This is a genomic window from Desertivirga brevis, assembly GCF_017355835.1.
The window spans coordinates 288,356-346,026 of record NZ_JAFEWF010000009.1; the positions used below are offsets into that span (position 1 = coordinate 288,356).

The 57,671-nt window shown below is 40.7% G+C and carries 57 protein-coding genes and 1 tRNA gene (2 of these 58 running past the window's edge); 39 read left to right on the plus strand and 19 right to left on the minus strand.

Going from position 1 to position 57,671, the window contains the following annotated elements; genetic code table 11:
* Window positions 1-924, minus strand: partial view of a family 1 glycosylhydrolase gene (locus J4N25_RS20790; RefSeq protein ID WP_207423727.1) — the 5' portion only. The gene continues 294 nt to the left of window position 1, outside the view; the window shows 924 of its 1,218 coding nt (coding positions 1-924); the start codon lies at window positions 922-924; its stop codon lies off the left edge, out of view.
* A gap of 259 nt (window positions 925-1,183) precedes the next feature.
* Here J4N25_RS20790 and J4N25_RS20795 point away from each other — a divergent pair, with 259 nt between their 5' ends.
* The 4 genes from J4N25_RS20795 (at window position 1,184) to J4N25_RS20810 (ending at window position 4,865) form a co-directional block, all read left to right on the plus strand.
* Entirely contained in the window at window positions 1,184-1,687 is a 504-nt protein-coding gene (locus J4N25_RS20795; RefSeq protein WP_207423728.1) for a hypothetical protein, read from the plus strand.
* Between the two features lie 131 nt (window positions 1,688-1,818).
* Entirely contained in the window at window positions 1,819-2,937 is a 1,119-nt protein-coding gene (locus J4N25_RS20800; RefSeq protein WP_242695963.1) for an MraY family glycosyltransferase, read from the plus strand.
* A 34-nt stretch (window positions 2,938-2,971) separates the two neighbouring features.
* The gene (locus J4N25_RS20805) at window positions 2,972-3,787 is read left to right on the plus strand and encodes an alpha/beta fold hydrolase (protein ID WP_207423729.1); all 816 of its coding nucleotides are present in this window, start codon (window positions 2,972-2,974) and stop codon (window positions 3,785-3,787) included.
* A 19-nt stretch (window positions 3,788-3,806) separates the two neighbouring features.
* Window positions 3,807-4,865 (plus strand): DNA topoisomerase IB, encoded by a 1,059-nt coding sequence (locus tag J4N25_RS20810; protein ID WP_207423730.1) that lies wholly within the window; start codon window positions 3,807-3,809, stop codon window positions 4,863-4,865.
* A 109-nt stretch (window positions 4,866-4,974) separates the two neighbouring features.
* Here J4N25_RS20810 and J4N25_RS20815 read toward each other — a convergent pair whose 3' ends face one another.
* Window positions 4,975-5,883, minus strand: a complete 909-nt coding sequence (locus J4N25_RS20815) for a hypothetical protein (protein ID WP_207423731.1) — start codon at window positions 5,881-5,883, stop codon at window positions 4,975-4,977.
* A 266-nt stretch (window positions 5,884-6,149) separates the two neighbouring features.
* Here J4N25_RS20815 and J4N25_RS20820 point away from each other — a divergent pair, with 266 nt between their 5' ends.
* The 5 genes from J4N25_RS20820 (at window position 6,150) to J4N25_RS20840 (ending at window position 11,780) form a co-directional block, all read left to right on the plus strand.
* On the plus strand, window positions 6,150-8,153 hold the full coding sequence (locus J4N25_RS20820) for an HD family phosphohydrolase (RefSeq protein WP_207423823.1): 2,004 nt from the start codon (window positions 6,150-6,152) through the stop codon (window positions 8,151-8,153).
* A 131-nt stretch (window positions 8,154-8,284) separates the two neighbouring features.
* Window positions 8,285-8,371 (plus strand) — tRNA-Ser (locus J4N25_RS20825).
* A 245-nt stretch (window positions 8,372-8,616) separates the two neighbouring features.
* Entirely contained in the window at window positions 8,617-9,828 is a 1,212-nt protein-coding gene (locus tag J4N25_RS20830) for a site-specific integrase (RefSeq protein WP_207423732.1), read from the plus strand.
* Between the two features lie 584 nt (window positions 9,829-10,412).
* The gene (locus J4N25_RS20835; RefSeq protein ID WP_207423733.1) at window positions 10,413-10,778 is read left to right on the plus strand and encodes a lamin tail domain-containing protein; all 366 of its coding nucleotides are present in this window, start codon (window positions 10,413-10,415) and stop codon (window positions 10,776-10,778) included.
* A gap of 60 nt (window positions 10,779-10,838) precedes the next feature.
* Window positions 10,839-11,780 carry an abortive infection family protein gene (locus J4N25_RS20840; protein WP_207423734.1) on the plus strand — a complete coding sequence of 314 codons (942 nt, stop codon included), beginning with the start codon at window positions 10,839-10,841 and terminating at the stop codon, window positions 11,778-11,780.
* A 325-nt stretch (window positions 11,781-12,105) separates the two neighbouring features.
* On the opposite strand, the gene J4N25_RS20845 is transcribed toward J4N25_RS20840, so the two are convergent.
* Window positions 12,106-13,092: a hypothetical protein gene (locus J4N25_RS20845; protein WP_207423735.1), complete on the minus strand. Its 987-nt coding sequence runs from the start codon at window positions 13,090-13,092 to the stop codon at window positions 12,106-12,108.
* 911 nt (window positions 13,093-14,003) lie between these two features.
* Between J4N25_RS20845 and J4N25_RS20850 the strand changes: the two genes are divergently transcribed.
* The 4 genes from J4N25_RS20850 to J4N25_RS20865 all read left to right on the plus strand — a co-directional run bounded on the left by J4N25_RS20850 (window position 14,004) and on the right by J4N25_RS20865 (window position 18,789).
* Window positions 14,004-14,900 carry a phospholipase D-like domain-containing protein gene (locus tag J4N25_RS20850; protein ID WP_207423736.1) on the plus strand — a complete coding sequence of 299 codons (897 nt, stop codon included), beginning with the start codon at window positions 14,004-14,006 and terminating at the stop codon, window positions 14,898-14,900.
* Between the two features lie 62 nt (window positions 14,901-14,962).
* Window positions 14,963-16,750: a DUF6119 family protein gene (locus J4N25_RS20855; protein WP_207423737.1), complete on the plus strand. Its 1,788-nt coding sequence runs from the start codon at window positions 14,963-14,965 to the stop codon at window positions 16,748-16,750.
* A 5-nt stretch (window positions 16,751-16,755) separates the two neighbouring features.
* Window positions 16,756-17,955, plus strand: a complete 1,200-nt coding sequence (locus tag J4N25_RS20860; protein WP_207423738.1) for a toll/interleukin-1 receptor domain-containing protein — start codon at window positions 16,756-16,758, stop codon at window positions 17,953-17,955.
* A gap of 363 nt (window positions 17,956-18,318) precedes the next feature.
* On the plus strand, window positions 18,319-18,789 hold the full coding sequence (locus J4N25_RS20865) for a hypothetical protein (protein ID WP_207423739.1): 471 nt from the start codon (window positions 18,319-18,321) through the stop codon (window positions 18,787-18,789).
* Between the two features lie 114 nt (window positions 18,790-18,903).
* Here the strand turns inward: J4N25_RS20865 and J4N25_RS20870 are convergent, their stop codons facing one another.
* A complete protein-coding gene (locus tag J4N25_RS20870; RefSeq protein WP_207423740.1) occupies window positions 18,904-19,641 on the minus strand; it encodes a PaeR7I family type II restriction endonuclease in 738 nt (245 codons plus the stop codon).
* Between the two features lie 2 nt (window positions 19,642-19,643).
* Window positions 19,644-21,377: an Eco57I restriction-modification methylase domain-containing protein gene (locus tag J4N25_RS20875; RefSeq protein ID WP_207423741.1), complete on the minus strand. Its 1,734-nt coding sequence runs from the start codon at window positions 21,375-21,377 to the stop codon at window positions 19,644-19,646.
* A gap of 149 nt (window positions 21,378-21,526) precedes the next feature.
* Between J4N25_RS20875 and J4N25_RS20880 the strand changes: the two genes are divergently transcribed.
* Window positions 21,527-22,279, plus strand: a complete 753-nt coding sequence (locus J4N25_RS20880) for a hypothetical protein (RefSeq protein ID WP_207423742.1) — start codon at window positions 21,527-21,529, stop codon at window positions 22,277-22,279.
* A gap of 11 nt (window positions 22,280-22,290) precedes the next feature.
* Here the strand turns inward: J4N25_RS20880 and J4N25_RS20885 are convergent, their stop codons facing one another.
* From J4N25_RS20885 to J4N25_RS20895, 3 genes are all read right to left on the minus strand, one after another.
* Window positions 22,291-22,686, minus strand: a complete 396-nt coding sequence (locus J4N25_RS20885; protein ID WP_207423743.1) for a ParB N-terminal domain-containing protein — start codon at window positions 22,684-22,686, stop codon at window positions 22,291-22,293.
* A gap of 69 nt (window positions 22,687-22,755) precedes the next feature.
* Complete coding sequence (locus J4N25_RS20890) at window positions 22,756-23,175, minus strand: hypothetical protein (RefSeq protein ID WP_207423744.1); 420 nt, start codon at window positions 23,173-23,175, stop codon at window positions 22,756-22,758.
* A gap of 65 nt (window positions 23,176-23,240) precedes the next feature.
* Window positions 23,241-24,125, minus strand: coding sequence for a hypothetical protein (locus J4N25_RS20895; protein WP_207423745.1), 885 nt, complete (start codon window positions 24,123-24,125; stop codon window positions 23,241-23,243).
* A gap of 395 nt (window positions 24,126-24,520) precedes the next feature.
* On the opposite strand from J4N25_RS20895, the gene J4N25_RS20900 reads away from it, so the two are divergent.
* Entirely contained in the window at window positions 24,521-25,855 is a 1,335-nt protein-coding gene (locus J4N25_RS20900) for an SIR2 family protein (protein WP_207423746.1), read from the plus strand.
* Window positions 25,856-27,568 (plus strand): ATP-binding protein, encoded by a 1,713-nt coding sequence (locus J4N25_RS20905; protein WP_207423747.1) that lies wholly within the window; start codon window positions 25,856-25,858, stop codon window positions 27,566-27,568.
* Window positions 27,569-27,663: 95 nt separating this feature from the next.
* On the opposite strand, the gene J4N25_RS20910 is transcribed toward J4N25_RS20905, so the two are convergent.
* Together J4N25_RS20910 and J4N25_RS20915 are read right to left on the minus strand one after the other, a co-directional pair.
* Window positions 27,664-27,975: a hypothetical protein gene (locus tag J4N25_RS20910; protein ID WP_207423748.1), complete on the minus strand. Its 312-nt coding sequence runs from the start codon at window positions 27,973-27,975 to the stop codon at window positions 27,664-27,666.
* A gap of 30 nt (window positions 27,976-28,005) precedes the next feature.
* The gene (locus J4N25_RS20915; protein ID WP_369410874.1) at window positions 28,006-28,338 is read right to left on the minus strand and encodes a helix-turn-helix domain-containing protein; all 333 of its coding nucleotides are present in this window, start codon (window positions 28,336-28,338) and stop codon (window positions 28,006-28,008) included.
* Between the two features lie 220 nt (window positions 28,339-28,558).
* Between J4N25_RS20915 and J4N25_RS20920 the strand changes: the two genes are divergently transcribed.
* Complete coding sequence (locus J4N25_RS20920) at window positions 28,559-29,032, plus strand: JAB domain-containing protein (protein WP_207423749.1); 474 nt, start codon at window positions 28,559-28,561, stop codon at window positions 29,030-29,032.
* Window positions 29,033-29,212: 180 nt separating this feature from the next.
* On the opposite strand, the gene J4N25_RS20925 is transcribed toward J4N25_RS20920, so the two are convergent.
* Window positions 29,213-29,440 carry a hypothetical protein gene (locus J4N25_RS20925; RefSeq protein WP_207423750.1) on the minus strand — a complete coding sequence of 76 codons (228 nt, stop codon included), beginning with the start codon at window positions 29,438-29,440 and terminating at the stop codon, window positions 29,213-29,215.
* 206 nt (window positions 29,441-29,646) lie between these two features.
* On the opposite strand from J4N25_RS20925, the gene J4N25_RS20930 reads away from it, so the two are divergent.
* A complete protein-coding gene (locus J4N25_RS20930) occupies window positions 29,647-30,885 on the plus strand; it encodes an aminotransferase class I/II-fold pyridoxal phosphate-dependent enzyme (RefSeq protein WP_207423751.1) in 1,239 nt (412 codons plus the stop codon).
* A 30-nt stretch (window positions 30,886-30,915) separates the two neighbouring features.
* Window positions 30,916-31,563, plus strand: a complete 648-nt coding sequence (locus tag J4N25_RS20935) for a TetR/AcrR family transcriptional regulator (RefSeq protein WP_207423752.1) — start codon at window positions 30,916-30,918, stop codon at window positions 31,561-31,563.
* Window positions 31,564-31,804: 241 nt separating this feature from the next.
* Here J4N25_RS20935 and J4N25_RS20940 read toward each other — a convergent pair whose 3' ends face one another.
* From J4N25_RS20940 to J4N25_RS20950, 3 genes are all read right to left on the minus strand, one after another.
* The gene (locus J4N25_RS20940) at window positions 31,805-32,110 is read right to left on the minus strand and encodes a DUF6794 domain-containing protein (RefSeq protein WP_207423753.1); all 306 of its coding nucleotides are present in this window, start codon (window positions 32,108-32,110) and stop codon (window positions 31,805-31,807) included.
* 140 nt (window positions 32,111-32,250) lie between these two features.
* Complete coding sequence (locus J4N25_RS20945) at window positions 32,251-32,721, minus strand: hypothetical protein (RefSeq protein ID WP_207423754.1); 471 nt, start codon at window positions 32,719-32,721, stop codon at window positions 32,251-32,253.
* 96 nt (window positions 32,722-32,817) lie between these two features.
* Entirely contained in the window at window positions 32,818-33,348 is a 531-nt protein-coding gene (locus J4N25_RS20950) for a helix-turn-helix transcriptional regulator (protein ID WP_207423755.1), read from the minus strand.
* Between the two features lie 452 nt (window positions 33,349-33,800).
* Between J4N25_RS20950 and J4N25_RS20955 the strand changes: the two genes are divergently transcribed.
* From J4N25_RS20955 to J4N25_RS20970, 4 genes are all read left to right on the plus strand, one after another.
* A complete protein-coding gene (locus J4N25_RS20955) occupies window positions 33,801-34,067 on the plus strand; it encodes a hypothetical protein (protein WP_207423756.1) in 267 nt (88 codons plus the stop codon).
* 254 nt (window positions 34,068-34,321) lie between these two features.
* On the plus strand, window positions 34,322-35,662 hold the full coding sequence (locus tag J4N25_RS20960; protein WP_207423757.1) for a TlpA family protein disulfide reductase: 1,341 nt from the start codon (window positions 34,322-34,324) through the stop codon (window positions 35,660-35,662).
* 31 nt (window positions 35,663-35,693) lie between these two features.
* Window positions 35,694-38,942 (plus strand): SusC/RagA family TonB-linked outer membrane protein, encoded by a 3,249-nt coding sequence (locus tag J4N25_RS20965; protein WP_207423758.1) that lies wholly within the window; start codon window positions 35,694-35,696, stop codon window positions 38,940-38,942.
* A 14-nt stretch (window positions 38,943-38,956) separates the two neighbouring features.
* On the plus strand, window positions 38,957-40,318 hold the full coding sequence (locus J4N25_RS20970; protein WP_207423759.1) for a RagB/SusD family nutrient uptake outer membrane protein: 1,362 nt from the start codon (window positions 38,957-38,959) through the stop codon (window positions 40,316-40,318).
* A 50-nt stretch (window positions 40,319-40,368) separates the two neighbouring features.
* Here J4N25_RS20970 and J4N25_RS20975 read toward each other — a convergent pair whose 3' ends face one another.
* The 3 genes from J4N25_RS20975 to J4N25_RS20985 all read right to left on the minus strand — a co-directional run bounded on the left by J4N25_RS20975 (window position 40,369) and on the right by J4N25_RS20985 (window position 41,899).
* Window positions 40,369-40,656, minus strand: a complete 288-nt coding sequence (locus J4N25_RS20975; protein ID WP_207423760.1) for a hypothetical protein — start codon at window positions 40,654-40,656, stop codon at window positions 40,369-40,371.
* Window positions 40,657-40,711: 55 nt separating this feature from the next.
* Window positions 40,712-41,209 (minus strand): MauE/DoxX family redox-associated membrane protein, encoded by a 498-nt coding sequence (locus tag J4N25_RS20980; protein ID WP_207423761.1) that lies wholly within the window; start codon window positions 41,207-41,209, stop codon window positions 40,712-40,714.
* A gap of 105 nt (window positions 41,210-41,314) precedes the next feature.
* Window positions 41,315-41,899, minus strand: a complete 585-nt coding sequence (locus J4N25_RS20985) for a Crp/Fnr family transcriptional regulator (RefSeq protein ID WP_207423762.1) — start codon at window positions 41,897-41,899, stop codon at window positions 41,315-41,317.
* 201 nt (window positions 41,900-42,100) lie between these two features.
* On the opposite strand from J4N25_RS20985, the gene J4N25_RS20990 reads away from it, so the two are divergent.
* Window positions 42,101-43,252, plus strand: a complete 1,152-nt coding sequence (locus J4N25_RS20990) for a hypothetical protein (RefSeq protein WP_207423763.1) — start codon at window positions 42,101-42,103, stop codon at window positions 43,250-43,252.
* Window positions 43,253-43,364: 112 nt separating this feature from the next.
* Window positions 43,365-44,195 carry an RteC domain-containing protein gene (locus J4N25_RS20995; RefSeq protein WP_207423764.1) on the plus strand — a complete coding sequence of 277 codons (831 nt, stop codon included), beginning with the start codon at window positions 43,365-43,367 and terminating at the stop codon, window positions 44,193-44,195.
* A gap of 43 nt (window positions 44,196-44,238) precedes the next feature.
* Here J4N25_RS20995 and J4N25_RS21000 read toward each other — a convergent pair whose 3' ends face one another.
* A complete protein-coding gene (locus tag J4N25_RS21000; RefSeq protein ID WP_207423765.1) occupies window positions 44,239-44,418 on the minus strand; it encodes a BF3379 family histone-like protein in 180 nt (59 codons plus the stop codon).
* A gap of 229 nt (window positions 44,419-44,647) precedes the next feature.
* A complete protein-coding gene (gene ltrA, locus J4N25_RS21005; RefSeq protein ID WP_207423766.1) occupies window positions 44,648-45,919 on the minus strand; it encodes a group II intron reverse transcriptase/maturase in 1,272 nt (423 codons plus the stop codon).
* Between the two features lie 1,193 nt (window positions 45,920-47,112).
* On the opposite strand from ltrA, the gene J4N25_RS21010 reads away from it, so the two are divergent.
* From J4N25_RS21010 to J4N25_RS21075, 14 genes are all read left to right on the plus strand, one after another.
* Entirely contained in the window at window positions 47,113-48,069 is a 957-nt protein-coding gene (locus J4N25_RS21010) for a DUF8464 domain-containing protein (protein ID WP_207423767.1), read from the plus strand.
* A 541-nt stretch (window positions 48,070-48,610) separates the two neighbouring features.
* The gene (locus tag J4N25_RS21015) at window positions 48,611-48,973 is read left to right on the plus strand and encodes a plasmid mobilization protein (protein ID WP_207423768.1); all 363 of its coding nucleotides are present in this window, start codon (window positions 48,611-48,613) and stop codon (window positions 48,971-48,973) included.
* 3 nt (window positions 48,974-48,976) lie between these two features.
* A complete protein-coding gene (locus J4N25_RS21020) occupies window positions 48,977-50,026 on the plus strand; it encodes a relaxase/mobilization nuclease domain-containing protein (RefSeq protein WP_207423769.1) in 1,050 nt (349 codons plus the stop codon).
* Window positions 50,027-50,035: 9 nt separating this feature from the next.
* Window positions 50,036-50,665: a ParA family protein gene (locus J4N25_RS21025; protein ID WP_207423770.1), complete on the plus strand. Its 630-nt coding sequence runs from the start codon at window positions 50,036-50,038 to the stop codon at window positions 50,663-50,665.
* A 2-nt stretch (window positions 50,666-50,667) separates the two neighbouring features.
* On the plus strand, window positions 50,668-51,009 hold the full coding sequence (locus J4N25_RS21030) for a hypothetical protein (RefSeq protein ID WP_207423771.1): 342 nt from the start codon (window positions 50,668-50,670) through the stop codon (window positions 51,007-51,009).
* The gene (locus J4N25_RS21035) at window positions 51,006-51,338 is read left to right on the plus strand and encodes a hypothetical protein (RefSeq protein WP_207423772.1); all 333 of its coding nucleotides are present in this window, start codon (window positions 51,006-51,008) and stop codon (window positions 51,336-51,338) included. Before J4N25_RS21030 ends, J4N25_RS21035 begins: the two co-directional genes overlap by 4 nt.
* 103 nt (window positions 51,339-51,441) lie before the next feature.
* Window positions 51,442-51,753, plus strand: a complete 312-nt coding sequence (locus J4N25_RS21040) for a DUF4134 domain-containing protein (RefSeq protein WP_207423773.1) — start codon at window positions 51,442-51,444, stop codon at window positions 51,751-51,753.
* On the plus strand, window positions 51,753-52,082 hold the full coding sequence (locus J4N25_RS21045) for a plasmid transfer protein (RefSeq protein WP_207423774.1): 330 nt from the start codon (window positions 51,753-51,755) through the stop codon (window positions 52,080-52,082). Before J4N25_RS21040 ends, J4N25_RS21045 begins: the two co-directional genes overlap by 1 nt.
* On the plus strand, window positions 52,033-54,495 hold the full coding sequence (locus J4N25_RS21050) for a TraG family conjugative transposon ATPase (RefSeq protein WP_207423775.1): 2,463 nt from the start codon (window positions 52,033-52,035) through the stop codon (window positions 54,493-54,495). Before J4N25_RS21045 ends, J4N25_RS21050 begins: the two co-directional genes overlap by 50 nt.
* Window positions 54,496-54,516: 21 nt before the next feature.
* Window positions 54,517-55,176 (plus strand): hypothetical protein, encoded by a 660-nt coding sequence (locus J4N25_RS21055; RefSeq protein WP_207423776.1) that lies wholly within the window; start codon window positions 54,517-54,519, stop codon window positions 55,174-55,176.
* On the plus strand, window positions 55,173-55,814 hold the full coding sequence (locus J4N25_RS21060) for a hypothetical protein (RefSeq protein WP_207423777.1): 642 nt from the start codon (window positions 55,173-55,175) through the stop codon (window positions 55,812-55,814). The genes J4N25_RS21055 and J4N25_RS21060 overlap by 4 nt, the downstream gene beginning before the upstream one ends.
* Before the next feature lie 3 nt (window positions 55,815-55,817).
* On the plus strand, window positions 55,818-56,480 hold the full coding sequence (locus tag J4N25_RS21065; protein ID WP_207423778.1) for a hypothetical protein: 663 nt from the start codon (window positions 55,818-55,820) through the stop codon (window positions 56,478-56,480).
* Window positions 56,477-57,247 (plus strand): hypothetical protein, encoded by a 771-nt coding sequence (locus J4N25_RS21070; RefSeq protein WP_207423779.1) that lies wholly within the window; start codon window positions 56,477-56,479, stop codon window positions 57,245-57,247. The genes J4N25_RS21065 and J4N25_RS21070 overlap by 4 nt, the downstream gene beginning before the upstream one ends.
* Window positions 57,248-57,250: 3 nt before the next feature.
* Window positions 57,251-57,671, plus strand: partial view of a TraJ family protein gene (locus J4N25_RS21075; protein WP_242695964.1) — the 5' portion only. 719 nt of this gene lie beyond the right edge of the window; 421 of the gene's 1,140 nt are visible here — the first part of the coding sequence; it begins with the start codon at window positions 57,251-57,253; its stop codon lies beyond the right edge, outside the window.

The window sequence follows — 57,671 nt, forward strand, 5'->3', positions numbered from 1 at the left end:
ATTCGTCTCTGTATGCATAACCGGCAATTTGTAACGTGTATAGTATTGATGCGTGATCACGTAATACCCGAAAATTTCACCTGCAGCAGATGTACTTCCGTTCTCATGTACCATATGCTCATTGGTAATATAGTAGTCATTACCCATGATACAATTCCCTTTAATAATATTATTCTCGAACCAGTGGTACTCCTGTTTCGTCATCCCGTTCTCTATCAGATATTCATACATCACTACCGAAATCGGATAGCCATAGCTCAAATCCAAAGAAAGGAAACGCTTCTGATTAAGGAAGGCAGCCAGAGCATCACAATCAGGAGTTTCGGGGTGGAAGTATTCTGAGGATTCACTTTGGATAAAGGTAGCATTTGGTTGCACCTCCAGAATAGCGTTCATCGCCAATACATTAGCCTTACACAAGTTGGTTAGAGCCCGTACAAAGGAGCGATCATCTGTCTTACATTCGTTCCACCAACCGTATTGTCCGGAGAACATGGCCGCTACGAAGATCTCGTTTACCGGAGTGTAGAACTGGATCCAGGGATACCTCTTGGCAAATTCCTTTGCATACTCAGCAAAGTAATGAGGCCAATCAGTATTCTGAAAGTCGCCGATAAAGTCGGGAACACCAAAATGGCAAAGATCCACAAGCGGGACAATATCCTGCTCCTTCAGGTAGTTAAAGGTCTCATCACAGAAAGCCCAATCGTATTGTCCTGGACCAATGTGAGTGGTATGCAAGGGCGCACCATACCTCAAAAATTCGATTCCCATCTCTTTTACAAGGTTGAAATCCTCCTTCCAGTATTTGTAGTGTCCGCATTTTTCCATCTCATCCACTCTCTTGCGTGACCCGTCGGGCAAGGTTATCATGGGATAACTATTTTCAATTCCCGTGGCGAACATGAATTTATTTCTTCTCATAGGGTTGATTAGTGTTCATTCAATAGTGTACTTACAACGAGTTTGATCAATTTGTTTTGAAAGTATTTTTCGAAATCAAGTTGGGGAGATGTAGAAATTTTGCCCGAATGTGGAAATAAAATCCGGGGAAATTAAATTGCAAATTGTGGAATTAGCTGAAACCGAAAGCTTTATTTCCCTGTATAAGTGCCTGTTGATGTTTTTTTAGAAATCAGAACCTCTTTTTGCGGCATGGCTTTGTTTTTGCAATAGTAATGTCATGATGAGAAAACTACTATTAGTAATTCTGCTTCTAAATTGCCTCTCAACAACAAAAGCACAATCTCTAAATTGGTTTGTTTCTGCTCATGTAGGTACAAGTAACTACAAAACGGCCAGTATGAACGGCGCCGTGATGGGTGGGTTTAAGAACGAGATGGGACAGCAAGTTTCTATTGGACCTGTTGTAAAAGGGTATATGCTTAACGGTATTGTGAAGAATCAGGTTGGTGCAAGGCTATATGCCCAAATGAACTTAAGCGGTAAAATTGACGCTTACATTCAATGCGATGCATCAGATGCCACACAGTTTCGAACCGCTCCCGGCAAATCACCGGTACGACTTGAAACAGGAATGGGCCTGAACTTTATGATAAAAGAAAATTTAGGAGTAGGATGTGGTTATACTTTCGGTGAAATTAATCCGCTAAGTAATCAACGTTTAAGTAGTCCTTCTCTAAAAATAGTATACGTTTTGCCCTTTCTATCGAATTCAAGATGGTAGTTTGGAACTCAATAACGAGTGAATTATTACCTTAAACGAGCTCTTTTAATAAGATTTGCGCTTTTGATATTGTTAATCCCAGTGAATTAATAATAGGCTTGCCTATGTTAATTTTTTTTGTCAATATTGCAATGAAATTAAAAGTTATGCTTCAATTGGTAAATCTACCTCAGCCTATTTTCTATCTGGCAGTCACATTGATCGCATTTGTCCTTGTATTAATAGCTATTCCATCTATTATTCACGTTGCCAATCACCGTTCTTTGTTTGACGATATCGATGTAGAAAGAAAGGAGCATAAGAAAGGAATTCCGCGCCTGGGAGGCGTTGCCATCTTCTGCAGCTTTATGATAACAGCCCTGCTTGTGGCCAACGGAGGTGTTTCAAAAGAATTCAGTCTTTTGCTTGCATGCTGTATGATCCTGTTTGCTGTAGGATTAAAAGACGACCTTTGGGGCGTTAATCCAAGTACAAAGTTCGGAATGCAGTTCCTGATCTCGAGCATTATGGTTCTATTAGGGAATGTTCGCCTAACTAGTTTGTATGGGATCTTCAATGTTTACGATATCCCATACGGGGTCAGTATCTTCCTTTCCATGTTGATCATCACTTTTGTCATCAATGCATTTAACCTTATTGACGGAATTGATGGATTGGCTGGCGTAACAGGTGTTGTTGTAAATCTTACTTTAGGGTTAATGTTCGCCGATATGGAACAAACTACATTAGCCTGCCTGTCGTTTTCAATTGCGGGTAGTTGTATAGGATTCCTTCGTTTCAATATTACTCCTGCAAAAATATTTATGGGAGACACCGGCTCCCTCATGATAGGCTTCTTATCAATAATTCTTGCTATTAAATTTATTGAATTAAATAAAATTGGAGGGAATCACCCGATCTTCTACGGATCTGCACCTTCAATTGCGGTTGCGGTTCTTATCGGGCCAATATTTGATGCCATCAGGGTGTTTGTTCTTCGTACTATCAAAAGCGGATCACCTTTCGTAGCGGATCGTAACCACGTTCACCATCGTATGTTACATATCGGCTTCAATCACATCCAGAGTACGTTTATTCTGATGAGCTTCAATCTGCTGATGATCTATGTAGCATTATCATTTAGATCGTTAGGAAACTTCGTACTGATAGGAATCCTTTTCTTAATCTGTTTGATCTTCAATAACCTGTTGACATTCTTTATTCGTTCAAAGAAACGTAAAAGCTATAGTATTGTTAATTTTCTTTGGTAAGGGAACAGTCTGAAGTTTTCTCTGTTGCTTATAAATGATTGAAGAAAAAAGCGTAAAAATTGACGACCGGGAAGTTTTCTACCTTAAAAGAACCGGTGTCAGTCCCAAAACAACACTTATTTTTATTCATGGCTTTCCCTTCAGTTCTTCTATGTGGAAGCCACAGCTGGAAGTCCTTCCGGAAGGGATAGAAGCTTACGCACCAGACATCCGGGGCTTTGGAAAAAGTACCACTCCTCATTCATTTTTCTCTGTTGATCTTTTTGCAAGGGACCTATTTGCTTTCCTCGACACCTTGCAGCTTGGTCAGGTGGTTTTATGTGGACTTTCTATGGGAGGGTATATTTCTCTTAGAGCAGCCGAAATTGATCGAAGCAGGATCAAAGGTATTGTACTATGTGATACGAATTGCGTTGCAGATACTAATGAATCTAAGTTGAAACGCTTTAGTACGATAGATTTAGTTGCCTCGGGTAGGAAAAATGAGTTCGCGGAAAGTTTCCTTAAGAATTTATTTGCTGAATCATCTTTCGAAAAGAAGGATCCCGGGATTGAACTGATAAGAAGCATTATTCTTAGCACAGCTGGTTCTACCATTTGTGGCTCCCAGCTAGCGCTTGCTTCCAGAACAGATACTTCGGCGGTACTAGGCGAAATAGCGGTACCTGCTTTGGTTATTCGTGGAGAGTATGATCAAGTTATGACCCCAGCTCAGGCCATTCAGTTACAGCAAGGTATAAGGAGATCTGAACTTATTACTGTTCCATCTGCGGGACATATGTCTAATATTGAAAACCCTGAAGTTTTTAATGATGCCCTACTGAATTTCTTAGCCAAACATTTCTCTTAGATATTGTTTTTATTGAGCAATGACGGATATAGAAGAATTGCTCGAGGAGAATGGTCTGGTATATCTTACTGATTCAACCCCAGGTATAACCAGGGAAGTAACAGAAGAAGGTTTTGCTTATTTTAAGAAGGGGCAGCCTGTTACAGATCAGAAGACGCTTGACCGCATAAAGCGTCTGGTACTGCCTCCCGCTTGGACCAATGTTTGGATTGCTCCGAAGGCTAATGCTCACCTTCAAGCAACAGGAATAGATGCTGCGGGAAGAAAGCAATATCGCTATCATAACGATTGGGCTAAATCCCGGAATGAGAACAAGTTTTACAGAATGGTGGAGTTCGGTAAGAAATTGCCTGAGTTCCGGAAGAATCTGCTAAAGGATCTACGCAGGAAAAATTTCGACGACAGGAAAGTGCTCGCCATTTCAGTAAGCCTAATGGAGAAGACGCTCATTCGTGTTGGTAACGAGTCGTATAAGCAATTGTATGGGTCTTATGGTCTTAGTACGCTCAGGGATAAGCATGTGAAGATCGAAGGAAGTAATATGAAGCTATCCTTCATTGGCAAAAAGGGCGTAAACCACGAGATCAATCTTACCGATCGCAACCTCGCCAAGCTCGTAAAGAAATGCCGGGACATCCCAGGACAGGAGCTTTTTCAATATTATACCTCCGATGGTATAAAAAGGTCAATCGATTCGGGAATGGTGAACCGGTATATTAAGGAGATAACCGATTGCGACTTTACCGCAAAAGACTTCAGGACCTGGTATGGTACCTTGGAAGGATTAAAATCTTACGCCATTTTCGAGCCTGCAGAAACTGAATCAAAACGTAAAAAGATCACTAATGCAGTTTTGGATGAAGTAGCTGCCAGACTGGGAAATACCAGGGCGGTCTGCAAAAAATACTATGTATTCCCTTCGCTTATAGAAGCCTTCGAACGTGGTGATCTATATCCCTATTTGAAAAAGATCACCAACATAACCCCTAAAGTTACTGATGTAGCATTGAACACCAACGAAAAGGTATTATTGAAGTTTCTCAAAGACGAACGAAAGAGGAAAGAGAAGACCGCCTAGACCGAGCGAGGGGATTTCTCCCCCTGTGGAGACTAACGGTAGAAGGAGGCATCGAAGAACTTTCCCCTCTCCTTGAGGAGAGGGTTAGGGTGAGGTGATCTTCCAAAACTTAAGGAACCAACCTCTCCGATTTTCCCTTTGCCGGTTTCTTAGGATCATTATACTGATTATCATTTTCAGACGGAGCATTTTTGAGTGGAAGATCAGCCACATACCGCCATCGTCCATTCAACAGCTTCAATCCGTCATACGAAAGATCCGGCCCGTAAAGCTCTGGCTTATCCTTTAATTTGGGGTCGGGTGCTGCGAGGTGATCAAAAACAATGGTTCCTTCTTGTGGATTATAATTTAAGATCATGGAAGCCTGGCGGGAATACTCGAAGATGATCCGGTTCTTACCCGCGTATTCCTTATTCCCATCGAAAACCGGCAAACCGAAATAAGCCTTATTATTTTTGAAATAAAGTATCTCTATAACCTTTTTCGTTGACTTAGGGGTATTGCCTTTCCATCCCAAAAGGACATAATAAGGTTGTCTTGCACTGTTCACAACCGGGATGATCTTATAATACTGACTTCCGTACCACTTGTCGTTTGTTAGGACTGTATCTTGTGGCCTTTTAAGTACGGCAGTATTGTCAACTAAAGGAAACAGCTTCAACCCCTGTGGGCTGTTCATTTGAATAGTTCCGTAGTAGCGATAGCTGCCATCATCATTCATCACATGCCAGGTGAAGGTCTTAAACTTATTATCGGGAGATCTCTGTATCGTTACTGTCTTCAATGAGTCAAAGCCATAATTGAATGAACCCGGTACTTTCAATGCCTTCACTAGTATCTTCACCATTTTGTAAGTAGCCTTATACCGTTCAGCCTCATTAGTATTGTTAATCGTTTCCTTTCCGAGCAATACTAGCGAATCCTGGTACTTATCCAATTGCTGTCGCGCAGAAGTCTGCCCTTTAAGGGTTAGCGACAGGCCTATAAAGAGAACGATATATAAGAATTTCCTGATCATCCTTAGTAAAACTTGTAACGTATGTTAGCAACAATATTATAAATTCTTTGATTGTTTTTAAGACGTTCCGTTTAAGTAGTTCTACCACAAACTTAATACCTGATTTTCGTATGACTTTCAATGGGGATCCCCATTTCAGATTTCTCCCCGTATACTGATTAATTGTTTATTTTTGAAAGCGTAAGGAAACTATTGTGGCTAAATTCAGAAAAAATTCACATCTCATCCTGTATAGAAGATATGCATCCTGGTTGAAATACATCATGATGTTTTTATCGGTGGCAATCGTAACGCTTTTTCTTCCCAAGCAGCCCCGCTTTAAATACGAGTACGAGAAGGGTAAATTGTGGATGAATCAGGATTTGATCTCTCCTTACGGTTTTGCCATTGAAAAAACTCCCGACGAGCTGGAGAAAGACAGACAGGACGTGCTGAAGTCAGTACAACCAATTTACAAATTCGAGTCGGATGTGATGGACAATGAACTCCAGACCTTTTTTACGGATTTTGAGTTGAAATGGACCACTTCAGGGGAGAAGCTTAGTGAAAAAAGTCTGTATAAGAATTTCGGAGCCAGTCTTTTAACCAGCATTTACCAGAGAGGCGTAATGACCCTCAGCAAGCGTTACCAGCGTAGTGGAGAAAATTATAATTTCCAGCTTATCAATAATAATGTTTCAAAGCAGCTAAATACAGTAGAAGCTTTTACCCTCGAAACTGCAAATAAGTATGCTGAACAGGAAATCAAAAACAACGCGGCGATCGGGAATAAGGAGTGGCTGCTGAGCATTGTGAAGGACCGCATTAAGCAGAATTACATTTTCGACGAACTTCTAACAGAACGGCTGGAAGAGGAGGGTTTAAGGAACATTTCCCTGACGCGGGGAATAGTTCAGAAGGGGGAACTTATCGTTTCTAACCGGGCTCTTATTACACCAGAGGTATATCAAAAACTGGAATCGCTGAAGAATACTTTTGAAAAGGATGATAGGATAAGGGGAGATAAGCGCGTCATTTTTATAGGCCAGTTCCTGCTCGGGGGCCTTATCGTTTCGCTCCTGATGATATTCCTCCGACTATTCAGAAGGGATATTTACCAGGATAACAGGCAGATCTCCCTGATCCTGATAGTGATCACCTCTATGATGGTAACCCTGTCCTGGGCCATTCAATTTAAGATACCAAACGTTTATTATATCCCTTATGCGATCGTTCCCATTATCATAAGGATCCTGTTTGATACCCGTCTTGCTCTAAATATCCATTTATTGGTAGTATTAATAGCCGGCTTCTTCGTCCCAAATAGCTTCGAATTTGCTTTCCTTCAGGTTACATCGGGGATGGTGGCGATCTACAGTATAAAAAACCTGGTTAAACGGGAGCAGTTCCTGATCTCGGCGCTGTTGATCCTGTCGGATTACTTCATCTGCTTCGTAGGGATCTCGCTGATAAGGAACGGCTCTTTTCTGCAAATAGAATGGCTTAATTTCATTCCTTTTATCATCAGTGTGCTTTTATCCTTATTAGCTTATCCGCTGATCTATTTATTCGAGCAGATCTTTGGTATCACTTCCGAAGTAAGTTTGATGGAGCTCACCAATACCAATGCCAAGCTGTTGCGCGAATTATCCTATAAGGCTCCGGGAACCTTCCAGCACTCTTTGCAGGTAGCGAACCTCGCAGAGGCAGCGATTTACAACATCGGGGGCAACGGATTACTTGTAAGGGCAGGTGCCCTGTATCACGATATCGGCAAGATGGAGAACCCTCAATACTTCATCGAGAATCAAAATAAAGGCTCAAATCCGCACGATTCCCTTTCTTATGAGGCCAGTGCCCAAATTATCATCAGGCACGTCACAAAGGGTATTGAAATTGCCAGGAGAAATCACCTGCCGGAGATCATTATTGACTTCATCAGAACACATCACGGCAACACACGAATGGACTATTTTTACCAGTCCTTTCTGAAAAACTTTCCAGAAAAGTTCGTTGATGAAAATATTTTCAGATACCCGGGACCAATTCCTTTTTCGAAAGAGACAGGTGTATTAATGCTAGCCGATTCGGTAGAGGCAGCTTCAAGAAGTTTAAAAGACCCCGATGCTAAAAGTATCAACAGTTTGGTTGACAGGATTATAGACTACAAGCTCGACCAGGGACAGTTAAATAATAGTAACATTACCCTGAAGGATATCGCCATGATCAGGCAGATATTTAAGAGCATGTTAATGAGTATTTACCACGTGAGAGTAGATTACGACCTGTAGAAAAGTGAAATTTTTTTTTGAAGGGAAGAGCTAATTACTATATTTGCACACCCAAAAACGGGGAAATGGTTACAAAACCAAAGTTCTTTTAAGATTATAAGATCAGTACCAAAGCTGATTTAAAGATAGCCGGAGAGGTGCCTGAGAGGCCGAAAGGAACAGTTTGCTAAACTGTCGTACTGGCAACGGTACCGCGGGTTCGAATCCCGCCCTCTCCGCTGATAGTAATATCAAAAATAAATAAAAGCCTGTAAATGAGAAATTTACAGGCTTTTTTCATTTAGAAAAACCACCAAATTATTCAATATTTCTTAAAAAAAAGGTGAGCGTTTCGGTGAGCATTTTTTATTTTTAAAAGTGCTCACCAGAAATGTTGTAAGTTTCAGTTTTTCAACGTGTTCGATGAGTGTACATCTTGATTTCTTCGAGCTGCGATGCGACATTTATTAATCTTAACAAGTGTATGAAAACGAATTGCAGTTTACTTTTTTATCTCAAAAAAAGAAGTAGTTACAAAAATGGTCCTATCTCAATCTATTTAAGGATCACTATTGATGGGGGACGTGTCGAACTGGCCACAGGCAGAAAATGTGAGCCCTCAAGATGGAACTCTGCAGCTGGTAGGGCCAACGGGACTAAAGAAGAAATTAGGAGTTTGAATTCCTGGTTAAGCAGTATTGAAATCAGGATCTATGAAATTGTTAGGGAATTAAACGAAGCAGAAGAGGTTGTTTCCGTAGAAGTTGTTAGAAATAAATTTCTGGGTAAGGAAACTAATGCCAAAATGCTACTTGAGATCTTTAGTGACCATAATAAGAAGATTGAGGCTTTAGTAGGAGATGAGTATGCTTCCGGAACTCTTCAACGATATGAAACAACACTTAAACACATCCGTGAATTTCTAAAGGAGCAATATAAGGTTGCTGATATTGAAATTACCCGGGTTGATCATTATTTTATTACTGAATTCGAATTCTACTTACGTTCGGTGAGAAAATGTGCTAATAATTCTGCTGTAAAATATGTCAAGAACTTTAAGAAAATAATCAGAATATGTATTGCGAATGGTTGGCTGGATAAAGATCCATTTATTAATTATAAGGCGAAGGTTAAGAGCGTAGATCGAGTGTTCCTGACAGAAGAGGAGTTAAAGACAATAGCTGAACATACTTTCGAAGTTGAGCGGTTAAATTATGTAAGGGATATCTTTCTATTTAGCTGTTATACTGGTTTAGCATATGCGGATGTTCAGAAGTTAAAGAGAGCTGAGGTTGTTAAAGGGCACGATGGAGAAAGCTGGGTTAATACTAAGAGGAAGAAAACAAATACTGCTACCCGGGTACCCTTATTACCAGCAGCTTTGGAGTTAATTAATAAGTACAAAACGTTTCCTCCTTGTGTAAATTCCGGCAAGGTGTTTCCTGTCTCCAGTAATCAGAAAATGAATGCTTATCTCAAAGAAATTGCCGCTGTTTGCGGTATCGATAAAACCCTAACTTATCATATTGCCCGGCATACTTTTGCAACCACTGTTACTCTATCTAATGGTGTTCCAATAGAAAGTGTAAGTAAAATGCTTGGGCACACCAGTATTAAGACGACCCAGCATTATGCCAAGATTTTAGATCTGAAGGTGGGAGGGGATATGGAGAAGTTAAAAAGTAAATTTAAGTAGGACTCTATTTGAAGGCTCCTGATCTTTTGCCTGCCGAGACCGTTTGCGAAGCTTCCTACAAATTAAAATCTATCTTCTGCCGGCTGTAATAATGCGACGGAATTAAAAAAAGAAGGTAGATAAAGATTTTCAACTATTTTCGGAATGAAGGCTGCCAGTAAACTGGTAGCCTTTTTCAATCATGAGCGTTTAACCACGAATGAATAGATAAGGTTTACGGCCAAGTACCTTACTTAAAAGTACGAAAAAAAAATATATCAGGCTGAATGCTAAATAAATACAAAAAAGATTAAAATTATTGGGTTACCCTTTGATGCTTTTAGGAATTAAGTTATTCCAATCCATGAGTTGTGGTTGGTAGAACTTGATATTTGACCATTTAGGGCTAGGGCTGGTCTACCCTAATTTTATGACTTAAGTGCTCTTTTTCAGGAGCTTTCCGTGTGAACCGGTCGGCAAATGTAAGAGACTTATTTTAAATCTGCAAAAAAATATAAATTAAAATAAATTAATTATAGGATTTGCAGTCACTCTTCAGCAAAAAAAGATGTTGAAGCTAATCGTTAAAATTAAAATAAGAATAAATGAATCTAGAAATACTTTCAATAAAAGAGCATGGCGATGCTACTAAAGAATACGTTATGTTACGTGCAAATGCCACTATTGATTTAGGGAATTACGCAATAGTGGATACAACCTTCAACAAAAAAGGGGGCGTGTCAAATGTGATGAGACATTATTATCGTTTCCCAAAAGGACATATGGTTAAAAAAGGGCAGTTCATTTCCCTGTGGACTTGCAAGGGTACCAACCGAACTGGTTTAAAAACGAACCATGGTGACCCGCTTCATAGGTTCTATTGGGGGTCGTCTCATGCTATTTGGAATGATAGTAACACTGATGTTGCTGAATTGCTGCTGGTTAAAACTTTGGAAAAGACAGCTGCATAACGATAATTAATACCAGGCTGACTGTTGTTTACAGTCAGCCTATTTACTAAATCTGATTAAATGATAAAAAACTTTAATACTCCTAGAATAACTAAAGATACGAGACAAAAGATCGCCGACGCGATCATTAGCCAGGGATTGGCGTATAACGGAAAGGTAAAGCAGGCTGATTTTTTAAACAGGTTGTATGACCTTAGAGAAATGCCATCTACAGATTCCCGCCCCCAATACAACAATGCATATAAAGATATACACCAGCACGCTGATATGAATCCTCAAGATTGGGATGAAGGCTGGGTTTTCACAGACGAAAGGCTGAATCTGATGCATTGTTCTGATGAAGAATATTTAAATTTTCTTCATTTGACGGTATTGCCCATTTTGCGGGAAAACGATGGTTCAGCTCAGGAACTGGTCATCATTTACAATAAATACCTGAATAAGTACGGCTTCGGGATGGCTAAAGAGAAGGAAACAAAAGATGGGGCTCCTATATTTTCCATTGGTCCATTAGATATGTTACAAAATGTCCAGGCAACGAAATCGGTAGAGCTCAAAAAGTATCTGGACTCTGATTACGTACATAAGAAAATAGATTTGATGAATCAGGCAGCAAACGAAGATACTGATGTGGCTATCGGTACTGGTAAGGAGCTGTTGGAGACAATATGCAAGTCTATTTTAAAGCAGAAGAATATTGCTGCGGACAAGGATTGGACATTACCGCAGTTACTGAAAAATACGACTGCAAGTATAGATCTTAAACCGAAAGGGGTAGAAAATCCAGATAATGCGGAGCGTTCAATTAAACAGATACTAGGCGGTGTATCTTCCATTGTTCAGGGTATGACTGAGTTAAGAAATTCTTATGGTTCCGGGCACGGTAAAGACAATGATTTTAAGGGACTTGATCCTGTTTATGCGAAACTTTTCACCGGCATGGTTGCTGATACATCCCTTTTCTTTTTAGGTGTTAATGGCAAGACTGAATTAGAAGAGTAAGTAGGCATTTTGCTCTTCTAATTTTGTCAATTAGATAGGCATTAAGTTCAGTATCAACTTATAGTAGGCCCTGCGGTTTTTGTTGGGCCTACTAATTCATCCCCCGGAGTAGAAACTTGGATGAAACGGAGAGCCATAGTGCTAGTTTTGTATTTTATAATGACAGGTGGAGATAGAAATAGAGGTAATCTGCAGTGTTGTGATCAAGTAACCCCCATCTGCCAACATTTAAGAAGATATAAGTAAGTTAAAAAACAGTAGTAAAGTCTGGCCTGTCGGGTATCGCATAATTTAAAGAACCCTTTAGTAACTAAAAATTACCCTCTCACCGCTCTAGCGGTTTCCTGAAAACGCTATATTTCATCTTGGTTTCGTCATCTAGAATGCTCGTAATCGCACCGATATCCAGTAAATTAAAAAAAGTTTCTTCACTAGTGAGTGCAGCGAACTTCATTGCCTCGTAGTATCCCGTGTAAGTAGTGGAAGTTAGTACGCAAATTAGAAAAGTAACGGATGACGCTAACCAATTTATGTCCAAGATGAGTGTAGCTGAGGAAATAAGAATAGCCAAAAAAACTAAAATCAATCTATTAGCTGATTTTAATCTAGCGAATATGCTATTTGCTACAAAAAAGGCTGCTAATACCCAGAAGTTTGGATAGTTCTTGGTAACTAAGGAATAAGTTAAAAATGATACTAAAATGGCTACAGTATAAAGCACTAGCTTTTTATTATCAACAAGAATTTGTGACGACACTTTTGCTAAAATTCCGGGGTTATAATGAACGAAATTTAAACGAATTCTTCTATTTAATAATTGCTTTTTGAAAAAGTTGTAGTTACCAAACTCCTTGGAATCAGGTAAAAATACCTTTAGTTTCTCATCAAATGATTCCGAGCTGTAAGACAAGTCTTCTTCATTCAAAGGGTTAAACAAGATGGTTAATAAAATTGGGTTCGCAAAATCTACGAAAGTGAAATTATTGAGAGTATACAGGGAGAAATTTTGTTCTGAGCACAACCTCTGTAAGGCTGCAATAGGAGGATTCGTACCACCCGAAGTAGTTACAAAGCAGCCATATTTACGCTTTTCGTTTACAGCATCTTTGTTCCTAAAAACCAAGAAAAATATGTTACCATCAGCGCTACGCAATTCTCCGTGACAATTCTCAGTCAATTCATCTACATCCCAACTAGTGTCTGGGAACGTAGCTTTTATCTTGCTTGTAGGTTCAAAGATATTGGAAAAGCTTGATATTTGTTCGGTATCATTCCCTCCTTCGTTATTTATTAATACTAATTCAACCGTCATAATAAAGACTACGATTTTAGCTACTCCGACATGTAAGGGCAAAAATCTAAACTCGAAGTAATTATACAAATTATTTACTACTTAAAGAGTGTAGGTAAGCATTAGAATTGGTGCAGTAATACTTCCTTAATTTGTGAGGATGAAATTTACGGCGTTAAAATTTCATCTTGGCTTTTACGATGGCAACAGTTGCCCTCTGATGCAGGCAATGTTATGTTTTTGGGTTTGGGAAAAAATCTCAACGCTTATGTTTAGCTACGGGCGGTATTTTTGCCTCAAAACCTCGCCTTTTCAGCCATTGGCTCATTTTTCTGGTTGTGCAAAAGGCAAATGGGAGCTATCCCGAAACAGAATAAAAAAATTCAACAGCTGATAACGACTTCTAATAAATTTTACTCATTTGCAGATGAAGGGGGTATGCCCTTTCTTTATTCATTCGGCTTAAAGAATAACGCAGCTATTTCATTTTCACCTATAACAGATTCATCAAAAATGCAATTGCTAACCCAAAGCGTAATCTTTTACGTTTTTAAGCAGGATTTGTCATTTTACAGCATATTCTGCAACAGCCTTGTGGTAGAGGGATGTTGTCTTAACACTAACTACTTACGTGAATTTGCACTTATTAATAAAAAATCCTGAAATCTTACTACCTTCCCAACTCAATTGAGTTTAGAAAACCTTACTCTGTAACAACCTAATTAGAACAATTATATTATGACAGCAATTCCTGTTTCTCTGGATCCTTTATATAGAAGATACGAACCGGCCATAAACTCGGAGCATGCATTCCTATGCGATATGCAGACTTTGCAAATGCAAGGATTGCAAGGTATTTTGGTGACTAGTGAACCGGCCGTATCAGAAACTGATAGGATAATAAAGAAGATAGATAAAAAAACCCTTATTTAATGGCAATCACATTTTTAAAAGGCTCAGAGCTTAATACTGCTCTTGAACATCTTATCGAAGACGCGGATAATTACCTATATCTTATTTGTCCTTATTTTCATTTGCATGAGAAGCTGAAAGTTGAATTGAAGGATAAAAGGGATCAACCAAACTTGAAAATTGTAGTCATGTTTGGGAAAAACGAAGAGGGTATTCATAAGAGTTTAAAGAAGGAGGATTTTGACTTCCTGAAAACTTTCCCAAATATCGAAATACGTTATGAGCCCAAACTTCATGCGAAATACTACGCCAGCGAAGATCGGGCTATCATCACATCTTTAAACTTACTTCAATACTCCCATGATCATAATATTGAGGTGGGAGTTATAATGGATGTAAAAGGAATCCTCGGAAGTCTTGGAGATTTAGTGAGTTCTGGAAATAGCGCTGAAGGCGACTCTTACTTATATTTTGAGAAAGTGATTAAAAATTCTGAATTAAAGTATCAGCGTGTGCCCACATTCGAAAAAGCGATGCTGGGGCTCAAGAATGAATATAAGGGTTCAAACGAAAAAGTAGATCTTCTTTCCGAAATCTACGAATCCTCCCCGTTTAAAACGCTAAAATATAAATGGGAAAGTAAACAGAATGACGATAAATCTGAAAATAATAAATGGGCAAACAACTCGCATTCGGAGGGGAAGGGATATTGTATTCGCACTGGCCAACAAATACCTTTTAATTTAAAGAAACCGTTTTGTTCCCAAGCGTTTAGTACTTGGTCACAGTTTGGTAATAAGGACTACGCAGAAAATTACTGTCATTTTTCCGGAGAGGATTCCAACGGTAACACGTCTTTCGCCAATCCCATTTTGAAAAGAAACTGGCGAAAGGCTAAGGAGCTACATAAATTTTGAAGCAAGGCAAAAAGTATTTCGAAAAAAGGTAAGTCAACTAATTCGCCTAATGTTTTTGCGCAATGACAATCTCCCCTAACATATTTAAGATAGACAAAGAACACCGGTTGTTAAGAACGTTAACTAAGACTGATGATATCATTAACACAATCATAAAAGATGCCTTTAGTAAAGCTGGTTTGAAGTTGCAAAAAAGAGATTTAGAGCTGACTGAATTTAAAAAAGGTAATATTACTTATTATCTTTATCTACACTCTATCCCCGAAGCGCAATCTGAATGGGCAAGCTTTCTACCTGAAGAGTTAACGGGCAATACAGATAAGTTTAATCAGACGAAAATTTCCTTAATCCTTTTTATTAATACTGAACATGAATTGTACGCGATAGTTGGTGGAAATGCCTTTAGGATTATTGTTAATTTTATTGATCACTTGTTTGGACTAACTACCTACGATCGTATAATTTCGCTCGACGGCGACGAAGCGACTTCTACCAAGTCTAGGGGAATTACCGGTCAACGAATTGGAATGAGTGAACAGTTTAGGGACCAATATAAGATGATAAATTATCTTCAGTTTGGAAAAATTCCTAAAGAGCTACACGTAAAATTGAATGTACAAACTGTAAACGATCATTTTAGTTTTCTTCTATCAAAACCCTCGGATCGCTTAAATGTAACGTTTGGCAAAGCTATTCGAATTAATAAGCAAGTAGACTTTAACACCCTACATCGCTTGGTGGAAGAACTTGGTGTCATATTAGAGATGGCACCACAAGATTTACTTAGTTCTTATATTCAAATCAGAGATTTAAATCTCATTGATGAACTGCAAAAGGAATTAAATCGTCGGATATACAACAATATCCCAGTTATTCTTGGGACCAGTAATAGCTATAAAGATAATTTTGAATTTGATTTTTGCAGTCCCAATAATATTGAGGCATTTTACGAAGCAGAATCATATCAATTGAAAGAAAAGAGAGAGGATAAACATGAGCCTTTTGCAACTGTCACAGACAAGGATATAATTTATGATACGGTAGTGCGGCGAGCTTATGAGCTTCACGGAAACGACGAGACTTCAATTTTATATTATCTACGTGGAGTAAGAATCCATTGCTACTTAGGCAAGAAACAAACTACCAGCAGTGGTTTTTTTTATCATTTCAATGCGGAGCTAAGTATCAGAGACGAACCTGTTTTTTTAATCGACACGAAATGGTATAAGTTAAAGGACGCATTTGTACGAAGCTTAACCGCCCAAACAGAAATTTTATTTAAAAGTTCGAAATTAATGCCGGGAATTTTAAATAAGAGTTGGGATAGAAAACTGGGGACAAAAGCAAAACTTATTGATGAGGGAGATTATAATAAGTTATATAATGGCCTACCTGGCTATTTTGTTATGGATACCATTACCCCGGATGGCGTTGAGCTTTGTGATATCATTTATATGACGTCCACAGAACTTTATCTAATTCATGTAAAACACAGCTTCACCGCTCGAGTTCGCGAATTAACAAATCAGATATCGATAAGTGCTAGAAGAGTTTCCGAAGCCGTGGCGGCTAAAAATCATTCCTATTTTCAAAGAGTTTACAGTTCTATTTTAAAAAAAGGTAGAAGTGTGAATCAACTAAATGAGAAACAATTTGCAGATCTCTTTTTCGAAAGAAAACTAATATATGTCTTTGCAACAGCGTCGCAATTTGAAAACGATCCTCTCATTGAGGATAATATAAGTTTATATAAATCAAATATAGCTCGCTTTTCATTAACAACCTGTGCTAGCGAAGTGCGTACAAACTATAGTATTGACTTTTTAACCTGTCAAATTAAAAGAGGGTGAATTCTATGCTAAATCAAGAAGATATTTACCAGCTAATCTATAAAGAACAGTGGGAGAAACTGCTCGAAATCCTTCACCGGCAAAAGGAGGCATTAGCATCGGACTCTCTTTTACTTGCGGCCTCTAAAACAGTAGAAAGAGAGTTTTTTAGAAAGGTGGCAGAGTTTTCTGATGACAGAGATGACATCGCAGTTGTTCTGGAGACATTTTATTTATTGAATCACGGAAACTTTTATAAACTAGAAAAACACAATGTAGAGAAATTGGGAGATCAATTATCCTTGAGGCTACCCAAACAATACCGGCACCTTTCTTCCGAATTAAAAAAAAGAAGAGCGGAGGAACAAGAGCAGGTTAGAGATTTTTCTGTTACACCTAGCGAGCCTTCCGATGTTTTGCCTGATAATTGGATTGAAATATATAATCGCCTGTTTGAAATAATGGATGTAAAGGGGGATGCTGCTACATATTTTTCTGGCCCGCGATTTATTAATATAGTTAAACAAATAAAACCCTATTTCGCTGACTATAGCCAATATATCAATCAAAGAGAAGCCGAAGGCAAGAGCACTACAAGGAAAATTTACTATTTTGATATTTTAAAGGAGCTAAGTTTTACCGAAAGGATAAAGACTATAAATTCTATTCTGGAAATAATCAGGCCCTACGATAGGGAGCGAGTAGAAGCAATAGAGTTTTTACTTTATAATAAAAAACCTCACGATCTTAAAAAGGAAAGCCCGTCAAAGGTAAAGCCCATCGTCTTTATATCCTACTCTTGGGACGACGAGGAGCACAAGACATGGGTTTTGGATTTAGCCAACAGACTGATTTTAGATCAAGTTGATGTTAGAATTGATAGACAGCTACTACGAGCAGGAACTAGTCTTCAATATACCATTGAGCAGTCTATAGCTAAGGCAAACAAAATCCTTATCATTTTTACTCCAAATTATAAAGAAAAAGCTGATCAACGAAAAGGCGGAGTGGGCTACGAATATTCTATTATGAATGCAACCCTGTATGAAAACCAAACTATTAACGATAAAATTATTCCAGTTTTAAGAAAAGGTTCTAAGAAAGCCAGTATCCCTGAGTTTATGCAACAGTATATTCATATCGATTTTAGGCGTAATGAAAATTTCGAAAACAGTTATAATGACTTAAAAAGGGAGATCTTTAATGAGCCAGCATCATTTCAGTGATAAATCTGACAAGAATGTGTCTGGAGGGGGCAGTATGTTCCTGTACGTTTTTTCGGTAGCACTTCTTCTGGCTCAATGACCTTCGTTTTTAGGGGTCAACATGCTCCGGTACAAAGAGCATTTATCTCTGAGGAGGGGTCAGTATCCGCCGGAATTGCATGCATTTAAGCGCTGCAAGCGCATTTTGCTACTTATAAAATAGCTGGCAAAAGTGGGGTCAACATAGTCCGGAATATCCATTGAAAACACTATCGATCATGAATTACTACAAATTGATTCAACACCAATCTATTTTAGTGATATTCCAAGTCTTGCTATAAAAAAGTATATCACGTCATCCCACGCAGAAATTATTAAGCTCCAATGCTTATTTTTCGACCAAATAGTATACTAGCTTTAAGAAAGGGGAGAACTAAGCCACAAGCACTATTTGAGACTTTTAAAGTTGGGAACGTGAGATTGTCGGACTTTGAAAGTGTCCAGCAAGGCCTTCTCGATTCTTTAATATCAGATGGTTATTTGAGAGTTGGTGAAGATGACTGCTTAGAAGTTGCAAAAGTTTTAATGATCGTCATAGCAGGCCGCCTTCGCGAAAACGGTGCAATGAGCTATTGGCATTATGTGGATGTTATGCGTAGCAAGATTGACGTCTTAGTTGAGGAAGGATTCTTAGAATTTACAAATAAATTGTTTACTTCTGATGAAATAAGCTATCTCAACTTCCTTTTAAACAAAAAGGAATTCAGTAACGGGATGGACCTCAGGAATAAATACCTTCACGGCTCAAATAACAGATTTGGGGAGCAACAGGAGGTTGACTATTGCACTTCTTAAGAACCTTTATTTTAATCTTTTAAAATTAAAGGACGATTTTGAACTTTACGAGCGATATATGAAAAAGGAAGCTTGAACAGAGCTCTCTCAAGCTTCCTTTTTCTTTAATGCTGGTTATTCTCTTGCTGCTTCCACGGCTATGTGTCCGGCAAAAGTGGTTACAAAGGTCTTCAAACCAGTTAGTTCAGAAATTCCTTCAAATGCACCTGTATTTACTGCTGTACGAGGACTCGTCAGGATAGCTGCAGATGTATAAAGCTGCTCCCTAACCAGTTTTTGACAAAGAATGTCATATCGTTGCAGATATGAAGCGCCCTGGAAGTCTGGAAAAACTGGAAAGTGGGGAGATTTGTCACGCACCGAGCGTCTCGACTCAGGAGCATCTTCAACAACCATTAGCCAACCTACAAAAGGCCGTGGCTGTTCTCCAAATGCATTTTCCCTATAAGCTGTCCAAAGGTCATGAGCTGTACCAATAGCTTCCTCCGTACGGTTGTTGAAGTTATTTCCAAAGGAGGGTCCCACCTGACTCTTTAGCTCAATAGCAGCAATCAGACGATTATTGTTTATTACAAGCAAATCCCACTGCTTGGTAGGCCTAAAATACCCAGGCAATGTTACTACTGATTTGTTTCTGTGAATTTGCGCATGGGCAAGTCCATTCGCTTCTACGAGATCAATAATGAGTGAAATGAAACCATCCATGTTTTTCCCGGAAGTAACCCCTGCTCGCTCACCCTGATCAATTACACCTGTTTCTATTTGTTTCTGTTTTGCCTTTTCACGATTACCCCAGAAGGCTTGTATAGCCTCCTTGGCTTTTAATTCGTAATTAGCTAATTCTAATGCCATGTTTAATTATTCTCCATTAAATATTTTTGCTCTTCATCCGTCAGACCGTACATTCCGTAAACTACTTTATCTATTTCGCATTTTACTCCTTCTTTGATAGCCTGAAATAGTAAGATTTTTACTTCCTCTGAAATTGTTTCCCATTTTGGAATACAAATCCGGCGTAGGTATTGCGCCTGGAAACGTAAATATCCGCCTCGCATTTGGGTAGAATAGGCAGATACGAATAATTTGGCAATTCCCGAACAAAGTACAGCCTGGAGAGCTTTGAGATCCCATGAGTCGGAAATTATGTAGTACAAATTATGATGAGGGTAATATTCTCCCTTGTCATAGACAATATGAGCGTGGCCTTTAATATCAGGAATAAGAAGTTTTTCAGTGCTCTTCAATGAGGGATATATCCGATCAATTGTTTTATACCAATAGTTTTTTGCATTCCTAACACAATGTCTTTGAACAATAATTTCTTTTCTTTCTTCAAGATAAGCCTTCAACATAGGATATTTATCAAGGTCTACTAAACCTCCCTCGTCGTTGAACGGATTAAGAACACCCTTGCCCTTCCAAACAATATTTCCATTTGAAATATCCCGAGTCATGACAAGTGGTAGCTTCCTGTCTGCCTCCACATTCATTTCTGAGAAATTGCCTAAAAATGCTTTATCTGCTCCTGTTGCTACTCCAATACCGACTTTGCATTTTGCTTCCTCTATACTCGGAAATAAACCTTCCAGCCGCCGAACAAGACTTAACTCTGCACTTGAGTTGAGCAGCCAAGGTTCTTCACCGTTTGTAGCACCTTGGATTTCCCGATAGGTGTTTGAAGAACTTCCATCAGAAGTTAATGCCCCCGCTAGGCTCGACAGATTTTTCTCATTTATACTTTCAGTAATCGCTATGCGGGTTGCGCCAGGTTTTGCTTTAGAAATAAGCGTAATAGCGGGATATGCAGAGACATCTGATAGAAAGGCATTAAAGCCGGTCATATCTACATATATCTTTAAATGATATTCGGCAGAGACAAATCTGCGCAGCGGGCCGCCATATTGATTCTTCATCCATCGGTCTGAACATATAAAGCAAAGATTTCCTTTGTTGTTAAGAAGACTCAGGGACCTTTCAAAAAAGGGCACATAGAGGTCAGCCCTGTCATAAATAGTAGTATATAAAGCTTTATATACCGAAAGTAGGTTATTATCTATAAGTTCCTGACGGACATAAGGTGGATTTCCGATTACCAGGTCAAACCCATGTGGCATTTCTGTCAATAGAAAATCTCCTTGGACCAACCATGAGTCTACTATTTCTTCGGCTGATTTACCAACAATACCATATTTACTTAGAAGCCTAAAAACTTTTTCTTTTGTTTTTGCAAAGCTTTCAGTATGTAACTCTACTCCGGTTATACATCCAAACAGATCCTCTGTTTTTTTATCAGATAAGCCCACCCATTGGTCTAAAAGGCGCTCAGCCGCCGGTATAAGGAAGTCGCCCTGACCAAAAGAAGGCTCAAGTAACTTCAAATTGTGTAACGTTTTATCACGGGTATAGCCAGCCAGGTCAAGAATAAATTCCACCACCGGTCTTCTTGTAAAGATTGCCCCACGTTCTGTCTCATTAGATTCAGACATAGCCTTTACAGCAGCCTCAACTTTTCCGGTTATTAAAGAGGATTTATAAAAGTCGAAGGTCCCCGTAAAATTCACCTCCTGCTCTTCGCCCTTCAATATCATAATGTATGTGTTTGAATAAGGAAGTAAAGATAAACGATCATTTGTATAAGTCTGATTAGTTTTGGCAGATTAGCCAGGTGATTCTCGTCACATTTCTCTCCATACGTATGGTATAGAGAGAAAAGAACATTTACCTTTACCATCAAGTTATGACGAAAACATCATCCCAGCTTGTTAAATTTACAAAAGACCTAATTCACAATGTGGCGGGCTTTGATGATATAATTGATAAGGCACTAGAACCTGTAAAAGATTATACAGATACTTTGGCTGACCTTGTAGCGCCTTTCAAATCGCTGCTTTCTCTGATTTCCCTTCGAAGGAAATTGAGCTTGAAAGCGTTCCTTACCAACTACTCACGCGTGCTATCACAAGATTATACAATTGACGAAAAGGAAACAGAGCAATTGGAAAAATACCTTTCCAAAGAAGAAAATCTGCATTTTGTAACAGAGGTCATTGAAAAAGGGGTCCAAGCTCGTTCCATAAAATCTTCCGCAGTTCTTGGCATCATGGCCGGTTCAATATTAAGAGAAAAACGAGAGCTCAACTTGCTTGATCTCATTCTAATAGACTCCCTTGCCGAAATGAATGATATTGACATGCAAAATTTTATGAGTTTAATAGAAGGAGGTATGTCAATTAGGGCGGATGGTAAACTAGAACTTGATGAGGAATATCGTACGCGAGACATTTATCAAGAGGATAGTTGGGGGCTTTCTCAATTAAGCCGCGAATCTCTCGAAATTACAATTGAAAAATTAAAGAGGACAGAAGCGTTATCGTTTGGTGAAGGAGGGATTGGAAGTGTTGGAAATGCAAGAGGTGCATTTGTTTTTACAGCTGCAACCGAAGAGCTTTTCCGGATTATAGAATCGTCTGGAGTGATGAAAAGTTCTTAACATTAGATTCTCTACCGCCGCAACATATCATGGATTAAAATACCATCGGTTAAAGAAGTCAAAATGGGAATCAGTGGGGCTCCTAAATACAATGCTGCATTAATCCGATGTCTACCATCACCAATACAGGGTTTCATATCAGTAGAGAGAAAAATTCTGGGAGGAAGAACATGAATGCCATCCATCCAGCACTGTAAAATAGCATCTGTTTTTTCATTCCTGAGTTCTGGTTTATATAAACCTACCTGGGATAAGATTCGAACATTACCGCATACCAAGGTATTCACCAGCTGCTTAACATTTATATTCTGAATAAGAATTTCAAAATTTTTATCCGCTTTCAAATGCTCAAACTGGAGCGGGAGAAGCTGATGGTCAATGTCCGTAATCCAAAGGGGCGAAACCATTTTATAGTTGACAGGGAGAAAGTTAGATGACTTCTAGAAGTCGTAACGGCATTCAGAAAGCAATTGAAATTAACTAAGGGCAATACTAGAGTAATTAGTTAATATTCTTCTGAATTTCCGTATTTGCGGAGTTCGCACTTCAAGTTCTTCAGCTTCTTCTGTCATACTCAACATCATATTGTAATTTTCCTTCGCTTTTTGGATATTGAAGGACCCAGGGGATATTGCATCCCGATCGATAGAATTACTGTTGATATACCAGATGAAAAGTTGCAGTTCTTTGGAAGTAGGCCGGTCTGGAATGTCACATCCCTGGTGATGTTCAAATGCCATTAAGTTACCCCTGTCAAATAGGATAACAAGAGGCGATGTTTTACTCCTCCTGAATTCCCTTTTGTTTCTTAGCTTATCAAAAGGCTTGGTAGTTTCCATAAAGCCTAAACCTTCAAATACTGCGGCAAGCTCCTCATCGCATTGGTAAATCTTCATCTTAGTATTTCCTATACCCAAAAGTAAAGATTTAAAGGAAAGTTTTTCTAGTCAATTTCACCTTCTTATTGGAGTTGTTTGCGCTTTTCCAGGTTGATTACGATATTATTATTTTCTTCGGTTATAGTATAGCCTCCTCCATTTCTATTAAGACGAAATGTAAGCTTAGGGTTGGCAATAACAGGGAGATTTTCAAATACCCGGTTAAGATATTCTCCAGGATTTTTCTTCAACATTGCCTCGATCTCTAGAAGAGCCTCCCGCAGTTTAACATATTTAAATAAAGCTAAATTGCTAGTCCCCGACATTGAAGTTCCCATTCCGAGGCCAGCATAAACCACACTGGGAGCAATTTCAACTGGACTATTTATTTGATGAGCCCTTAACAATTGCCGTTCGGGTGATGAAATTGTTGTGCTAAGTCCGATAACGTCTTTAATTCGGCAATTCTTTATTGATTCGGGCCAATTCTCATGAATAATTTTAATCAATTCGGCATTAGACCAGTTTCCGTGTTTGAAAACATTTAGAAGGTAAGCGGTTTCTTCACTGAATCTTATAAACACTACTGGTCCTGTTCTTTGTATAAATCCATCTTTTTCAACAATGGAGCCTAAATGAAGATGATGAATATCCCAGTCATAAAGTAGTAGATCATTATTGCTGGCTCTTTTTACCGCTCTGCTCAAGTAAGGTCTAAGCTCAGACCCCAAAGAAATTTTCAATTCTAATTGTTCAAGTCCCGCATATAGTTCGGGAGGACAGCTAAACTCCCTTGACTTTAGAATCTTTCGTTTTTTAGGCGCTACTATTCTTTTTAAATAAGCAAAGTAGGTAATCCCAATTAGGTCATCGTCTAACTCTTCTGTATTATAATTCTCTTTATTGAGAATATCTTTCACCAGATTATGCCAGTCCCTTAAAAGATCTATTCTTGTTGTCTCAAGCATATTAGTTAAATATAGTACAAAGATCTAATCCGCTGTTCTAACAAAGTACCTTAAGGGTACAGGGTTTCTTTATCATAAATGGTTTCACCGATTTTATTTATTTAGAAGTCTAAATGGTTTATTGCCGTTGTCATACGTTTCTTTTACAATTACCAGGAACTTACGTAAGTTAAGCTGGTCAAAGTAATGTTCAGCTATTTTATTTCCAACTGATCTTTTAGGTCTAATCTTAAATTAAAAAACAACTTTACTATTACTACCGCTACTTTTGTTTGCTATTCCCGCTGCAGAAAGAATGAAACCTGGATATTCATTGCCTAGATTTATTATATTAGACACCAGGATGGGGGCAGCCTTCGCTAGAATTTAGCTTAAATTAGATCACAATTGTTGTTATGCATGAACAAATACTACTAAAAAATAAAAATCTTATAATCAAAATTCATCTTGAGGAAATTGAAAAAGATGATTTAAAAATTTTTAAAGAAAAGCAACTGCTTATCATTCGGGCTGATGGGGCCCCAGAAATCTACGAGATAGATGAGTTAGGACAAATTGCAATTGCTGAGAAGGAAGAGAAAGTAAACTGGAGGAGTTTTGCTAAAGAGAACATCCGCAACTTTTATAAGAATCTTCTCCAAAGTAGATATAGCGAAATTGAACACCTTGTGATTTTAACAGGGGCTGGAAGTTCTGTTGGGATTGGAGAAGGGGAGAATGTCGGATTAACAATGGCTGGATTGTGGAATGCTCTACTTAAAGAGGATCAAGGGTGTTTAGAAAGGTTAATTAGGTGTACAAAATACGGCAACTTGGAAGATGGGAAGGAAATAGACCATCAAAAAATTGAGAAGGACCTAGAAGCGCTATTGTCTAAAGCAGGTATGATGAATTCTGTAGCTCCTCACAAACAATTGGATGAAGACATCAAAACGGTTAAGAAGTTCATCGTAAAAAAATGTACTTTATGTCTCTCCAATACAGCTCCCCACCAAAGCTTTTTAAACAAAACTACGTTAAGACCTCAAAAGTATCCGAGAGTTAAACTCTTCACCTTGAACTATGATACCCTCTTCGAAGATGCAGCGGGAAAGGAACGTTTTACCGTAATAGATGGCTTTACCTTTTCAAGTCCCAGGATTTTTAATGGGAAATACTTTGATTATGATATTATTGAAACAAGACATAGTAGGCAGGACAAGCATGATAGCATCATTCCAAAACTTTTCTATCTATTTAAAATGCATGGTTCTTTGACTTGGGAAAAGAAAAACGGTGAAATTACGCAAAGCGATTCCATCGAGGATGTAGTAAACAGGGTTATGATTTTTCCCCAAGATAGCAAGTTCGAATATTCTTATGAGCAACCATATTTTGAAATGATGGCCCGATTCCAGCAAGCTCTCAGAACTGAAAACACGTTGCTGATTACAATTGGTTACAGCTATCTTGATAAACATATTTCTTCAGTTATAATAGAGTCTCTTAAACAAAATCCTTCCTTAAATTTGATAACTGTTACTTATCCTGTTGTCATTGGTACAGATAAAAGTTTTCAAGCAGAACTTCATTCAATTACGGAGTTGCAAAGCCGTGTTACAATGATAGCAGAGACCTTCACTGACTTCACTTTGAACTACCCGGAGAATAATGCACATAAGAGGTTTGATATGCTTGAGGAATTGAATCAAAGCTTGAAGAAAATTAATTTAACTACCAACGTTCTATAAATGAATCCATATTCTGATAGCAGATTCGTTGGCTACGTTACTGCGGTAGCACCTACTCTCACAAAAGTTCACTTTCCATCTTCTACCCTGTTGAAGAAGTTTTATAAATCGGATGAAAGTTACCATGCTTTAACAGGAAAATACGTCATCATAGAGGGAGGCTCGTGCGGTTTCTTGGGTAAAATAATTGAGATCGCTTTACCGGAAGGTGAGCGACTGGAGTTTACTGAGTCAAAATTCGATAAACAGGCATTCCACCCCACCGGAAAAGTTGAAATACTAATTTGTTTTGATAACTACGAGATGTGTGCCCAGAAAGGACTGGAGAGTCTGCCACCTGTAAGTGCAAAAGTTTTTTTAGCTGATAATGCTTTTATTGGTAATCTCCTAAAAAAGTTTGGTCAAACTGGATCTTCGAAAACTGATCAATCAGCTACGTTTTTAAGATTAGCTCACCTCGCGAATGATGAAAGTAATTTAGTTCACATTTCGGCTCAAGCACTTTTTGGCAGACATTGTGCCGTTATCGGCACCACGGGTGGCGGTAAAAGTTGGACGGTGGCTAAAATGCTAGAGGAAATAAAAGTTAATAACGGTAAGGCCATTCTGATTGATGCAACAGGAGAGTATGAGACTCTTAAGGGTGATGGAAACGAAGTTGATTACTTCAAATTCAATGAGCTTAGTGAAAACGGTATCTATTTTAACTATAGACGTTTACGAGAAACCGATCTGTTCGCCCTAGTGCGTCCCGCAGGTCAGTCTCAGCTTCCAAAGATTCAAGAAGCTATGAAAAGCCTCAGGCTGGTTAATCTTCTACTCCAAGAAACTGAAAACTTAAAAAGTTATGATGCACTTTTAGACAGACCAAATGAACAAACTTTTACAACTTTAAAAAAGCAGGGTTTTGAACATGATAAAGAAATAATTAGGCTACTTAAACGATATTCAGCAGCTTTTATTCCTGATTGTAATTTTGATATTCAGGGTCTTTGTAACCAACTTGTGAAAGAATGTTATAATGATACGAGAGCGAGGGAGAACTGCACTTCTCTTATTTCTCGAATTATGCTAACCATTAATGATCTTTCGTTTTTGAGTGTTTTCGACTTTAAGAATGAAAATCATATAGCAGGTGCAAAAGAATTCGAGTCCACGTTTTCAAAATTTATTAGTTCAGAGAAAAAAATCCTTATACTTTCAGTTGCCCAGGTGTCAACAGAAAATAGACTACGAGAAATATTAGTCAACTCTATTGGACGTTTTCTACTAGATAAAGCACTTTCAAAAGCTTTCAGGGGGACTAATAAGAAAAGCCTATTATTATTTCTTGATGAGGCTCACCTTTTCCTTAATAAGCGAATAAAAGATGAGTTTTCCATTGAAGTTGAGCTGGACGCATTCGAGCGAATAGCAAAAGAGTGTCGGAAATTTGGCCTATTTTTGGTGTTGTCAACGCAGATGCCCAGAGATATTCCAAGGGGAGTGTTGAGTCAGGTGGGAGCATTCATCGTACATAGGTTGATTAATCAGCAAGATAGAGAAGCGATTGAATATGCTTGTTCGGAAGCAAATAAAAGCGCCTTGTCCTTCTTGCCAATTCTTGGGTCCGGAGAGGCGCTGATTACAGGAGTAAGCTTTGCAATGCCTATGGTTTTGAAAATACTTCCGCCTGCTATTGAACCAGATTCTTCCACTCCGGCCGTTCTATAATTTATGAAGAATTTGAAGCTATCGTTAAGGAGTCGAATGATTGTCTTTTCTAGTTTTATCAGAAGAATTCCTATTCTTAAACATGTGGTGGTACTTTATTTTTGGTAAGCTTTTTTGCTTTCTGATAGTTGTATTAATGCTATTTTGCTTCCTTCTAATGGATGATATGAAGGCAAATAGCTAATATAACCCCAATCCACAAGGTCTCTAATTTTGACATGATATGTGCTAAAAGACCTGATCTTACTGCGAGTCATAATATTCTTGCGACAGCTAAAGAATTCAACCTTGAAGTTTTTTTCTTCCCATATTGTCAGAATGGCTAAATAAAGACTGATATGAGTTCCTTGAAGCCGGGAGTCTGCCAGTGCAGTCTTCAGTGCTTCGGATATTTTTTCTTGTTGCATAATCATTTGCTTACTGGTAGTTCTGATTACTTACAAACCACTGCTTAGAAGTCTGGTTATTTCATCCTTTGAGTAATAGATGGCTCCGCCGATCTTATTGAATTTTATAGTCCCGTTAATCCTTAAATTCTGCAGGGTGCCGGGTGATATTTTCAGCATAGTCCTTACTTCTTTACTTCTAAGCCATTCACCAGGTGCTGGATTCTCATTCTGATGCTGGTGTCTGATGAACTCGAAAAGCTCCTGTTTAAACAGTTCCAGATCTTTTTTAGTCAGTAGTTGGTCTGCTTCCATTGTATTAATTTTTGCTTTGCTAAGGAAGGAAAGAGTAGGCCGGTTCTCTGGTGCCTTTCTGGTAGCCACCTGAAGATTTTTTAAAGTTTTTGATGCGATGGGAAGTGTTAATGATCAATTATCGACACTAAGTTAGGCTGAGGGCTGCTGAAGCGGGCAAAAGCTTCCGGCATAAACGCTCATTCCCTTGTTCTCCTGTGTCCATTTATTCCTTTTCCTTTTGCCCTTGATTGCCCTCAGCCTGCTGATGCGCCATAATTAATTCATTCATCACTTAAAAAATCTAATTATGAAAAAGCTTCAGAATCAATTGGCAATGTTTCAGGTTTCAGAGATCAAAGTTATTTATCAGCCAAAGCTAAAGGCTTCAGAAAGACTTTCGGTAAGCTGTTCAAAAGATGTATTTAACGTTTTTCGTCAAAGTTGGGATATGAACAGGATTCAGTTAGTGGAACAATTCAAGATCCTGTTATTAAACAGGGCCAATAAGGTGCTTGGAATTTATGAGGTATCTTCAGGTGGAATGTCAGGCACAGTAGCTGATCCTAAGTTAATCTTTGCAGCTGCTTTGAAAGGATATGCAGCAGGAATTGTTCTTGCCCATAATCATCCTTCAGGAAACCTTAAACCAAGTCAGGCTGATATAAATCTTACCCGTAAGATCAAAGAAGGAGCGATGCTGCTGGATATAGCCGTTCTAGACCATATTATACTTTCTCCTGAGGATTCTTATTATTCATTTGCAGATGAGGGGCTTTTATAGCCCTTTATTTTTACTCTAGCTTTTAAAGTATAGGGAACCATGCATAAAAAAAGCCAGAAGGCTGCCCCCTCTGACTCCTCCAGGATATTTTAATTTTACCTGACTTGTATCTCAGTAGCAAATCTAGCTAAACTCAATAAATATGAAGGCGTGTTATTTGATTTCGGGAAGGAGTTACTTTTAAATAGCGTAACGTTTGCAGATGGCTTTAGCTACAGCTTCAAGCAACTGATAATCTCCTAATGAGGCTTCCCTGATCTGCCAGATACCGTTCCCGCCCTTTTCCATTGTAAACTCTTCGTCTTCGAGGCTAAATTTGATACTGGTCGTCTCCTTATTAATCATCCTGGTTAGTATCCTGTAAGTATAATCCCGGTTTCCAAAAGTAATTCTTAGTGGCAAACTCATAAGCGGTAAAAATATAAAAAAGTCAATATTCTGATATTAAGAATCCTGAAAGGCTGCAAAGGAAGTGACGAAATCTGTTGACAGATAGGACGAATAGTTATTTCTATGAAACAATTGTTAAATTAATATTAAAATAAAATCAATGTCACCATTTTTGCAACAAAGGTGAGCTAACTTTAGGAATCTATCATATTAAGTTGATTTCTATGCCTATTGATTTTTATAATGCAAGTTTCAAAGATTTCGAAGATGTTCCGGGTCTTAATGTTTGGGAGCGGACTGCTTACTTCAATCAGTTTCTGAATTATCTTAAGAGTCAGGACCGCCTGAATTACCGCATGCTTTCAGATAGTCCCTGTTCCCCGGAGATGGAAGTAGTTGTTGATGGCTACAAACCCAGACGAATGGTAAGCTTTGTCTCCAATGACTATCTCGGATTCTCCCAGCATCCGAAGATTAAAGAGGCTGCAATAAAAGGAATTGAACAGTTTGGTGCCGGCTCTGGTGCTTCTCCTGCAATTGGAGGTCACTTCAGCTATCATCAAATGCTGGAGGATAAGATCGCGGGGTTTTTCAGGAGGAAGGATGCGATTCTTTATACAACCGGTTATAATGCCAACAGCTCTTCTTTAATGAGTTTATTCAGGAAGCAGGACCTGGTTATTCTGGATATGGCAGTACATGCCAGTATGTACGAAGGCTGTTCCTTTACCAATGTTAAGACCTTTCCCCATAATAATCTTGAAGCGCTTGAAAGAATACTTCGGAACACTGCTGATGCATACCGTACCAGGGCGGTGGTAATCGATGGAGTCTACAGCCAGGATGGAGATCTTGCTCACTTGGATCGGATTGTAGCATTAACTAAGAGTTATAGTGCTTTTCTGATTGTCGATGATGCCCATGGAACAGGGGTTCTTGGGAAAACGGGAAGAGGTCTTATTGAGGTATATGATCTCTTTCAGGAAATAGATATGATCACAGGAACCTTTAGTAAAACCTTTGGTAATATTGGTGGATATGTGATCGCAGGTACAGAGATTATAAACTATCTCAAGTATCAGTCCCGTCAGCATCTGTTTTCTGTTACAGGAACCCCAGCGGTACATGGAATTATAAGAGCTATTGAGCTTATTGATGAGGAACCGCACTGGATGAATTACCTGTGGCACAATATCGATTATCTGAAGAAGGGTTTGCTTGACCTGGGATTCAACATCGGAAACACTCAGTCTGCAATTATCCCTGTTAAAATAGGAGACCCCGTACTAAATGCTGCTGCCGCCCGGATCCTTTTAAATGCCGGTATCTATGTCAATCCCATTATGTACCCTGCGGTATCTAAAAAGGATGCAAGGATAAGGCTCTCTGTAATGGCAACCCATACCCGTGAGCAGCTTGATAAAGCCCTGAATGCTTTCAATGATGTAAGAAGTCGACAATAAATATTAATAACAAAACCTGCACTTATTACTATGAAGAACAAGGATGAACATGAAAGACTAAAAAGTAAAGAATTTACAAAGAAGAGATTCCTGGAGGCGGTCGGGGAAATATTTATGGAGGAAGGGATCTCCGAAATAGGGATAAATAACGTAGCCAGGAGAGCCGGCTTTGATAAGAAGCTTATCTATCGATACTTCAAATCCCGAACCGGATTGCTTGATGCTTACATTGAGGAGAAGGATTACTGGCTGAAGTTTCAAAAGGGAATTCTGGAATCAATAAATTGCGAGCCTGACTCTCGTCGGTATCCGGTTATTGTCGCTGATATTCTGAAAAATCAACTGGAATATTTTTTTCATGATAAGGAAGCGCAGAAAATTATCTTAGCCGAGATAAGTGGCGATGAGCAGCTGTTAGAGAGCGTATCAAGGGTAAGAGAGCAGCTTGGAGAGGATATCTTTGCAAAACTTGACCCTATATTTCAACGGGCGAATATCGACTTTCGGGCCTTATCATCGCTTCTGGTAGCAGGGATATATTACATTGTCCTCCATGCCATTTTCAATGGAACGACGTTTTGTGGAGTGGACATTAATAGGGAGACAGAAAGGGAGAGAGTAGGGAAAGTAATTGAGTGGGTGATATTTCTGGTTTTTAAAGCTGCAAAGATTGGTTAGTTAAGCAGGTTGCAATTGAACGTGGTTCTGCGTTTTAAGAAATAGCCGGCTACTAATTCTTAAATTTCTTTAAAGGCAGGTTCCATTCCGGACAGCAATGAAATCAATATTTTAACCCGGGAACCGAAACTTTGAAAGGTTAAGAATATGTATTTCCTTGTGCAAGGGTGAGGTCTGTGTAATGTGAGGGTAGCAGACAGAACTCCGGAGTTGGTTTTCTATAGTAGCAGTGGCTATAACACTATAAATATCTTTTTAACAACTCATCAATATTTAAGGGAGTAGCAGTTATTTTTTTATAGAAGCATGTTAAAACGAAATCACTTCTATCATCAGCATCCATGATGCCGACAGAAGTAAACCATTTGCCTAATCCTGTACTATCTGTCCACAACCTCCACTGACTACGGAGGTGTTTACCTAAAGTAAAATGAGCGTTACTTGTAAAATCAAGTTCACTCATTTCCATGAATTCAATTTGGTCCTCTGGAGAGACCATAATGGTAAGATAGTTAACAGCTTCTTTTAATGATTCTGGTTCCTGCATTCCGATAGCTAAAATTATAATTGATTTAACAAGGCTAAAACATTGGTAAGAATTGGCGTTTTTCTTTATACTATGCTTTTTCCTCTGTTAAGTATCAAAAGTTTCAGAATACAGTTTAACCTTTATGGGTAGTTAATGTGTCAGCGACGTTTCATCCGGGAAAGACCATTGATGGCTTGTAGTGTTAGACTGTTTGCAATAATCTTGTCTCGACGGCTTAAAGTCGCAGATTCTTGACATGGAACCATTCCCTGTTTTCCATCAGAATTAGTGAAATCAGAAATCTTGAAGCTGAAAAAGTTGTTACGGATGTTATAGGTGACTATATAGTTATTGTGATCAGAATCATCGCATTGAAACTTGTATTGAATTTTTAAAATACCTTTGACTGTATCAATTGCAATAATATTTCCTTCCGGTTTCATTCGTTGACCACTTTTCGGATCTATTCTCCCTGTAAAATATTCAAAAATATCTTCCCTGGATGTATTTGGAACTGAATGAGATCCTTCTCTTGGTACATTAAAGATTGGCTTTTGTTTTTGCTGTGCATGGCCTTTCATCTGATAAAAAAGTAGGATACTGCAAAAAATGGAATAAAATGTTTTCATAGGTAGAAGTATTTAATTATCTACGCTATTATATAGGTAAATAATTACAAAATGGGTGACATGCTAAAAATATAAGTTGGGAATTTTATCTACGTGCTAAACTTTTTTCGCCGGATTTTTCTTTGAATATACATTAGTATTCTTTTTGGTGGGGTGAGGGCGATAATGGATAGTCTCAGGCATCCTCTGAAGTGCATTTGAAATAGATGAACTTTCGTAATACCATCCAAGCTTAACGAAATATTCTTTAATTTCAGAAATCGTCCGCTCTATTGTTATAAAATCACTTTTCACTAAGTGGTATTTAATACCATAGACTATGGTTGGGGGCTTTTCTAATATTTTCAGCGCCGGACTTTTATTATTACGATGAAAATTAAGGACAACTTCTCTGAAATTCTCTGGTGGGAGTATCTCTTCCGTAGATATGTCTTTCAATTCAATATTAAAGAAGCTAAGAATTTTGTAAAGCAAGTCAATGCCATAGTTAGCTTCTCCAGCCTCTATATTGGCGACAGATCTTTTAGAAAGGTCTACACAGATAGCAAAATCGTGCTGAGATAAGCCAGTTGCCTCTCTCAGAGATTTGATATTTCGGCCTATTAATTTCTTGTTTGCAGGCGACATTCTGCAAATCGATAAATTGGAATGATTTCAAATGGTGCATGATTTTGTTTTAATTGAAATAATTTGTATTTTTATCCTAATTAAATTGTGATTAATCAAGAGTCTTACGGCTACTATTCTGACACCGTGACGTAAGGCAGCAGATTAATCCCCGCTTTCTATTGAAGGTATGTATATTTGCGTATCTAAATAGATGTGGGGACTGCTGTAATTCCATGTCACGAAAGGTGTCAGAAGCTTTTATAGTAGCCATGGTTTGCAGTCTCCACATTTATTAGCTGCATCTCCTAGACTCGTAGTTCAAATACGAGTATGAAACATTTATCAGTAAAAACGCTTCTGCAAAATCTTATTTCGGCGCCGGAATAACTACCACATTCCTTTTTGCCAATGCTTTTTTAGCAATTCAATCAACAAATTCAACACAATGTATTCACCAAACCCTACACTCTATGGATGCTACCTTAAATCACGATCCAGATTCTTTTCCAGGCTTAGGCCTGATGGAGACTTTCTTTCAGTGTTATCCTCCTGAGAAGGCGGAGAAGCTGCTTTGGCGCTGGCTGCTTGCCAGTATTAAGAATGATTTCACCGGAATTTCTGAAAGTGATTTCAGAGAGTTCTCGGACTTTTTTGAACGGTTGCATAAGCTGGAAATGGTGCTGCATGAGCAGTACAAGGAACAGCAGATGCAACTAAGGAAGGGGGATGGCTTATGAAACTAAACCTTGATTTACGTGGTGGAAAATGGTCCCTGCTGATATGTCCACCTGAATAAATAGAACCTCCAGGACCTGGTCGTTGATATGGTTTTTTAACGGCTAAGGTCTTTTCTTTTTTTATTCGCCGTTTTCTGCGCTGAACCTTAAAAAAAGCTCCTAATTGAGCTAAGGAAATTCTATTGCCTTTTATGTAGGTGCAAGTGCGGGAAACATTATTAGTTCATTCATTTATCCTTAACAAAATGTACCCAATGTCATTGTTCTTTGAGCCGGAAAAATCCCAAGGAGAGAAGTTGTTTGAAAAGTTTCTTTTCATTCTCGCTGGGCTTCTTTTAGCTATGTTTATTGTTCTGGCAACCTCTGCTGCTAATGCCCAACAGTTAGTTCCTGCAGTGAAAGCTCTGCAAAAAGGGGATGCAGTCCCCGATCTTACGCTCACAAACCTGGTTAATATTAAAGATAGTACTGAAACTATTCATCTTACCAGTACTGATGATAGATTAACTGTCCTGATTTTTTTTGGTACCTGGTGCTCATCCTGCCGCGCTGAGTTTCCGTCACATCAGGCCCTGCAAAATCGTTTCAAAGAAAAGGTACGGTTGATTATCGTAGGTTCTGAGCCCAGGGCCAAGCTGGCTTCTTATTTTAATACAGCCCGTTTTACTGATGGAACGTCCTATACCTTCCCCTGTGTGGCCGAAGACAAGCAGCTGAAGTCCCTTTTCCCCCATAGATTAATTCCACACCTGGTTTGGATCAAGTCCGGCAAGGTTGTAGCAACTACTGATGGGGAGGAACTTACCGCAGAAAATATTACCACCGTTCTAAACGGATCTGCTCCTCCATACCAAAAGAAGGATATAGACGCAGAGAAGCCTCTCTTCTTTAATGACGATCTGCCACCTTCTGCAATTTTTTCGCTTTTCATAAAAGGTCAGGTAGATGGGCTTGGTAATGGAGGGAGATTCAGGAGGTCCGGAGACGTGGTATTTGGGAGGTTAATGCATAACTCGCGCTTGTATGAAATGTACCGGCATGCGGCATCTGAGCTCTTGCCCGGTATCAATTCGAAAAGAGTATTGTCTACCATTAAAGATTCATCAGGTTTTTTTATTCCGGCACAGGCTTCTCCCTCTGAGCGCAGGAAGAATTATTGCACCTATGAAATTAGAGTCCCCTTAAAAGAGGCTGATAGTCTGTATGCGTACATGCTGAAAGATCTGAACCGCTATACTCCATATCATGGCTCCATTGAAAAGCGAAGAGTGAAATGCTTAGTAATGACAGTGGTACCAGGTTATAAGGATCGCTTAAAAACTAAGGGAGGTACGCCTGAATTATCGTTTTTCCCGGACCAGCCTCCTTTGATGATCAACTATTCAACAAAAATCCTGCTGTTGCGACTTAACGACTTAAAATTTCTTCCTTTACCAGTTGTAGACGAAACTGGTCTTACAGAGAATATTGATCTATCCTTAACCTCTTTTCCAACCAGCGAAGCTGAACTTAAATCTGCTTTATTAAAACAGGGATTGAAACTTTCGGAAAGGGAACGTGAGCTTGAGATGCTCTGCCTCAAAGACGATAAGTGATTATTTTATCTATACCTCTCATTCTAAAATTATGATCCAGCATTTTGAAAAATCTATAGTCATTAAAATAAATTTTATTGCCATTCTACTTGCACTTTCCGGCTTGTTCCTAACGAGGGTAGCTGTAGCTCAAAGTGGAAGTTTTGAAGTAAGCGGGAAAGTGTTTGACGAGAACGGGCAACCACTGACAGGAGCTGCCCTGGTTGTTGCAGGGAAGGCTTTAGCGCTTACCGATAATCTGGGAAGATTTAGCCTCAGGACAATAAAAGGTGGCGATACGCTTTTAGTCCGTTTTGTAGGCTGCCTGGATAAAAAGCTAATAGTAGGCCCTGGTGATACTTCTTTAACAATCCGGCTGCAACTGGCAAGAACCGAAATGTCAGCAGTACAGGTGACAGTTTCTACCGGCTACCAGCAGTTGCCAAAGGAAAGATCAACTGGATCTTTCAGTACCGTTGACGCCAAAGTGCTCGGCCAGCAGGTAAGTACCGGGCTGATGGAAAGACTTGAGGCTGTTGCTAATGGGATTACAGTCGATAGAAATACCAATCAGCAAGGGCGCCTAATGGTAAGAGGGCTAAGTACCATCAACGGCCCAACTGCCCCGCTTATTGTTTTAGATAACTTTCCTTACGAAGGAGATCTGAATAATATTAATCCTAACGATGTTGAAAGTGTAACGATCTTAAAGGATGCTGCTGCGGCTTCTATCTGGGGAGCAAGGGCAGGGAATGGTGTAATTGTGATCACGACGAAAAAGGGCAGGTATGGGCAGAAAACTCAGATAGAGTTTAACAGCAATGGAAGTTTCGGTGAAAAGCCAGATCTGGGTTATTTAAGGCAGATATCTTCGGCGGATTTCGTGGAGGTAGAGAAGCTGCTGTTTGAGAAAGGTTTTTATGATAGCCAGATAAACAGTGCAGTTCAAACCGTATTGAGTCCGGCAGTGGAAATACTGCTAAGGAAACAGCAAAATACGTTATCAGCTGACGAGGCAGACAGGCAGCTCGACCTGCTCACGCAGCACGATATGCGGGACGATTTTAGTAAACACTTTTACCAGTCATCCCTCAATCAGCAATATGCCTTATCGCTACGGGGAGGTTATGAGAATGTTTCCTGGAATGTATCGGGCGGTTATGACGATAATACCTCTAACCTGGATGCCCGCTATAAACGCTTCACTTTAAGACTAAACAATAGTATTAAGCCTGTAAAGAACTTAACGATCAGTGCTGGGGGATTTATTACCAGCAGTAAGATTACCAATGGTAAGCCAGGCTATGGGGAGATAGGTTCTTTATATGGTGTCTATATCTACCCCTACGCTTCATTTGCTGATGATGCAGGAAATCCTGTTGCCCTACCGCGAGAGTACAGGCAAAGTTTTTTGGAGACACTGGGAGGAGGGAAGCTGCTGGACTGGAAGTATTATCCGTTAGAAGATTATAAGAACACGGTGAATCAAAATTCCACATTGGACATGAACCTTTCTACCGCCTTGGAGTACAAATTCTCAAAGTTCTTCAGCCTGGATTTGAAGTATCTGTACGAGCGGCAAAATACTTCTGGAGAGCTAAATCAGGGGGAGAACAGCTGGTTCTCCCGTAACCTCATCAATACCTATAGTCAGCTTAGTTCTTCAGGTGCGCTGACTTACAGAATTCCAAGGGGCGCAATATTAGACCTGAGCGAAAGGAAGCTGAATAGTCAGAATCTGCGCGGTCAGTTGAATTTCAATAAGGACTGGAGTGTGCACAGTTTTAACGCGATAGCAGGAGCTGAAATAAGAGAAACAAGAGTTAATGGGAATAATTACCGCACTTACGGCTATAATGGTAACATTTTAAACAATACGCCTGTGGATTACACTACCGCTTTCCCATCTATCATTAGTGGTTTTACCAGTTTCATCCCTAACCCAGCGGACTTTTCTCTTACCAATGATCGCTTTGTTTCTTATTATGCCAATGCAGCTTATTCTCTTCTCGGTAGATACACGTTGTCTTTGAGCGGCAGAAGGGATGCATCCAATCTGTTTGGCGTGGGAACCAACGATAAGTGGAATCCTTTATGGTCAGCTGGATTGGGATGGGAACTTTCGAAGGAGGGTTTTTATTCATTAAGATCGTTGCCTCTTTTAAAGCTTCGGGCAACCTATGGTTTTAGCGGAAATGTAAATCCTGCCATGACCGGCGTAACCACGATAGAATACCTGCCTGCTAATGCACTTACCGGACAACCTTACGCTCGCTTCCGCACCTATGCAAATCCTGAGCTGAAATGGGAAACTGTTCGCACAAGCAATTTGGGGATAGATTTCAGAACTACGGCTGGCAGGATATCCGGAAGCCTGGAGTATTATTGGAAGAAGGGGGATAATTTATTCGGCAATGCACTGATTGATTACACGGCAGGTGTAGGGGCAACGATTTTAAAAAATGTGGCTAATATGAAAGGTAAGGGTTGGGACGTAGAATTGAATAGCAATAATCTAGCCGGAAAGCTGCGCTGGATGACGAACCTGAATATGAGTGGCTTTAAAGACAGGGTTACTAAGTACTACCTGAGTTCCAGAACTGGCAGCACCTTTATTAATACAAAACAAGCTGTTTCAGGAGTGGAAGGCCGGCCCGTTTACTCGATCTTTTCTTACAAATGGGCTGGACTGGATCCGACCAACGGAGACCCACTGGGGTATTTTAAGGGAGAGGTTAGTAAAGATTACCTCTCCTTAACGGGTACTGCCACTACTGTTGATGATCTGAATTATCACGGATCAGCTATCCCTACCTTGTTTGGATCATTGGGGAATACTTTCTCCTGGAAGAACATCTCCCTAACGGCACGGCTATCGTATAAGTTCGGTTATTACTTTCGCCGTGAAAGTATTAATTATGGGAACTTGTTTACTCAATGGAGAGGGGATCGGGACTTCGCTTCCCGATGGCAGTCGCCTGGAGACGAACAGCATACTAACGTTCCTTCCATGGTTTATCCTTACTCCTTTAGCAGAGATGATTTTTATGCGGGTTCATCAGCATTAGTTGAGAAGGGAGATCATATTCGCCTGCAGTATATCAACCTCTCCGTTTCCCTGCCCGATAAATACCTGAGAAATGTGAGCATGAAAGGATTAAACCTTTATGTGAACTGTTCCAATCTGGGTCTTTTGTGGGCGGCCAATAACAAGGGGATCGATCCTGACAATTACTACAGTTATACCAGTCTGAAGCCAGCCAGGACGGTGGCCATTGGTTTAAAAGCAGATTTTAAATAATAAAACACATGACTATGTTTAGATTTACATATACCGCAGTTTCAATGCTGCTAATAACAATACTCATTTCTCTGTCAGGCTGCGAGGATTTTCTGGATGAAAAGCCTAACCAAAAGCTGGCGGTACCTGCTACATTAGATGATCTGCAGAACTTGCTGGATAATCCGGCTGCCATCAGCTTAAATAACGCTTCTCTGCCTGAAGTTTGCGCAGACGATTACTACAACATTGAAGCCGACTGGAAAGGATTTGATCCCTTTCTTAGAAATGCTACCATTTGGGAAAAGGACCTTGGCACGCAAGCTGTAAATACATGGCGAAATCAGTATACTGCTATCTATTATATGAACTCGGTATTGGAAGGGCTGGATGATGTTGAAAGAGGGGCTGGAAACGCAGGGACTTATGATAACATAAAAGGTCAAGCGCTTTATTACCGGGCAAAATCCTGTCTGCTCCTGGCTTCTCTTTTCTGCAAGACCTATGATGCAGCTACAGCTTTGACTGATTTGGGACTGCCTTTGAGAATAGGAACGGACTTCAACAAGGTGTCTAAAAGGGAGAGCGTCGAGGCCACTTATTCTTTGATCCTGAATGACCTTATTGCAGCAAGCTCATTGCTGGATAATTCTCAGGTTCATAAGTTAAGGCCGACAAAGGCTGCTGCCTTTGGCTTGCTCAGTCGGGTTCACTTGTTTATGCGTAACTATCCAGCGATGGGTCAGTTTGCTGATTCCTGTCTTCGTCTTAATAATAAGCTTCTGGATTATAATACCCTAAAGTCAACCGATACTTACCCTATAAAATATACGAACGATGAGGTGCTTATCCTGAACAGGATAACAGTACCGGCACCATTGAATGCAGCCTCGGGGAAAGTGGATTCTAATCTTTACCGCTCTTACCACAGTAATGATCTACGCAAGGATATCTATTTTAGAAAGAATACAGACAATTCCTACCGGTTTAGGGGAGGCTATGAAGGCAACGGTTCCTTTTTTGGAGGACAGGCGACGGATGAAGTATACCTGATGAGAGCGGAAGCTTTTGCCCGTGCTGGTAAGAAAGATGAAGCGCTTGGGGATCTTAATACCCTCCTGGAAAAACGTTTTAAAACAGGAACATTTGTGCCGGTAACGGCATCAACTGCAGAAGAAGCATTAGAATTAATCCTGGTTGAGAGAAGGAAGGAACTTCTCTTCCGCAATATTCGATGGCCGGATATCAAAAGACTTAATAGGGAAGGCCGGAATATAACCTTGGTAAGAAAGATTGGGGAGAAGTTATTTACTCTTCCCCCAAATGATAATCGCTTTGCTCTGCTAGTCCCCGATGATGTAGTTGCCCTTTCTGGGATGGAGCAAAACCCAAGGTAAAGCTAGTCTTAACTAGAATAAATAGGATGGCCGAAGCCATCCTATTTATTCTAGTTGCGCTTATTATCCGACATTTCAACAATAGCTTCCTCACTCTGAGACGTCAGGAAGGTTTGCAAATCAGTTTGATTGGAGGCTGAAGTCACAATAGAACAGGGAAGGGTGGTCCCTGATCCACATCCTGCAGGTTCCGGGATTCCTTGCTGGTAGGCCGATGCTGACTTTATTTGTGATGCATTTCCGGTAAATACCCAGGTAGTTGTTCTTCTAGCATTAGTGAATGCGCTTCCGATTACTGCTAATGCAATTACTGCTGTGCTTAAAATGTACTTTTTCATAGTTTTTAAATTTTTGTGTTTTAAATAAATAATAGATGTAGAGCTGACGGCTTTCTCACCTGGTGAAAAAGCGGTATTGGTAGTTGAGTTCCTGTGTGTTCCTCCTTTCTTTAATGATTAGTCCGGTGATTGATAGGATGAGAAGTGTTATATTAAATAAAAGATGAGTATCCCAGCGGAGGTAGGAAATAAGGCCGCCGCATGTGCAGGCAGTTTCTCCGAGCAGATTTAGCATTGCCATGGCAACATAAAGGGTAAATGCAAGGAGGAGTGTGGTTGAAAGCTTAAAGCCAAGCCTTCTTGTTGAGGGAAAAAATAGAAGTACTACTGTTGTCAATTCAATGAATGGAATGAACCAGGCGAGTATTCCCGATAACCACTCGGGCACTGGCTGATTAAGCATCTGCCTTTTTGTTTCCTCAAAGTTGAGTAGTTTACTTAGCGCCGAATACGAATAGATTAAAGTAAGTACTGAATAACAAGTAGTAATAATGTTCTCAGATGAAGGCTGATTTTGTATTGTTCCAAGGGTCACTTTAGTTTCCGTTTTCATAGCCGATGTTCTTAGATTAAAATTAGGGTGCCGGACCTGGGAAGTAAAGAGGCGCCCGTCGCTATTTTACGTCATCAATAAGGTTAAATTAAGGAGCAACCGATACTACTTTTCTTTTTTAAAGGCCTCGTGATTTTTAACTCTGCTAAGATGTTTTCTGGAGATATTCAAATAGGATGAGATCATTGGCAGCGTAGCCAGCTCGGATACCGTTTTGTAACGGGAATGGAATAACCTATACCTTTCAACAGCAGAAGTAATTCTTAGGAACTGATCTCTTTGCATAGATTTTTCATACTGGTACTCCAGGATTTCCAGCATGCTCCTATGAAATTCAGTATGGTGCTTTAATATCTCCATCAGGTCTTCGTAAATGAGTGTATATACAATAGTGAAATCCACAGCTTCGATGTAATCCTTGCAGGAAGTTTTTCGAAAAAAGTTGGGAGGTATCAGAAAATCGCCTGTTTGAAAAAAGTCGCGGGTTATTTCGGCGGATTTGCGTTTGTAGTAGGATCGAAGCAGCCCTTTCTCTACAAAATAAATGCAAGTTGCCCGTTGGCCTCCTCCAACCAGGATCTGATTAGGTGAATACTCTTGCCTGGTTAATTTGGAACTCAGGAGCGTTTTCAATTCTGTTGAAATGGAAATAAATGCTGTGAGGCTTTCTATTGCTGGATGTGTCATCATAGGAAAATAAAATCAAAGGAAGTATCCTGAGGAGGCTGGTCAAGTGGCTTCAGGTTGTAGAAAAAAGACTCCTTTTGTAAATGGTCCCCCCATATTAGTTAATGGAGGGGTATTTTGAGTTTCTTAATTTTTTTGAAAAAAATTCTCATGTCACCGAATCTGTAAATTTGCTATGGTATTTTAGATCAATGACTTGAGCCTATGAATATCTTAACCTTTGTCCGGAGTTTATTATCAGAAATTCGATCCATTACCTACTCCGATCTGAAACAGCGTGATGATCTGATAGTCAAAAGCTTTGATGATTTGAAGAACGACCTGGACAGGGGAGTTTTTGAGCAATGGACCTGCGAGGTCGCCTTACGAAAAATCAGCCAATTGATGATTTCTAACCGAAGGGTTTTGGTATCACTTTCGAGTAAGGCTGGCAGGATCGAATTGTTTGGGGCTGGAAATATTAATGAGGAGATTTTATTCCGGCGATACCTGGAAGATCTGCAAAAACATATTGAGAATTCGCATAATAATCTACTTCCGCTTGATGCCAGTTTTCCTTTTAATCATTTTTCAGAACTCCTGATCTCTAAAGCTGGTGCTGTTAATCAGATTCTGCAGGATGTGAAACAGCATCCCTTTTTGAATGATGGACTAAAGTCTGTACTAGCCGGATTTTTGGAAAGCTTTAACAGCGATAAAGCTTCAACATGTACTTACAGGAAAGTCTTCTATTTTATTAGTTTCCAATCCGGCTTATCTGAAGTAATTAATGAGAAAGAGGGGGCAGGCAGGACTGTAGAGGAGGCTGTATATGCATTCCTTTTTGTAAGAAACTTCAATTCACCGGACTTCTATGCTCATTATGTTTCGCGGGTTGAAAAAAGGCTCGAAGATATTGGAATATACAAGGACCAGGCTTTTTATCTGTTACATGAGATTAAAACAGTAAAGCAGTATCCTTATTTTTTCACCGAAAATTATGAACCGGAAAGTACCGACATTAAGACGGCAGCCTGTAACTATCTTAGAGAAGAATTGCAGTATATCAAAGAATCAGAAAGCCTTGGTTCTGCGGAATTTAGAAGAGGGGACGAAGGTAACCCCTACTATTTTCATGTCTCCATGACAGTTGCACAGCTAAATCTGTTTTTCAGGTTAATGCTGGATTCTGGTATAATAATCACTAAACGAAAGTCTCAGCTTTTTCAGTTTATCGCCAATGACATTGGAACAATAAGGAAGGATAACCTGTCCGTCAGGAGTATTAAAAATAAAGCCTACGGCCCTGATAAAAAGACTGTTCTAAAAGTGAAACAACATTTACTGACTTTGCTTAGCGCAATTGATAGGTATTAAAAGTCTACCCTGCGCTTCTGATTTTACTTTACCCTAATCGGGAATATCTGATACCACAAATAGCGACATCGGCGCGACTTAAAAATTTAGTACATCATTTCTACTTATACCTATGAAACATTTCTTTCAACAACTTCAAACCGACCTAGATCGGCTTCTCGAGCAGGCCCAGGACAATGAAAATGTCTTTGTTCGTCTGGAACTATCTGTTAAGTCAACCCGAACCGTATTGCTGCAATTAAGAGAGTATATTGCTGAAAACGGTTTTGAAAACCCGGAAGACGAAGTGGTATTCTTCAAGAACATCAAGCCCGTCTTCTACAGTCGTTTCATTTATTATCAGTGGCTGTACAGCCTGGAATCAAGAAAGCCTTTGGGTGGAAAGCTTGCTCTGCAGGAGTATTACCATTCTGAGCTTAAATCCCTTAAGCATTTCTTCAACCGGAATCATAGCTTCTATGAATACTACCGCGCGGGCTGGACTTTTCTGGATGAGTTTTATTTCCGGCGTCAGGGTCCGAATTATCATACAACAGGGGATGACCACGACTTTGATCCACTCTTTTCTACCAGTCATGATTATATTTTAGCAAAGATCAGGGCCGCTGAAGTACTTGAGGGGTATCTGGAATCATTATTATCCGAACCGGACAAAATCGAGCAGGGACCCAATCTGCAGCAAAAGCTGAAATGGACCGGCGACACAATAAACCTTGTGGAAATAGCCTATGGCATCTGGCTTACAGGACAGATGAATAACGGAAACGCAGGCATTGCGGAAATTATTAGATGGCTGGAAAAGGTATTTCAGGTAAGGATCGGCCGGGCGCACAGGCGATGGGTGGAGATTGCACAAAGGAAACGTACCAGCTATACCAAGCATCTCGATCAGATGAAGAATGCAATTCTGCAGAGGATAGATAATGAGCTGGATGTTAAGTAATAAAGAGGCCGGAAGGCCTCTTTCCCAAAACAATTCTTATTGATTATTTTTCTTTGTTTTTTATCTCTGTAACTTCCTTACGGATGTCTGAAGCTAATGTCTTTAGGTCCTGCATAGCTTTTCTAACCCTTGTTCCGGCTGCTGCATTTCCTCCGTTGTAAAACTTGTCTGCATCTGCCTCAACTGCAGCCACAAGCTCTTTAATCTGATTGAACTTTTCCATTTGTCTTAATTCTTAAGGGGGCGAAGATGCGTAAGGATAACTTCTTTTCAAAATTTCTTTAGTTAAGAGTCTGGTACAAAGCATTTGTATATAATGGATAAGCTTTTTTGAAGTCACCGGCAAGAAAATGATTGAAGAAGGGCCAGGCATATCGAGTAGGAAAGTAGCCATTAGTTGGCTACCTGTCCTCTCACACCACCGTACGTGCCGTTCGGCATACGGCGGTTTGTTAGAATAACTTCGTCTGGTGTTTTGTTTTCCAGTGATAATAGTTAGCGAAGCCTGTGTATTTTAACTTGCTGAAGTAGGCATTGTTTAAGCTTACACATAGTACTTTACTATGAGCAACCCGGCAATAGCCTTTTCGGCAATAAGACCACTTATAGGCTTCTTCCTTAGGAACTCCAAGCTTTTGTAGTTCCCGCATCCGACGAGAGGCTTTCTTCCATTGCTTCCAAAGAATCATTCGAAGACGTATTCGCGTCATCTCGTCCAGTTTCTTAAGCAAACTTGATGCTTTTGCCAGTTTAAAGTAGTTAACCCAACCTCTTATAATTGATTCAAGGTTCCCAATGATTTCCATTATTGAACCTGAATAATTCCGCCGGGTACAAGATCGTACCTTACCCTTGATTGATTCCAATGTAGAGGGAGACAGGCGAATGTGCCACTGGCTGCTCCAGTAAAAGGAGAAGCCTAGCAGGCTGCTGGAGGTAGGGCGACTTACCTTGGTTTTCTCCCGGTTAACTTTCAGCTTCAACTTCGTCTCGATGTAACTTATGATGCTTTCCATCACCCGGTAAGCTGCTTTCTCACTTCTGACATAGATACTACAGTCATCCGCGTATCGGACATACCGGTGCCCCCGCTTCTCTAACTCTTTATCCAGTTTATCTAGTACGATGTTAGATAGAAGGGGACTTAGGGGGCTTCCTTGTGGTGTACCTTCCCTACGAACTCTCATTAGTCCTTTGTCCATGATGCCGGCTTTTAAGTAGCTTCTGATCAGCCTCAGAGTTTCTTTATCTTTTATCTTTAATGATAATGCGCTCATCAGCTTGTCGTGGTTTACCTTATCGAAGAACTTTTCCAGATCCAATTCAATGATCCAGGTATAGCCTTCCTGAAGGTAAGCTCTGGCTTGTTCTACTGCCTGATGGGCATTTCTTCCAGGCCTGAAACCATAACTCTTATCAGAAAACTCCCGCTCACACAAGGGCATTAACCACTGACTGATACTTTGGCTTACTAATCGGTCTACTACCGTGGGAATACCCAGAGTTCGCGTCCCTCCGCTTTTCTTTGGTATTTCCACCTTTCGTACCGCCAGGGGGCGGTAGTTGCCTTCTAATATTGTTTTCCGTAATGTTTGCCAATGGGCATTGAGATAGCTTCGCAGATCTTCTGTCTGCATACCATCTGTTCCAGCTGAACCTTTATTCGCAGTTACCTGCCTAAAGGCGCGCTGAACATTACGTATATCCAATATTGCTTCAAGCACCTAAAAAAAAAAACTACTATCAGTAAAAAAAACATTCAGGTGTTTACACTGATTCTGCATCCCATTGCTCAGCTCCTCTCCCTGTCGTTTCGGACTTCCGGCCTTCTTCTCTATAGAGAGTTCTCTTAAGTGGTGCTGCTGTCACTGCTTTGAGGATAAGTTTTCAGTTTCTTTCACCATTCTAACATTCAGCCCTTCCTATAGGAGGTTATAGTACTATGGCCTCTGCTGACTTCTGCTCTCACCAAGCAGTCATTCTTGCTCTGACTCTTGTTTCTTCTAGGACATTCGCGCATGCCTTCGACAGATTGATTGCAGATCTCCCGGGGTAAGATGCACCGCTTTCAATGGATCTAGCCTCTGCATATACAACCTAATGATCCGTGCAGTATTGGGTTTCTGTTTGTTTTGCAACATCGCCCGCATTAACTTGCCTTGTATGCAGTTCCTGTTCGTAAGCCCCCATTTTTGCCGCCGACTTCCTTCGGATTCGCAGTCACCCACGACACCCTTGTCTTAAGCTAACACTTCCTACTGCAAAGCGTGTTCGGGACTCTCACCCTATAGCGGTGCGCCGTGCCCGGCGCACAAAAAAGCTTCGGTGCTATGTGAGCACCGAGGCAACCTAAACCTTATCACAATTTGTAGACATAAATGTAGAGAAGTTTTTCAAAGAAACAAATGGGTGAAGATTTTCCTGTTGTTCATCTCCCTTTTGGATACTTACTGCTTTAACAGGCGCTTTTTTTTGCCCCCTTCTCTGGTTTCTCAAAGTGCTTTAAGCTTACGTCCATAATTCAAACCAAAGCGTAATTCCTTCAATTACAAATACTACCTTTCTTCAACTAAAATAATTTTTAGTACCCACCCATCTTACTACCAACGAGCTTTCCTGCTTCTGACAACCTTTGTTTCGTCGGCCGGGACATTCCCGGAGACGGAGGTAAGGACCTTCTGGTTTTAATCTCCTTCGGTCTTTGACATCTGGGGATGAAGCATTATCCTGCGAGGAGCGGGAAATATTGTGAAGGCAGATTTTATTTTGCTGAAAGCGCATAGGCAGGCCAGTAGCCCGGTTCGTAGGAACTGACGTGAGTAATCCCGAATTAATAGAACTTGGTTAATCTACCATAGGGGGGCGAAAGCCCCTTTTTTATTTTATAGGAATTCATCTTATTAACAAATACATCGCTATGGAACCTAATCTAAGTGCTACGGAGATTAACCGTCAGGTGTCTCTCGTCGAACTTTTGTCCCGGCTCGGCTATCAGCCCAGGAGTAAATCAGGGAAAGAGTTCTTTTATCTTTCTATGATCCGTGATTCGGATACCAAACCATCTTTCTGTGTCAACTCGGAATACTCTGTCTGGTTCGATCATGGTCTTGGGCGCGGTGGAAATGTCGTCGAATTTGCCAAGCTGTACTGGAAGAACCTGGAATTTAAAGAGGTGCTGGAGGAGATTGGCAGAGTGATGAACCTGTCGCCGGTTCCGACACAGGTGCGGAAGGAGTCACGTGAGGAAAAGCGGCGGAGGTTTCAGAAAGTTCCTCACTATAAAGTCGACGAGACTAAGCCGCTGGGAAACCATCCCTCTATTACTGCTTATCTCAAAAGCCGTGGTGTATGGGATGTGGCAGGGGAACGTTTGAAGGAAGTTTATTATCATGTCCTGGACGACAACAATCAGAGGAAGAATTTTTATGCAGCGGGATGGAAAAACGATCTTGGGGGATGGGAAGTCCGGAATAAATATTTCAAAGGTTGCCTTGGTAAAAAAGCTTTGTCCTTTATACCGGGAGATAAGAATAAGCTACTTGTCTTCGAAGGGTTCCTGGACTATCTGAGCTGGTTGTTTGAACACAGAAAGTCTCAGGAAAGCGTAATTGTCCTGAATTCCCTGGTTCTTCTGCCCCAGGCTATTGCAAGGGCCTCCCACTTTGCGGAAGTTTCGATCTTTTTTGACTTCGACAGGAAAGGAAGAGAGGCAACTAAGTCGTTTGTTGAGCAGGTTCCAGGTAGCTCAGATCTGTCAGGCCACTACCAGGGACATAATGACTATAATGAGAAACTAATGTCCGAGTTGAACAACCTGGTAAAGGAACCCTTTTCTGAGTATATGGCAAAGCTGAAGGTTGGATTCAGCAGGTGAATATCTGCATATTCCTTAATACCTGTATTCCGGTATCTAGATCTGCTTAAATATAGCTGCCTGAATAGTCGTATATATAGATCCGCAGGTATCCCAATATGTAAGTGGCTGTATTATTAAATTAATGAATATAAGAACAGAAGATTATTCTTCTATTTCGATAGCTGTATATCTGTTTATAGGCTTATTTGGATAGTTAATGATTTAGCTCTCTGTCCTGGCAGATATATGTTTGGTCTGATTTATGGATATAGGGATATCTGTTTTGCCCGATATAAATATGTCTCTATTTCTGAGTAGCTGTACATCCGTACTTCAGAATATTTGTCTGTTCACTTTACCATTTATTCCGGTAACTGGTTATGTGTATATATCCGCTATGATCTTCTGTTACTGATTTCTTCTTCAGATGGAGGAGGTGCTGTTTGTTTTGTAATCTGCAAGTTGTGTCTTTGTACGGACAACCTTCGTTCCCTCAGATTCTCCTCCAAGACCTGCCTGCCGCAAGCGGGTAATTAGTCGCAACTCCTTTAATTCTTTTATGCTTAAAAGTAAGCGTTTTGAAATCCGGTTGTCAGAGGAAGAGGCTGAAATGCTCCTGAAGCTGGAGAAGGATCTGAAAACAAACAGATCAGAGCTCGTCCGTCAACGGGTAATTTATGGGAATAATGCAGTCTTTGTTGATACTAAGCAGCTTTTGGCAACTCTGGATAGGATAGGAGCGGAGCTTGGTCGTTGTGGAAACAACATTAATCAGCTCGCCCGGCATGCCAATATTTTAAATAAAGAAGGTAAACTGTCTGCTCCTCTTATTGCTGACTTCAATGCCTTGTTTGATGAGTACATTAAGCTTCAGAGAGAAATGGAAAAAACGCTTCGTCAACTTTTTCGCTTAATCCGTTAAGGTATGATTGTAAAGATCCTGAGCAAATCTGCAAGCTTCAATGGCGTAAGGTACAACAGCAATAAGGTGGATAAAGACAAAGGGGTATTAATGAAAGTGGCCAATTTTGGTGCTCTTGGTAGTTTGAAAAGTCCCCGGCCTACCGATATTATCAACTATCTGCGAATGGTTTCCTCAGCAAACAAGAAAGTCAGGTACCCGCAGTTTCATGCCGTGATCTCTTGTAAAGGCCGTGAAAAGACTGCTGCAGAACTTACTGTTCTGGCGGAAGAATGGCTTAAAGAAATGGGCTATGGAAATAATCCTTACCTGCTGGTATTCCATAAGGATTCGCAGAACAATCATATTCATATGGTATCGACAAGGGTAGGCAGGGACGGCAAAAAGATAGACGATTCCTTTGAAAAGATCAGATCCTACAAGGCTCTTCATAAGATAATGGGGGAGGATGAAAGTCTGAAGGCAAAGGAAAACTTATCCCGTATTCTTAAATACAACTTTTCCACCCATGCCCAGTTCAGGCTTCTTGCGGAGCTTCTGGGATATCAGGTTAAACAGGGAGAAAAGGATTATAGCCTTTGTAAGTTCGGCCGGCAACTGGCCTCCGTTCCTCTTGATACGATTAACGGCGCCATAGCTTCGGCATCTTTTAATGTGGTTCGCCAGCGGCAGCTGAAAGCAATTGTTGTTAAGTATAAAGCGCAGTTGGACAGTACACTTCATTCCTCCGGGAAGGGGAATTATACTTCGGAGCTTACTGATTACCTTGGGAAGTCTTTCGGGCTTGAGTTTGTTTTTCATGCAAGTAAAGGAATGCCTCCATATGGATATACGATAATTGATCATTCCAGCCTTTCAGTTTTTAAAGGCGGCGAGATTCTCCCGCTCCGGCAATTACTTCCTGAGTCTCTGGATACACTGGCGGCTGGCTTTAATAATCCGGTTGAGAGTTCCGGAAGATCTTTCGTTCCTGATCTTATCCTTAGTCAGGACGTGGATGATGAGTCGGTTCATCAGAAACACCGGAAGAAAAAGAGAAAGCAATCACGATAATTTACAGCTATGCTAATAATAATTGGAAACCAAAAAGGAGGAGCAGGTAAAAGCACTATAACTTTGCTTCTTGCCTATTACCTGAGCCTGCTTAAGAAACAAAAGGTGATAGTGCTGGATATGGATTACCAGCAATCTATCGCATCAAAAGCAGAGAAAGCAAAGATCCTGGATGATCCTCCCCTGTATGAAGTCGTTCCTGCAGACCTGAAGCATTTTCCTGCAATGTATGAGATCATGAAGAATAATAAACGGGAATACGTTCTGATAGATCTGCCGGGTAAAATGGATGATGATGGTCTCATTCCCGTATTTAGCAGGGCAGACCTCATTTTCTGTCCATTTTCCTATGATGAACTTTCTGTCGACTCAACCCTGCTTTTTACCATGGTTGTGCGGAAGATCAACCCTCGCATTTCCTTCGTCTTTCTGCCAAACAGGATTAAGAATACCGTACGTTACGAGACGAAAATCGAGGTGGATAAACTTTTGACTGATTTCGGCCCTATTGCTCCGGCAATCTCCGACAGAGTAGATTTTCAGCGTATAACTACGTTCAATATTCCTGTCGTGCTGGCTCCTGTTATTATACCCGTTCTGGATTTGATTTATGATCAGTATTTAAAATTGAAGGAATAATTATGAATGAAATTAAATCACTGGCTGATCAGATCAGGGAAAGTATAAAGAACGGGGAACAGGTTTCCGGCAAGGAGGGTAAATCTTCGGGCAGGAAAAAGACAAAGGCAGCCAATCAGGCAATAGAACAGATGCTTCAGCAAATGCTTTCTCATCAGCTGACCGGTACGGAAAAACTGCTTATCCGCCTGGATGACCGGACACTCTTTCTGCTTAAGCAGCTTAAAGTAACCAGAGGAGTAGATATGAATAAGGCGATTTCCTATATGGTAAAGATCTTCATTGAAAGTACTCCTGATCTTACAAAGTATATTAAAGAATCTATTAATACCCTCGAACTATGAAATGGTCCCAGTTCTTACTTTATCTCAGCAGCATTTATATGCTCTATTACAGCATAAACTTCCTGTTTGACTTTCTCCGATTTAAAAGATATGAGCGGCAGGTCCCGGAAGATGAGACAATATTCTTTGCCGGGGAAGTTGAACCAACGCTGGTAGTGACGCAGGATGAACCGGTTGAGGTAGCAAAGCCTCCGTCAGTTAATCCCGTTATTATAAGTTCATATCCGATAGAAGATTTGCAATCTACAGGTGGAGTGAGCTTGAAAGAGCTTTTCGAACTTGCCAAACAGGATGTTATCCAGCTTACCAGGCCTATCCCATTCGTTTAAACTCCTGATTATCCTGTTCAGGTTTTACGCTTTCCTCCTTTAACAAGCCCACCGGCTTCAGCGCTCCGGCGTTTATATCTCCCTATTTTTAATTTCTTTTTCAATGACTGAAAAGTTGAAAAACCTATTCGTCGTGGCTGTGCTATTTCTGGTTACAGCCCAAAGTGCCTTCGCTCAGGGAGGCGGTTCTACCGGGATCAATGCAGCGACTTCTTCGCTTACCAGTTATGTCGATCCGGTCTCAGCCCTCATTCTTGCAATCGGGGCAGTCGTTGGTCTTATCGGCGGTGTTCGTGTTTACATTAAATGGAACTCCGGAGATCAGGACATCAACAAGGAAATCATGTCCTGGGGCGGCTCCTGCCTTTTCCTGGTACTGGTTTCGGTAGTCATCAAAGCTTTCTTCGGAGTTTAATGAGGTCTACATTTCCAATTTATAAGGGGCTGCAACGGCCCCTTATTTACCGGGGATTCAAAGGCAGGTTTATCTACTGGGGAATCGGTTCGCTTCTGGCCGGCCTGATATGTGGCGGAACTACTGTCGCTATTGGCAATATGTACCTTGGCGCCGTAATGACGATCTTAATCATTGCAGCTGGTCTTACTCTTACCTATTTCCGTCAGAAAGAGGGGCTTTATTCCAAATCCCGCCACCCGGGAATCTTTGTCTGTCCAACTAAACTTCGATTGCATTATGAAAGCAGGAAAAAACACCTTCTCCCTTCCTTACGCGGGAATAGATAATGATCGAGGCAAAGCTGTCCTCTACACTATGGGCGGCGAATTTTCCGTCGTTTTCGAACTGAAAAATCCGGTTCTTCAGTACACACCGGACCCGGATCTGTATGAAAACTTTCACCTGCTGATGCTTAATCTCGTTAAAATACTGGGTGAAGGATACATTATTCAGAAACAGGATCTTTTCGTTCGCGATAGTTTTCAGGGACGGGAATCTGAAGAGTTCCTGACTCAGAAATATAATCAGCATTTCAGGGGACGCTGCTGTATCCGGCTTAAAACATATCTGGTTATTACCCGCCGCGTTCGAAAGGGCGCTTTTTTTGTTTATGACGGTAACGCTCTGAATCAGTTTCATGAGCATATCGCAAAAGTTTGGGATTTGCTGGGATCTGCTGGCATTGATTGCCGCCTGCTGGAGGACGCTGAGATTGATACATATTTGAAGAGACTTATGGCCCTGGACTTTACCAGCGGAAATATTGTATTGAACAATTTCCGGTCAACGCCCAGTCAGTTGGAAAGCGGGACTAAAGCTATTCGTATTATCAGCCTTGTTGATTCTGAAACTGTTGATCTTCCTGAATCTGTTAGTCCATATACTCTTCGGTCAGAGGGAACTGAGCTTCGGAATTTTCCCTGTGATAATATGACCTTTCTGGCAACTGTTCCTCAGGCAGATATTGTACTCTATAACCAGGTAATTGAGATACCTCCTCAGCAATCGACCCTTCACAAACTGGAACTGAAGAAGAAGAGGCATTCAGGAGTACCTGATCCTGCTAACCTACTCTGTGTGGAGGATATTGCAAAGTTGCTGGGGGATGTCGCCAGGGATAATCAGCTGATCGTTTATGCTCACTTTTCAATAGCGGTTTCTTCTCCACTTGAGCTTATTGATAAGGCAGTCAATTATATTGAATCTGCACTTTTTCAAAATGGCATCATCCCTTCCGCAAATGCCTATAACCAGCTGGAACTTTTCCGCTGTCTTCTTCCGGGAAATTCTGTTGCCTTGAAAGAGTATGATAAATTTCTCACAACCGCCGAAGCCAGTATCTGCCTGCTGTTCAAGGAGCGTTTTCTTCAGGATGAAGCATCTGATTTTCTTATTTATTTTACCGACCGTCAGGGTATTCCGGTCGGTTTGGATCCTTCAGACCTGCCACTTCGCACGGGCAGGATGAACAACAGAAACAGATTTGTGCTGGGACCGTCAGGATCTGGAAAAAGCTTCCTGATGAACAGCCTCATTCAGCAATACATGAACTACAATATGGATGTGGTCATTGTTGATACGGGCCATTCCTACTCGGGGCTCTGTTCCTATTTCAATGGAAGGTATATCACCTATTCGGAGAAAAAGCCCATTACCATGAATCCCTTTTTAATGCATCCCGACGAGTACAATATCGAGAAAAAGGACTTTCTGTGTACCCTGATCGGACTGCTGTGGAAGGGATCGGAGGGTGATTTGAACGGAGTTGAGCGGGACGTTGTTTCCAGTACCCTTAGTGCCTACTATTCCTGCTATTTCAATTTATCCGGGGATCCTGAACCTCAAGTCTCGGAACTTAGCTTTAATTCATTTTATGATTTTGCTGTTCAAAGGATACCTGAAATTAAGAAAGAGGAACGTATCCACTTCGATCTTGATGAATTCAGGTACGTGCTGAAAAAGTTCTATAGGGGCGGGGAGTTTGACAGCATCCTGAATGAAGCATCTGACTCTTCTCTCTTTTCTGAGCGCTTCGTCGTTTTCGAAATCGACGCGGTAAAGGAAAATAAGATACTCTTTCCGATTGTCACCCTGATTATTATGGATGTCTTTATCCAGAAAATGCGAAACCGGAAGGAACAGCGAAAGGCGCTTATCATTGAAGAAGCATGGAAAGCAATTGCTTCCCCATTGATGTCCGGTTATATATTGTACCTCTATAAGACAGTTCGTAAGTTCTGGGGAGAGGCTATCGTAGTGACGCAGGAACTTTCTGACATTCTCGGAAATGCGGTAGTTAAGGACAGTATCCTGAGTAATTCAGACACCGTATTCCTGCTGGATCAGTCGAAGTTCCGGGAGAACTACGCGGAGATAGCGCGGCTGCTTGCCATTTCGGAAGTGGAACAACAAAAGATCTTTACCATTAACAAGCTTAATAACAGGGAAGGTCGCAGGTTTAAAGAGGTTTATATCCGCAGAGGTACAGTAGGGGAGGTTTACGGTGTAGAGGTTTCTATTTATCAGTATCTGGCATATACTACTGAGAAGCCTGAAAAAACAGCGGTGGAAATCTATGTAGATCACTATGCTTCTTACCAGCAGGGGCTGGAGGCTCTTGTTTCTGACCTGGAAACGAGCAGCCTTTCATTAACTGACTTTGTTAAAAGGGTCAATGCGGGAAAAGTCCCGCTCTATTAATTCATTTCAACTCTCTAAACCATGAAATTTTTTATTGTACTGCTCCTCGTCCTTGCAGGGGGAAGGAGCACTGGTCAGATATATTTCGATCCGGCAGTTGCTGGAGCCACTGCCGCCCACTCGGCAATTATCAATAGCCAGCTCGAAAAGACAAACAGCAATCTTACCCTGATCCAGAAAGGGCAGCTGGCGGTTACCGGTCAGCTGGTGATCGTCAACGACCTGCAGGATAAGATTTATAAGGGTCTGAGCGAAGTGGCCGGCGTTGTAAAATCACTGCTAGCCGTCAGGGACATTACGGAGATCACATCAGATATTATCGAGGATGCCAACAAAACTTTGCAGATCGCTCAGGGAAATCCTGTTTTGCTGCTTTTTGCTGAGAAAGGCGCCCGGGAGTTTAAAGCAAGGGCGGGCACGATAGCAGCTGAAGCGAGCTCCTTTGTTTTAAGAGGTGGAAAAGATAACCTGATGGATTCGGGAGAACGGGCAAAACTTCTCAATAAAATACGCACCGAACTGATTATTCTTCGCGGAGTCGCCTACGGAATGCATCGTTCCATGTTCTGGGCAAAGCAGCGTGGTATTTTCAAATCGCTTAACCCCTATGCCGGCTTTATCAATATCGACAGAAAGATAGCCGATGATATTATCAGGAATACTAAATACTTAAAAAAATGAAATGGTTACTGGCAGGACTTCTATTTCTACAGCTTCCGCTTTTTGCTCAGATTAATGTTGAGCTGCTTCATCAGCTGGTTGCCGAAAGCAAATCCGAACATTCAAAACAGACAAAGACCAGGGACCGGCAGGGCCAGGTAAGCGCAGGAGAGGAGCTTAACCGCTCCAAAGTGGAGAAGCTGAAAGACCGGTACCGGCAGCTTAAGAACCGCTTTCATACCCTCGGCATGGCAATAGATGCCGGTCAGATTGGAATTAAAGCAGCACCTCTTGTTGAAGAGATCGTTCGTCACCAAACCATTATTGTGGAACAGGCTCAGAAAAAGCCTTATCTCATTCCGCTTGCTATCGAAACCCAGGAGGATCTTGTCAATAAGTCGCGGTCATTGGCAAAGTACCTGATTGGTCTTTCTGTGAGTTTCGGAGATCTGAACCAGATGAAGCAAAGCGACCGGAACCTCCTTTTCCGGCATGTGCTTACCCAGCTTCAGCGAATCGCTGCTACTTCAAGGGAACTGGCTCTGAACATGACCCGGAGCCGTCCTTCAAGCCCGGATAGTCCATTTTCTGATTTTATCAATCAGGATAAAAAGCTGGTCAATGACATCATGGAGAAAGTCAAAATTCTAAAGAAATAGTATATGAAACTGCTGCTCCTGTGTTTCCTGCTACCCTGTTTAGGATATAGTCAGGTGGTGATCTATGACCCCGGTCACTTTCAAATCGTGAATGAAAATGGTGTTTCCCGTTTCTCTGCAGAAATTACTCATAACAATTACCTGCGCTCTGTCAACCGTAATCTGGATGATATCAATCTGAATATGACCGCTGTTATCCTGGTTCAGAATATGATCAGAAACAGCCTCACTCAGATTGATCAGGCTCTGCGGTCGGGGCTCGCCGTTCGGCAACTGACTATGATCGGCCAGGAAATCCTGGCCGAATGCGAGCAAATGATTCAGGTTGCCCGATCCAGTCCTCACTTACTGCTCTTTGCTGAGGAGGCTGCCAGGCAGCTTAAGTTAAGGGCCGTAAGACTGGCCGCTGAGGTTGCAGAATTTATTCAGAAGGAAGGTGATCAGGTGATGATGGACTACCACAAACGGGATGAGTTGCTGCGAAAAATAATCCTGGAAATGAAAGTAATAAGGGCGCTTTGCTTTAGTATCCACCGCTCGGTCTACTGGGCTGCTGCCAGGGGATTTATCAGGTCTGTTAACCCTTTCCAGCATTTTATTAATCAAGACAGGCGACTTGCCGAAGAGATTATCCGCAATTATAAACGATTAAATAGCAAATTATGAAGCACTTACAGATCCTTCTGTTTATGTTGATATCCTTCTCTGTGGCCGGGCAGGTTACCATAAGGGACCGCCACATAACGCGGCAGCAGGAGAGAATGGTTTTCAAGCAATGGAACCGGAACCAGTTTACTCCACGTAAAGGATTTCTCGGGCTTAATCCATTATACTGGCTTACCTGGGGCCTGCATCCGGATTATCCTAAAAAAGACCTTCGGCCTCTTGGTCCCGCAGGGCCTCAAACCCAGCGACTTGCTATGGCTGCAGTAATGGAAAATGCGGTAAAACAGGCACGGGCTTATTCTGATACCCTTAGAAATACTGCCATTTCCGAGGTTTTTAATTATTCCGGGGAGGTTTCGGAGCTGGATCCCCTGTGGCAGTTATATTATAAAGCTGAGTTTCGTGACTTGCTGGAACATGATGGTGTTGATCATCTGAGAGGGCTTCCACTGCGGGAAAAGCAATACCTTGTCGACAAGGGTATTTATTCCTGGTACGCAGAGGAATCTCAGATTCTGCTGGAAAGGTTGGGCGCTGCCCGAAGGGTAGGGTTGGACCGGGGCTCGCGGATCCTGGCCTACCATCATATTCTCCAGGATTACCATAAGCTTCAGGCTTCCTGGGAGATGAAAAGGAACAGGATTCGGCTTTTCCTTAATTATGCTGCTCAGAGCCGCAGGACGGAAAAAATCCTTTATCCCTCCGGCCCATTTAATCTTACAGACCGGCAGATTGCTGATAAGATAATTAGAAAACTTAAACTCTGATCTATGCAGACATTTGAATATTTAAGCTTTACCGGTACTGGAGTCCTGCTGCAGGCAGCCGGGGCCACGGTACCAAAATCCTTCAAGGATACACTTGACTTTCTGCAGGGAATGGGCGTCTATGAGGACGGTATGATGCACTATCTCCGGGAACTGCGGAAATTTGTATGGGCCGAATATGATAATTTTATAGCAGATGCACAGGCCCTGGCCGCAATATTTACTCTGATTTATTTCGGCCTGAAATCCTATGAAATGATTTCGGGAGACCGGAAACTGGAGATTATGCCGCTGCTAAGACCTTTCGGACTGGCCATGATCATCTTTTGGTGGGGCGCATTCATAAAGCTGATCACTGTTCCTACTGATCTGATTGCCGCTCATACTGAAGAAATGTTCGATGAAAGCCAGATGCTCGTCAACG

Coding starts and splice junctions, on each gene's coding strand:
- J4N25_RS20875 (WP_207423741.1), bottom strand. CDS start 21,377: ATGATATTGAAGGGCGAAGAGCAGGAGGTGAATTTTACGGGGACCTTC.
- J4N25_RS21070 (WP_207423779.1), top strand. CDS start 56,477: ATGAAGCACTTACAGATCCTTCTGTTTATGTTGATATCCTTCTCTGTG.
- J4N25_RS20810 (WP_207423730.1), top strand. CDS start 3,807: ATGACGGATATAGAAGAATTGCTCGAGGAGAATGGTCTGGTATATCTT.
- J4N25_RS20865 (WP_207423739.1), top strand. CDS start 18,319: ATGCTTATTTTTCGACCAAATAGTATACTAGCTTTAAGAAAGGGGAGA.
- J4N25_RS21010 (WP_207423767.1), top strand. CDS start 47,113: ATGGAACCTAATCTAAGTGCTACGGAGATTAACCGTCAGGTGTCTCTC.
- J4N25_RS20835 (WP_207423733.1), top strand. CDS start 10,413: ATGAATCTAGAAATACTTTCAATAAAAGAGCATGGCGATGCTACTAAA.
- J4N25_RS20905 (WP_207423747.1), top strand. CDS start 25,856: ATGAATCCATATTCTGATAGCAGATTCGTTGGCTACGTTACTGCGGTA.
- J4N25_RS21015 (WP_207423768.1), top strand. CDS start 48,611: ATGCTTAAAAGTAAGCGTTTTGAAATCCGGTTGTCAGAGGAAGAGGCT.
- J4N25_RS20840 (WP_207423734.1), top strand. CDS start 10,839: ATGATAAAAAACTTTAATACTCCTAGAATAACTAAAGATACGAGACAA.
- J4N25_RS20855 (WP_207423737.1), top strand. CDS start 14,963: ATGACAATCTCCCCTAACATATTTAAGATAGACAAAGAACACCGGTTG.
- J4N25_RS20795 (WP_207423728.1), top strand. CDS start 1,184: ATGATGAGAAAACTACTATTAGTAATTCTGCTTCTAAATTGCCTCTCA.
- J4N25_RS20885 (WP_207423743.1), bottom strand. CDS start 22,686: ATGGTTTCGCCCCTTTGGATTACGGACATTGACCATCAGCTTCTCCCG.
- J4N25_RS20890 (WP_207423744.1), bottom strand. CDS start 23,175: ATGAAGATTTACCAATGCGATGAGGAGCTTGCCGCAGTATTTGAAGGT.
- J4N25_RS21065 (WP_207423778.1), top strand. CDS start 55,818: ATGAAACTGCTGCTCCTGTGTTTCCTGCTACCCTGTTTAGGATATAGT.
- J4N25_RS20990 (WP_207423763.1), top strand. CDS start 42,101: ATGAATATCTTAACCTTTGTCCGGAGTTTATTATCAGAAATTCGATCC.
- J4N25_RS20995 (WP_207423764.1), top strand. CDS start 43,365: ATGAAACATTTCTTTCAACAACTTCAAACCGACCTAGATCGGCTTCTC.
- J4N25_RS21055 (WP_207423776.1), top strand. CDS start 54,517: ATGAAATTTTTTATTGTACTGCTCCTCGTCCTTGCAGGGGGAAGGAGC.
- J4N25_RS21030 (WP_207423771.1), top strand. CDS start 50,668: ATGAATGAAATTAAATCACTGGCTGATCAGATCAGGGAAAGTATAAAG.
- J4N25_RS20985 (WP_207423762.1), bottom strand. CDS start 41,899: ATGATGACACATCCAGCAATAGAAAGCCTCACAGCATTTATTTCCATT.
- J4N25_RS20900 (WP_207423746.1), top strand. CDS start 24,521: ATGCATGAACAAATACTACTAAAAAATAAAAATCTTATAATCAAAATT.
- J4N25_RS20845 (WP_207423735.1), bottom strand. CDS start 13,092: ATGACGGTTGAATTAGTATTAATAAATAACGAAGGAGGGAATGATACC.
- J4N25_RS20815 (WP_207423731.1), bottom strand. CDS start 5,883: ATGATCAGGAAATTCTTATATATCGTTCTCTTTATAGGCCTGTCGCTA.
- J4N25_RS21020 (WP_207423769.1), top strand. CDS start 48,977: ATGATTGTAAAGATCCTGAGCAAATCTGCAAGCTTCAATGGCGTAAGG.
- J4N25_RS20975 (WP_207423760.1), bottom strand. CDS start 40,656: ATGAAAAAGTACATTTTAAGCACAGCAGTAATTGCATTAGCAGTAATC.
- J4N25_RS21035 (WP_207423772.1), top strand. CDS start 51,006: ATGAAATGGTCCCAGTTCTTACTTTATCTCAGCAGCATTTATATGCTC.
- J4N25_RS20945 (WP_207423754.1), bottom strand. CDS start 32,721: ATGAAAACATTTTATTCCATTTTTTGCAGTATCCTACTTTTTTATCAG.
- J4N25_RS20950 (WP_207423755.1), bottom strand. CDS start 33,348: ATGTCGCCTGCAAACAAGAAATTAATAGGCCGAAATATCAAATCTCTG.
- J4N25_RS20880 (WP_207423742.1), top strand. CDS start 21,527: ATGACGAAAACATCATCCCAGCTTGTTAAATTTACAAAAGACCTAATT.
- J4N25_RS20800 (WP_242695963.1), top strand. CDS start 1,819: ATGAAATTAAAAGTTATGCTTCAATTGGTAAATCTACCTCAGCCTATT.
- J4N25_RS21045 (WP_207423774.1), top strand. CDS start 51,753: ATGAGGTCTACATTTCCAATTTATAAGGGGCTGCAACGGCCCCTTATT.
- J4N25_RS20965 (WP_207423758.1), top strand. CDS start 35,694: ATGATCCAGCATTTTGAAAAATCTATAGTCATTAAAATAAATTTTATT.
- J4N25_RS20925 (WP_207423750.1), bottom strand. CDS start 29,440: ATGAGTTTGCCACTAAGAATTACTTTTGGAAACCGGGATTATACTTAC.
- J4N25_RS20820 (WP_207423823.1), top strand. CDS start 6,150: ATGTTTTTATCGGTGGCAATCGTAACGCTTTTTCTTCCCAAGCAGCCC.
- J4N25_RS20860 (WP_207423738.1), top strand. CDS start 16,756: ATGCTAAATCAAGAAGATATTTACCAGCTAATCTATAAAGAACAGTGG.
- J4N25_RS20940 (WP_207423753.1), bottom strand. CDS start 32,110: ATGCAGGAACCAGAATCATTAAAAGAAGCTGTTAACTATCTTACCATT.
- J4N25_RS21050 (WP_207423775.1), top strand. CDS start 52,033: ATGAAAGCAGGAAAAAACACCTTCTCCCTTCCTTACGCGGGAATAGAT.
- J4N25_RS20830 (WP_207423732.1), top strand. CDS start 8,617: ATGAAAACGAATTGCAGTTTACTTTTTTATCTCAAAAAAAGAAGTAGT.
- J4N25_RS20895 (WP_207423745.1), bottom strand. CDS start 24,125: ATGCTTGAGACAACAAGAATAGATCTTTTAAGGGACTGGCATAATCTG.
- J4N25_RS20920 (WP_207423749.1), top strand. CDS start 28,559: ATGAAAAAGCTTCAGAATCAATTGGCAATGTTTCAGGTTTCAGAGATC.
- J4N25_RS20850 (WP_207423736.1), top strand. CDS start 14,004: ATGGCAATCACATTTTTAAAAGGCTCAGAGCTTAATACTGCTCTTGAA.
- J4N25_RS20805 (WP_207423729.1), top strand. CDS start 2,972: ATGATTGAAGAAAAAAGCGTAAAAATTGACGACCGGGAAGTTTTCTAC.
- J4N25_RS20980 (WP_207423761.1), bottom strand. CDS start 41,209: ATGAAAACGGAAACTAAAGTGACCCTTGGAACAATACAAAATCAGCCT.
- J4N25_RS20955 (WP_207423756.1), top strand. CDS start 33,801: ATGGATGCTACCTTAAATCACGATCCAGATTCTTTTCCAGGCTTAGGC.
- J4N25_RS20870 (WP_207423740.1), bottom strand. CDS start 19,641: ATGGCATTAGAATTAGCTAATTACGAATTAAAAGCCAAGGAGGCTATA.
- J4N25_RS21025 (WP_207423770.1), top strand. CDS start 50,036: ATGCTAATAATAATTGGAAACCAAAAAGGAGGAGCAGGTAAAAGCACT.
- J4N25_RS20960 (WP_207423757.1), top strand. CDS start 34,322: ATGTCATTGTTCTTTGAGCCGGAAAAATCCCAAGGAGAGAAGTTGTTT.
- J4N25_RS21060 (WP_207423777.1), top strand. CDS start 55,173: ATGAAATGGTTACTGGCAGGACTTCTATTTCTACAGCTTCCGCTTTTT.
- J4N25_RS21040 (WP_207423773.1), top strand. CDS start 51,442: ATGACTGAAAAGTTGAAAAACCTATTCGTCGTGGCTGTGCTATTTCTG.
- J4N25_RS21000 (WP_207423765.1), bottom strand. CDS start 44,418: ATGGAAAAGTTCAATCAGATTAAAGAGCTTGTGGCTGCAGTTGAGGCA.
- J4N25_RS20970 (WP_207423759.1), top strand. CDS start 38,957: ATGTTTAGATTTACATATACCGCAGTTTCAATGCTGCTAATAACAATA.
- J4N25_RS20930 (WP_207423751.1), top strand. CDS start 29,647: ATGCCTATTGATTTTTATAATGCAAGTTTCAAAGATTTCGAAGATGTT.
- J4N25_RS20910 (WP_207423748.1), bottom strand. CDS start 27,975: ATGCAACAAGAAAAAATATCCGAAGCACTGAAGACTGCACTGGCAGAC.
- J4N25_RS20935 (WP_207423752.1), top strand. CDS start 30,916: ATGAAGAACAAGGATGAACATGAAAGACTAAAAAGTAAAGAATTTACA.